General features: G+C 41.4%; 37 protein-coding genes and 1 pseudogene. 13 read left to right on the forward strand and 25 right to left on the reverse strand.

The annotated features are described in order from the left end of the window. The 3 genes from D0T50_RS03950 to D0T50_RS03960 form a co-directional block, all read right to left on the reverse strand. The coding region (locus D0T50_RS03950; RefSeq protein WP_239058202.1) for a DUF6443 domain-containing protein at positions 1-884 on the reverse strand (884 nt) is incomplete at its 3' end. 12 nt (positions 885-896) lie between these two features. Continuing rightward, entirely contained in the window at positions 897-4082 is a 3186-nt protein-coding gene (locus tag D0T50_RS03955) for an RHS repeat domain-containing protein (protein WP_163222211.1), read from the reverse strand. A gap of 20 nt (positions 4083-4102) precedes the next feature. After that, complete coding sequence (locus D0T50_RS03960) at positions 4103-5227, reverse strand: T9SS type A sorting domain-containing protein (RefSeq protein WP_163222212.1); 1125 nt, start codon at positions 5225-5227, stop codon at positions 4103-4105. A gap of 848 nt (positions 5228-6075) precedes the next feature. On the opposite strand from D0T50_RS03960, the gene D0T50_RS03965 reads away from it, so the two are divergent. Continuing rightward, positions 6076-7002, forward strand: coding sequence for a magnesium transporter CorA family protein (locus D0T50_RS03965; RefSeq protein ID WP_163222213.1), 927 nt, complete (start codon positions 6076-6078; stop codon positions 7000-7002). Here D0T50_RS03965 and D0T50_RS03970 read toward each other — a convergent pair. The 10 genes and pseudogenes from D0T50_RS03970 to rimP all read right to left on the reverse strand — a co-directional run bounded on the left by D0T50_RS03970 (position 6999) and on the right by rimP (position 20413). Next, positions 6999-7601, reverse strand: coding sequence for a ribonuclease HII (locus tag D0T50_RS03970; protein WP_163222214.1), 603 nt, complete (start codon positions 7599-7601; stop codon positions 6999-7001). The genes D0T50_RS03965 and D0T50_RS03970 overlap by 4 nt on opposite strands. 74 nt (positions 7602-7675) lie before the next feature. Further along, entirely contained in the window at positions 7676-9862 is a 2187-nt protein-coding gene (locus D0T50_RS03975; RefSeq protein ID WP_163222215.1) for a sodium-translocating pyrophosphatase, read from the reverse strand. Positions 9863-10023: 161 nt separating this feature from the next. Further along, positions 10024-11289 (reverse strand): aminotransferase class V-fold PLP-dependent enzyme, encoded by a 1266-nt coding sequence (locus D0T50_RS03980; protein ID WP_163222216.1) that lies wholly within the window; start codon positions 11287-11289, stop codon positions 10024-10026. A gap of 74 nt (positions 11290-11363) precedes the next feature. Further along, positions 11364-12698 (reverse strand): annotated as a pseudogene (gene sufD / locus D0T50_RS03985) (Fe-S cluster assembly protein SufD); the annotation flags it as partial. An 8-nt stretch (positions 12699-12706) separates the two neighbouring features. Further along, a complete protein-coding gene (sufC, locus tag D0T50_RS03990; RefSeq protein WP_163222333.1) occupies positions 12707-13459 on the reverse strand; it encodes a Fe-S cluster assembly ATPase SufC in 753 nt (250 codons plus the stop codon). Between the two features lie 34 nt (positions 13460-13493). Further along, positions 13494-14969 (reverse strand): Fe-S cluster assembly protein SufB, encoded by a 1476-nt coding sequence (sufB, locus tag D0T50_RS03995; RefSeq protein WP_163222218.1) that lies wholly within the window; start codon positions 14967-14969, stop codon positions 13494-13496. Positions 14970-14972: 3 nt separating this feature from the next. Further along, positions 14973-15476, reverse strand: a complete 504-nt coding sequence (locus D0T50_RS04000) for a CvpA family protein (RefSeq protein ID WP_163222334.1) — start codon at positions 15474-15476, stop codon at positions 14973-14975. A 127-nt stretch (positions 15477-15603) separates the two neighbouring features. Then, positions 15604-18606, reverse strand: coding sequence for a translation initiation factor IF-2 (gene infB, locus D0T50_RS04005; protein WP_163222219.1), 3003 nt, complete (start codon positions 18604-18606; stop codon positions 15604-15606). 75 nt (positions 18607-18681) lie between these two features. After that, complete coding sequence (nusA, locus tag D0T50_RS04010) at positions 18682-19941, reverse strand: transcription termination factor NusA (protein WP_163222220.1); 1260 nt, start codon at positions 19939-19941, stop codon at positions 18682-18684. A 4-nt stretch (positions 19942-19945) separates the two neighbouring features. Beyond that, positions 19946-20413, reverse strand: a complete 468-nt coding sequence (gene rimP, locus D0T50_RS04015; RefSeq protein WP_163222221.1) for a ribosome assembly cofactor RimP — start codon at positions 20411-20413, stop codon at positions 19946-19948. Between the two features lie 153 nt (positions 20414-20566). Here rimP and D0T50_RS04020 point away from each other — a divergent pair, with 153 nt between their 5' ends. Beyond that, on the forward strand, positions 20567-20962 hold the full coding sequence (locus tag D0T50_RS04020; protein WP_163222335.1) for a hypothetical protein: 396 nt from the start codon (positions 20567-20569) through the stop codon (positions 20960-20962). A 525-nt stretch (positions 20963-21487) separates the two neighbouring features. Here the strand turns inward: D0T50_RS04020 and D0T50_RS04025 are convergent. Further along, on the reverse strand, positions 21488-22192 hold the full coding sequence (locus D0T50_RS04025) for a SprT family zinc-dependent metalloprotease (RefSeq protein WP_163222222.1): 705 nt from the start codon (positions 22190-22192) through the stop codon (positions 21488-21490). 103 nt (positions 22193-22295) lie between these two features. Between D0T50_RS04025 and D0T50_RS04030 the strand changes: the two genes are divergently transcribed. Beyond that, positions 22296-23042, forward strand: a complete 747-nt coding sequence (locus D0T50_RS04030; RefSeq protein ID WP_163222223.1) for a head GIN domain-containing protein — start codon at positions 22296-22298, stop codon at positions 23040-23042. A gap of 27 nt (positions 23043-23069) precedes the next feature. Continuing rightward, positions 23070-23843, forward strand: coding sequence for a head GIN domain-containing protein (locus D0T50_RS04035; protein ID WP_163222224.1), 774 nt, complete (start codon positions 23070-23072; stop codon positions 23841-23843). Positions 23844-23858: 15 nt separating this feature from the next. On the opposite strand, the gene argB is transcribed toward D0T50_RS04035, so the two are convergent. The 3 genes from argB to D0T50_RS04050 form a co-directional block, all read right to left on the reverse strand. Beyond that, the gene (gene argB / locus D0T50_RS04040) at positions 23859-24629 is read right to left on the reverse strand and encodes an acetylglutamate kinase (RefSeq protein WP_163222225.1); all 771 of its coding nucleotides are present in this window, start codon (positions 24627-24629) and stop codon (positions 23859-23861) included. Beyond that, positions 24630-26522, reverse strand: a complete 1893-nt coding sequence (gene speA, locus D0T50_RS04045; RefSeq protein WP_163222226.1) for a biosynthetic arginine decarboxylase — start codon at positions 26520-26522, stop codon at positions 24630-24632. Between the two features lie 120 nt (positions 26523-26642). After that, positions 26643-28151, reverse strand: coding sequence for a GH3 auxin-responsive promoter family protein (locus tag D0T50_RS04050; protein ID WP_163222227.1), 1509 nt, complete (start codon positions 28149-28151; stop codon positions 26643-26645). A gap of 167 nt (positions 28152-28318) precedes the next feature. On the opposite strand from D0T50_RS04050, the gene D0T50_RS04055 reads away from it, so the two are divergent. Beyond that, a complete protein-coding gene (locus tag D0T50_RS04055; protein ID WP_163222228.1) occupies positions 28319-29326 on the forward strand; it encodes an ATP-dependent 6-phosphofructokinase in 1008 nt (335 codons plus the stop codon). On the opposite strand, the gene rnc is transcribed toward D0T50_RS04055, so the two are convergent. The 3 genes from rnc to D0T50_RS04070 all read right to left on the reverse strand — a co-directional run bounded on the left by rnc (position 29285) and on the right by D0T50_RS04070 (position 31612). Next, positions 29285-29968, reverse strand: coding sequence for a ribonuclease III (gene rnc / locus D0T50_RS04060; RefSeq protein WP_239058203.1), 684 nt, complete (start codon positions 29966-29968; stop codon positions 29285-29287). The genes D0T50_RS04055 and rnc overlap by 42 nt on opposite strands. A gap of 129 nt (positions 29969-30097) precedes the next feature. Continuing rightward, entirely contained in the window at positions 30098-31360 is a 1263-nt protein-coding gene (gene fabF / locus D0T50_RS04065) for a beta-ketoacyl-ACP synthase II (protein WP_163222230.1), read from the reverse strand. 15 nt (positions 31361-31375) lie between these two features. After that, the gene (locus D0T50_RS04070; RefSeq protein WP_005844276.1) at positions 31376-31612 is read right to left on the reverse strand and encodes an acyl carrier protein; all 237 of its coding nucleotides are present in this window, start codon (positions 31610-31612) and stop codon (positions 31376-31378) included. Between the two features lie 99 nt (positions 31613-31711). On the opposite strand from D0T50_RS04070, the gene D0T50_RS04075 reads away from it, so the two are divergent. Then, positions 31712-32335, forward strand: a complete 624-nt coding sequence (locus D0T50_RS04075; protein ID WP_163222336.1) for a phosphoribosylglycinamide formyltransferase — start codon at positions 31712-31714, stop codon at positions 32333-32335. A gap of 308 nt (positions 32336-32643) precedes the next feature. On the opposite strand, the gene pdxB is transcribed toward D0T50_RS04075, so the two are convergent. Beyond that, complete coding sequence (gene pdxB, locus D0T50_RS04080; protein WP_163222231.1) at positions 32644-33690, reverse strand: 4-phosphoerythronate dehydrogenase PdxB; 1047 nt, start codon at positions 33688-33690, stop codon at positions 32644-32646. A gap of 64 nt (positions 33691-33754) precedes the next feature. Here pdxB and D0T50_RS04085 point away from each other — a divergent pair, with 64 nt between their 5' ends. The 5 genes from D0T50_RS04085 to D0T50_RS04105 all read left to right on the forward strand — a co-directional run bounded on the left by D0T50_RS04085 (position 33755) and on the right by D0T50_RS04105 (position 47547). Then, a complete protein-coding gene (locus D0T50_RS04085; RefSeq protein WP_163222232.1) occupies positions 33755-35458 on the forward strand; it encodes a helix-turn-helix domain-containing protein in 1704 nt (567 codons plus the stop codon). 449 nt (positions 35459-35907) lie between these two features. Next, a complete protein-coding gene (locus D0T50_RS04090) occupies positions 35908-36219 on the forward strand; it encodes a hypothetical protein (protein ID WP_163222233.1) in 312 nt (103 codons plus the stop codon). A gap of 80 nt (positions 36220-36299) precedes the next feature. Beyond that, entirely contained in the window at positions 36300-37334 is a 1035-nt protein-coding gene (locus D0T50_RS04095) for a DUF3575 domain-containing protein (protein WP_163222234.1), read from the forward strand. Between the two features lie 23 nt (positions 37335-37357). Then, the gene (locus D0T50_RS04100; RefSeq protein ID WP_163222235.1) at positions 37358-47059 is read left to right on the forward strand and encodes a LamG-like jellyroll fold domain-containing protein; all 9702 of its coding nucleotides are present in this window, start codon (positions 37358-37360) and stop codon (positions 47057-47059) included. A 53-nt stretch (positions 47060-47112) separates the two neighbouring features. After that, on the forward strand, positions 47113-47547 hold the full coding sequence (locus tag D0T50_RS04105; protein WP_163222236.1) for a hypothetical protein: 435 nt from the start codon (positions 47113-47115) through the stop codon (positions 47545-47547). Between the two features lie 177 nt (positions 47548-47724). Here D0T50_RS04105 and D0T50_RS04110 read toward each other — a convergent pair whose 3' ends face one another. After that, a complete protein-coding gene (locus D0T50_RS04110) occupies positions 47725-48114 on the reverse strand; it encodes a DUF3244 domain-containing protein (RefSeq protein ID WP_163222237.1) in 390 nt (129 codons plus the stop codon). 283 nt (positions 48115-48397) lie between these two features. Here D0T50_RS04110 and D0T50_RS04115 point away from each other — a divergent pair, with 283 nt between their 5' ends. Next, positions 48398-49549, forward strand: a complete 1152-nt coding sequence (locus tag D0T50_RS04115; RefSeq protein ID WP_163222238.1) for a DUF5009 domain-containing protein — start codon at positions 48398-48400, stop codon at positions 49547-49549. Between the two features lie 19 nt (positions 49550-49568). On the opposite strand, the gene D0T50_RS04120 is transcribed toward D0T50_RS04115, so the two are convergent. Then, positions 49569-50789 carry a pitrilysin family protein gene (locus tag D0T50_RS04120; protein ID WP_163222239.1) on the reverse strand — a complete coding sequence of 407 codons (1221 nt, stop codon included), beginning with the start codon at positions 50787-50789 and terminating at the stop codon, positions 49569-49571. A gap of 186 nt (positions 50790-50975) precedes the next feature. Between D0T50_RS04120 and D0T50_RS04125 the strand changes: the two genes are divergently transcribed. Continuing rightward, positions 50976-52832 carry a DEAD/DEAH box helicase gene (locus D0T50_RS04125; RefSeq protein WP_163222240.1) on the forward strand — a complete coding sequence of 619 codons (1857 nt, stop codon included), beginning with the start codon at positions 50976-50978 and terminating at the stop codon, positions 52830-52832. A 275-nt stretch (positions 52833-53107) separates the two neighbouring features. On the opposite strand, the gene D0T50_RS04130 is transcribed toward D0T50_RS04125, so the two are convergent. Both D0T50_RS04130 and D0T50_RS04135 read right to left on the reverse strand, forming a co-directional pair. Beyond that, a complete protein-coding gene (locus D0T50_RS04130) occupies positions 53108-55990 on the reverse strand; it encodes a family 43 glycosylhydrolase (RefSeq protein ID WP_163222241.1) in 2883 nt (960 codons plus the stop codon). Between the two features lie 7 nt (positions 55991-55997). Further along, positions 55998-57008, reverse strand: coding sequence for a virulence RhuM family protein (locus D0T50_RS04135; protein ID WP_163222242.1), 1011 nt, complete (start codon positions 57006-57008; stop codon positions 55998-56000). Positions 57009-57671 lie beyond the last annotated feature (663 nt).

A 57671-nucleotide genomic window follows, 5' to 3' on the forward strand; every position in this document is an offset into this window, starting at 1 on the left:
TCTCCCGGTCCGTATTGCTGTGTAACCCGATTAAGTGGCGAAGGCTCATAAACGGGGAATGAGTATGGTTTACTCTCTCCCGGGTAAGTAAATGGAACCTTAGATACTACCGCTGTTGAATCCATAAAAGCGCCATTGTTGCCCGAAGCAACTACGGGCAGCCAACTATTGCTCTCCCTGCCAAAGGGGTCGTATTCCTGATAGGTCACCAAGTCGGCACCGCTTGGACTTGCCTTTACCTGTACGGTTTGCATAGGACGACCCAGACCATCGAAGTATTGCACATGTTGAATACTCTGGTCGGTATCTATACAATCCACGTAATTCAGAGCCGTGGTAGGTGTAATGGTTAGTATGTAGTTCTTTCCGCTACTTACATTTGCCACAGGAGGCACATACAGTGCTACTCCTGATATAGTAGTGGTAATTATCCCATTACTACTGTATCCTTCGGAAACGACATAATAAGTACCTGCCTGCAAATTTTCTATTCTTAGGAATGAGTGGCGTGTGTTACCACAAGCTTCTGTGCCCGAATAATCATCGTTGTAATAAAGGCGCTCACCCCATTCATCCAGCAGGTGCAGGTAAGTATCGGACAACACAGAACCGCAATGTGAAATCGTAACATCCATCGCAGTTTGTGTTGTAAACTCATAAAACACATCGTTGGGCGAACGCAAGGTATAACTATTGGTGTAATTCGCAGTATTGCGTGTGTCGGTAAATGTAAAGGAAGTAGAACCTCCTCCCGCTACAATGGGGTGATCAAAAGTATCGCCCTCAATCCATGCTGCAACCTCCTCCTTTTCGCCAATAATATGGCAATAACTATTCAGTGAGAAAAATAGAGAGATTATCCAAAGTATATATTTTGTTTTCATACATTGTCTGTTTTAATTTGATGAATTGGCATAATTGTACTCGTAGGCTTCAAGAACCTCCTTACCATTGGTACCCATCATATAGATTTCTTTGAGGCGACCCATAGCATCGTAGGTGTAATAGGTCGTTATCCCACGTGGGTCGGTAACCGAGGTTACCCCAACCAATGGTTTATATGTATAGGTAGTAACCATAGCATCGGGCATTGTAGAGCGCAGGTTAGCAAGCGCAGCCATATCCGCGTCCGAAACCACAAACGAAGCAGCAATGCGGTTAATCAATGTTGCTCCTAGTGCAGTTTGAACTTGCGTGTAAGTTTTCTGGTCAATCACAGCTACGGGCTGGTGATAGGCATTGCGAATATAGACCACCCGTTGGGTTGCATCTTTCGAGGCAGCAATCAACTGGTTATTACTGTTGTATTCGTAATTCAAGCGTGTTTCAAGCGTACCATTTCCTATTTGATGCTGAAAAGACAGTGGTGAGAAGACACCAGCAGACCATTGTTTATAATTGGTTATGGCTTTTTCTACAAAAGTATTGCCTTCGTAAATGCTCTTTTCTATAACCGGCGAAAGGATATTACGAGCTTTCATGCTAGTATAAGGCTCGGTATTGTAATGATGTGGATATTTATAACCTACCGAGTTTGTTTTATCATAACTGGCACTTACGGTTTCTTTTATAGGTAGCAAATAAGTTTCGTCATACTCAATAGTCTTACTTGTAGTTACTATTCCACCTGGGGTATAGGTTTTGGTCACTTCACCGGTGAGGCGCGAAGCGCCAAGACGGTATTCTTGGTTGATGTAGGCGAAATCACGCTGATAATGATAATCGGATTGTATGATTTCTTCATCTCTTGCATCACCTCCCTGGGGGAAGTATCCGCCTAATTTGTAATTCCATAATCGATTAATCGGCATATCATAGAGAAAACCTTTGTTAAAGCAACTATAGCTATAGGTTGATTCTTCTAAAGGTTGTCCATGTTTATTGAAAACTGTTTTCTTCTGTAATTGACTTTGGCTTTCTCCAAACTTGGGAGGCAATACATAAATAAACTGTCTTGAATTATTTTCATTTGCACGTAATGGGGTTAGAGTGTGATTATATTGGCTAATGTTTGGTATTACCGGGGAGTAAGTGTATTCAACATAGCCTTCATTTACAGACTCGGTTCCTATATATTCCACGACTTTATTATAATAAACAATGTTAGAGTGAAAATCGTTAAACTGCCTAGGTAGCACATTTGAATATAAGTAACTAGCATATGTAAAATCCCAGTAAAAGTAAGGTCCAATCCACCCTGTTGGATCAAACCATTTAAAATGAGCACTTACATATGTTTCATTTATAAAATTTTTAGAGTTCCCATGGGGTGGATAAAGATGAGCTGGCATAACTCCGTAACCAATCGAACCTGTGTGCATATCATAGCGAAATGACTTGCGTTCTGATAATCCATTTGTTGATGTTTTATTTTCAACACTTTTAATCCTTAATCCTCCACATGGAGTTACTTGGTTGTTATTCCAGTAATAATTGCTTTCATAATCAAAAATACTCTTCCCACCTGTGGGATATTCAATGGATTTAAGCATACAAGTCTTCATGTCATAAACACTGCTGTTTTTTCCTGTAATAGTTTCACCTATTGTTGTGTTAGTATATTGTGAATAGCTCCCATGAGAAATTGTATGAAAGGGAACAGTCTCTCGTATAAGATTATATCCGCCTCGTGAGAAATATCCCCACCAATCCGATTGAGTTTCTGTTTGCACAGTTGAACCGGCAGGGAAAATTTCCGGGTTATAATAATCAAAACAATATTCTTCTATTATTGATGTCTCATTTTGGGGATTTAATACAGCTAATTTATCTAGCAAAACAGCCTTTTCTTCAATTGTCCCTGGTATATTAGGCTGTTTATAGATGAATTTTAATTTTCTTATTGGAGTTATTCCTACATTAAATACACTCATTGATGAAATAAACACACTGCCATATAAACTTTCATAATCGAACTCTATTCTTCCACCTTTGAACGATATGGAAGACAAATTAGAGTATGCAGAAGGGCCTGAGGGTTGATCAATCGTTACATTGGCCGGATTTAAATTCATTTCATTATAAAAGAAATCATATGCTGGTTCTTTTATATGTTGTCCTGATGAATAGAAATCATTACTCTCGTACAATAAATCTTTTACATCCCATGCTGTGGCTATACGATTTCTAATTCGTAGATTATGCAAGAATTTATACTCAAACAGTATAGTGTCTTTTTTGTTAGCAGATATAATAGCGTTCAAATTCCAAGTAGTAATAGCATCTGTTGTATAAGTAGCCCAATGATCAATATTCATTTCAGGTATAGCCAAATGAATTGTTTTCCCATAATTATATGTAATCCCATTCTCATCTGTAATGGTAAACCGTTGAAATGCCCCTTCAGAAGATGGTCTGCTAATCTCTATTTTTATAGGTTCATAAGGCAATGTTTGTGGAATTTTTACTCCTGCACTATCTCTAAGAATAAACTTTCCGGATTTACCCGATGGTAGTTGATAAGAAAATATATCGTATGCTGTATCCATAAATGGGGAAGCAGGACCTGTATGTTCTGATAATTTATGAAGAAGGAACTGGGGTATAGCCATTTGATATGCTCCTGGTTTCCATAATGTGCCTAAAAGAGTAGATGGATTGGGAGTATAATAAGGGTCGGCCACTCTGCTATCAAAAGGAAAATGTATACCATGACTCAAATAATTATCATCCGGATATCCTTTCACTTGCCTATTTACTGAATACGTAGCATCTAATAGCCAACGTACTCCAAGTAATCCCTCCTGCTCATTGGCTCTTAAACCAGAAGCGTGAAATCTTATACTGATTGGTAATTTCAAGTGAGGTGTCCTAATTTCATAGAGTGGAATAGATATATTTACCAAACCATTCACCAAATCAACCGGATAATCTCCATACATATTCATCAGTGTAGTTTGTGGACTAAGCACACTTTCTTTGTAGTTAGGCATTCCTATAGAGGTGGAAGCAGCGCTCTGTTTAGGTACAACCAACGTTGTATCATTTATTTCTTCAACCACTTTTTTCTCTGTTTGAGCTATTACTGTGTTTAGCGCAAGCACTATGCATAATAAAACGCAGAGCAAGAATCGTTTCTTCATGTTGTTTTGTTTTTGTTGTTCTATTTCTTTATAATCTTTCTACTTATCATCTCCGTACCAACCACCATATTGAGCAGGTAGTTCCCCTGAGGCAGGTCGGAGCAATTAATTACCTCAGTGTGATAGCCACTCGGCTGGTTCTTTAAGCCTGTAGTGTATCCAAGTCGCCCTTGCATAGTGTACAGATAAATAGTAACAGGTGCATCTTCCATCAATTCATACTCTACGGTTAATTCATTCTCCACCGGATTAGGATACGCCTTCACACGCAATTTTACCGATTCCATCGGGTTTTCAGAATCTCGTTCCCGTTGTTTGATATTCCACAAACTATCCAATATAGCTACGTTCTCCGGGTCGCTGTCTAAATAGTAATGTTCCTGTGGCGGATAGTAGAATGCCGTAGTAAAGTTCTCCAAGCTATCGCCCAAGTGCACCGCGCGGATAGTTTCGAACACCGGGTAGCGGTATCCTTTGGAGTACCACTTATGGGTTTCCAGTATGCGGTTGGAAAAGAGTTCTGTACTGTCAGCCGTCTGTATAGGTTCCATAATCAATCGGGTACTCTTTACACGAAGCACTGTGAGGGTGTCGCCATCGGGCAGGTACATCTCACCGAAAGCATCAGCGTGGATGCGTACCGTACCTTTGGCGCGGATATCCATCAACCCTGAGTAAAGACCGTGGGAATCGTACGAGGCGGTGATAACATCGCCATAATCGAAGGGGAAGTTCAGTTCGGGAAGCGGGGTGTCGTAGTGCAGGTGGGTGTTGGGGTTTTCGTGTCCCAACTGTTGCAGGGAGTCACCGCGAAGCAGGTAGTAATACATCGTGTAGTGTTCCATACCGATGATGGGGCGGAGTGTGTTGTCGTCCATCCGTAGAGTGTCACAGCCCATCACGTAGAGGCTGTCGCCCACTGTGCCGGGCAGAAAGTAAGAGAGTTTGTACTCGGGATTCACAGCAGTAAGCTCGCTGAAGTCCCACACAAGGTTAGCGCCTGCCTTGCCGGGAGGTTGGTAGCGCACTTGTTGCTTGATGATTTCGTCGCCCGGGCGCATGGAATTGTAAGTGGTGCGGAGCTGGGCGGAAACGGAAAGGTACGACAATAGGAATACAATGAAAATTGCGTTTTTGTGTTTCATAATAATAAAGAATTACTATGGTAATAATAAAGAATGTCAGGTAATTAATCTCTCCGAATAAGAGATTACAAAAAGAGTGTTCCCATGTGGGATAGTTTCAGTTCAATAAAGACAAAGAATCTGCTTGGAGAGTTTTGTCATTGTGGTGTTTTTCTTGTTTATCTCAGTCTTGTTAAATTGTTGATACTTTTTTGATGTTAATACTAATTTACAGTTCTTGAATTAATCCGTTTGCAATTTAGCGATATATTTTGAATATGCAACTATTTTTAATGATTTATTTGTAAAGGAAAGCTTTTTCCTAAAAAACAGTAGTAAGAACTTGCATCTCGTGCTCTATTCAAACGCCCTCAATGGTAAATATTATTTATACTCCAAAACATCCTGCAAACCGCCACTTACAAATGCTGCATTTGTCGTGATCGAAATGCTGCATTTCGATGAAGTGGTTTGCTGCATTTCGAAGTCATTAAATGCAGCATTTACAAAAAGCCCCTTCACAGTGTCTTCTGAACTGGGTTGTTTGTAAACAATTCGCAATTTCTGCAAGTTTTATTGGCAACAAAAGTTAAGATAATATTTTACATGACTTGAAGTCTTTCAGCGTAGTGAAGCAAGTGAAGTAGCAGAGTAAATTCAGTCTTGATCTTTTCTTTTTTGCTATCTTTTTCCTTTTGTATCAAGACAAAAGAAAAAAGTAGAATATAATTCTTTATCTTTGCCCCGCTTTTAAATAAATTAAAATCATGGACGACCATTCGCGACCGTACAATTACAGTATTAACTAAGCGAACGGAGCCATCAGCAACTTGATGCCTCTGTTCGGAAATTAACGAAAGGAGGCAACAATGAGAACTTTTCTTTATTGCAACACCGGCTTTGAGCAAAAACCGGAGTGGATACCAAACTGCTGGATTAACATCGAATGCCCCGATGCCGGCGATCTGAATTACTTAATTAACGAACTTAAAGTACCCGAGTCTTTCCTGAAAGATATTTCGGATATTGACGAGCGTCCCCGCCTGGAGACAGAGGGCAACTGGCTACTCACTATCTTCCGCGTACCTATTCCGAACCAAAAGGAAGACACGCCCTTTACCACTGTTCCCATTGGAGTGCTTACCAACGACGACCTTATCATATCCGTATGCTATCACCAAACGGAGATGATACCCGATTTCATTCGATACTCGCTTCGCAAAGAGATACAGGTGCGCAACAAGCTCGACTTGATTCTACGCCTACTCCACTCCTCTTCCGTATGGTTTTTGAAGTATCTAAAACAAATACAAATTGACGTGAAGAGGGCCGAAAGAGAATTAGAAAAGAGTATTCGCAACGAAGATCTAACCCGATTGATGAAGTTACAAAGCACAATGGTTTACTTCAACACCTCTATCCGGGGTAATCAAGTAGTTACCAATCGGTTGCACAACATATTCAGTGATACGGATTTCTTAGATAAAGACCTCTACGAAGATGTACTCATTGAGCAGGAACAGGCATACAGTACTGTAAAAATATACAGCGACATTCTTACGGGAACGATGGATGCCTTCGCTTCCATTATCTCCAACAATGTAGGAACCATTATGAAACGCATGACCAGCATCTCCATCATTTTGATGGTACCTACGCTGATTGCGAGTTTCTATGGCATGAATGTAGATGTTTATGTAGACCACATTCCGCATGCCTTTGCGCTGATAGTTGTAGCCTCTATTGTACTATCGGCATCAGCATTCTTTGTCTTTAAAAAGATAAAGTGGTTTTAAAAAGGAATCTGTAGTTGCCCATTGCCCAAGAGGTTGAAGGTAACACGATGATAAGGAGTAACACCGTGTTCTGCAATAGCAGCGCGGTGTTTTTTTGTAGGGTAACCTTTGTTGCTGTTCCAATCATAATAAGGATACTCCTGGTGTAGTGCATTCATATAATCATCACGGTAAGTCTTCGCCAAAACAGAAGCAGCAGCAATCGACAGGTATTTTCCATCGCCCTTTATAACCGTAGTATGAGGTATCTCTTTGTATCTGTTGAAACGGTTTCCGTCGATAAGTAGGTGCTGAGGAATAACAGACAGCTTCTCGATGGCACGATGCATCGCCAGAAAAGAGGCATTAAGAATGTTTATCTTGTCAATCTCTTCAGGAAGAACAATACCAACACCGTACGAAACCGCTTCTTTTTCTATAACCGGGCGCAGAAGATAGCGTTGCTTCTCGGTAAGTTGCTTGGAGTCATTAAGGAGTTCGTTCTCGAAATCTTTGGGAAGAATAACGGCAGCAGCAAATACAGCGCCTGCAAGGCAACCACGTCCGGCTTCGTCGCAACCGGCTTCGATGAGGTCTTTATGTAGGTAAGGGAGTAACATACATGCAAAGGTAAAGAAAAAAATCAGCCCGAAACGATAGGTTCCGGGCTGATTGTAAGTAACTCTCTATTTTATTAGAACAAGCTCCAAGAGATAGTAAGTCCTGCCATTACAATGGCAACCATACTCATTAGCTTGATAAGGATATTCAAACTTGGTCCTGAAGTATCTTTGAATGGGTCTCCTACGGTGTCGCCCACAACGGTAGCTTTATGCACATCCGAGCCTTTGCCACCATGGTTGCCTTCTTCGATAAACTTCTTCGCATTGTCCCATGCTCCACCAGAGTTCGCCATAAAAACAGCCAATACAAATCCAGTACTTAAGCCACCTACGAGTAGTCCCATAACGCCTGTAACACCAAACAACAAACCTGTAATAACTGGTGCTGCAATAGCAAGTACTGATGGGAAAACCATTTCGCGTTGTGCGCCCTTAGTAGAGATTTCTACACAACGTGCATAGTCGGGTTCGGCTTCGCCAGTCAAGATACCTTTAATGGTGCGGAATTGACGACGAACTTCTTCTACCATATCGGCGGCAGCACGTCCCACAGCATTCATGGTTAATCCGCAGAAAAGGAACGACATCATAGAACCGATAAAGATACCCACCAGCACTTTTGGATTCATCAGCGTTACATCGTAATGTACCATAAAGTCTGTAAAAGAGGCCGAAGAGATATCTACTATGTGTTCGCCTACCTGCAACGTTGTTTCTCCTACCCGCAACAAGGCTATTTTTATTTCTTCAATATACGATGCCAACAATGCCAAACCGGTAAGAGCAGCAGATCCGATAGCAAAACCTTTTCCGGTAGCAGCGGTGGTGTTTCCAAGCGAATCGAGCGCGTCGGTACGTTTACGAACTTCGGCACCCAGCCCAGACATTTCAGCGTTACCGCCCGCATTATCGGCAATAGGTCCGTAAGCATCTGTAGCCAAAGTAATACCAAGTGTAGACAGCATACCCACAGCAGCAATACCAATACCGTAAAGTCCCATGCCCACATTAGAGAAATCGAATCCGGATGCAAAGTAGAAAGAAGCGATAACACCCACTACAACTGCAATAACAGGAATACAAGTAGAAATCATTCCTAGCCCTAAGCCCGAAATAATTACTGTAGCCGGACCGGTCTTTCCTGATTCTGCTACTTTCTTTGTTGGATTAAACGAGTGCGAAGTATAGTACTCAGTTCCTTGTCCGATAACGATACCAACCAACAAGCCCACAACAACCGAGCAAGAAATCCACTGCCAGTTGGGCATATCAAGAACATACATAATGCCAAAGGTAGCTACCACAATCAGGGCAGAGCTAAGGTTTGTTCCGAAAGAGAGTGATTTCAAGAGAGTACGCATAGTTGCATCCTCCTTTGTCTTCACAGAGAAGATACCAATAATTGAAAGTACAATACCTACGGCCGCAATCAGCATTGGAGCAATAACAGCTTTTGATTGTAATTCAAGATTGCCCGAATGCGAGAAAGCTGCAGCACCAAGTGCAGCGGTAGCAAGGATTGATCCACAATACGATTCATAAAGGTCGGCTCCCATACCGGCTACATCACCCACGTTATCGCCTACATTGTCGGCAATGGTAGCAGGATTGCGCGGGTCGTCTTCGGGAATACCGGCTTCTACTTTACCCACAAGGTCGGCACCTACGTCGGCAGCTTTGGTATAGATACCTCCACCTACGCGAGCAAATAGAGCTTGTGTAGATGCACCCATTCCAAAGGTTAACATCGTGGTAGTTATAATGGTCAACTTATCGGGAGTATCAGGCAGAATTGCAGTAAGCAACAGGTACCAAAAAGCGATGTCGAAAAGACCAAGTCCTACAACAACCAACCCCATTACTGCACCGCTTCGGAAGGCTACTTGCAAACCACTATTGAGCGATTGGCGCGCAGCATTTGCTGTACGAGCCGAAGCATAGGTAGCTGTCTTCATACCAAGAAAACCAGCCAAGCCCGAGAAGAAACCTCCGGTAAGGAATGCAATAGGTACCCATCCGTTTTGCAGGTCGAAGTAAGCCATGATGCCAAAAACAATGACCATAACCACAAATACGGCAACAACTACTTTATACTGCTGTTTGAGATAAGACATAGCCCCTACACGAACGTGCTGAGCTATTTTTTTCATAAGGTCGGTACCTTCGTCTTGCTTCATCATCCATTTGAAAAAGTAATAAGCAAATCCAAGCGCTATGACAGAAGCTACCGGGACAATCCAGAAAAGTGTATCATTCATACTTAATTAAATAATTAAAGGTTATTATTAGAAACTGTTTTGAATTTCCACAGAATAAATGCAAAACAGTTTCTAAGAACCAAAAATATTGATTAAGTGCGAGATAAACAAAGGATGTCTATAAAAACGTAAAAGAAATGCAAAAAATTAGAAACTGTTTCTTAAAACATCTTAGCTACTCGCTCAATGCCTGCAGCTAAAAAATCCACCTCTTCTTTTGTATTGTAGAAAGCGAAAGAAGCACGAACTGTTCCTTCTACCCCCATGCGTTGCATAAGTGGTTGCGCACAATGATGCCCGGTACGGACAGCAATGCCTAAGCGGTCGAGCAATGTACCCATATCAAAATGATGAATATCGCCGACAAGGAATGAGATAACACTACTTTTGTGTTCGGCCTCGCCAAAGATGCGCAATTTATCTATTTGCTTTAACTGTTGTGTAGCGTATTGGGTAAGCTCGTGCTCGTACTCAGCAATATTCTTCAGGCCGATAGCATTTACATATTCCAAGGCTTTGGCAAGAGCGGTAGTCCCGATGTAATCCGGTGTACCGGCTTCAAACTTAAACGGCAGCTCGTTGAAAGTAGTTTTCTCAAACGTTACTGTTTGAATCATCTCACCGCCACCTTGATAAGGAGGAAGCGCATCTAGCCATTTTTCTTTTCCATAAAGCACACCTATGCCAGTAGGACCGTATATTTTGTGAGCAGAGAAAGCGTAAAAATCAACATCCAGTTCCTGCACATCCACCGGAATATGAGGAACAGACTGTGCACCATCTATCAGTACAGGAACTTCGTGTGCATGAGCAATCTGTACAATCTCTTTAATTGGGTTAATTGTACCCAACACATTTGAGACATGCACAATACTGACCAACTTGGTACGTTCGGAAAAAAGAGTTTTGTATTCATCAATCAGCAACTCTCCTTTATCATTGATAGGAATAACCTTGATAGCAACTCCTTTTCGGGCAGCGAGCAATTGCCACGGAACAATATTGCTATGGTGCTCCATAGTGGAAATAATAACCTCATCACCTTCGGCAAGAAAAGCCTCACCAAAAGAGAATGCCAACAAGTTGATAGACTCTGTTGTTCCACGAGTAAAAACAATCTCATTAGTACTTTTGGCATTGATAAAACGTCGAACTGCTTCGCGAGAAGCCTCGTGCAACTCAGTAGCTTGCTGCGACAGGAAATGCACCCCACGATGCACATTAGCATTTACCGAATAATACTCATGATTGATTGATTCGACTACACTGCGTGGCTTTTGTGTAGTGGCCGCATTATCCAGATAGATTAATGGCTTGCCATACACTTCGCGTTGCAGAATAGGGAAATCAGCTCTAATAGCCTCACCCCAACCCTCTCCAAAAGAGAGGGGGTTAGAACTACTCTTATTTATATTTTCTTTTTGCATGTACAAGCCCTTTCATTATTGCTGTTTGTCAAATCTATCTTTCCTTCTCCCTCTTCTTTGGAGAGGGTTGGGGTGAGGCCACAACCTTGACAACGTGCCAGCTCACCACGGAAACGTTTCTCGACCAGTAAATGCAGACGGTCTTTGAGTGCATCCAAACGAATGGTATCTACTACCTCATTCACAAAAGCAAACATGAGTAATAGACGTGCTTCTTTCTCTTCGATACCACGTGAACGCATATAGAAAAGTGCATTCTCATCTAACTGTCCTACCGTTGCACCATGACTACACTTTACATCATCTGCATAAATTTCTAATTGTGGCTGGGTGTACATACGCGCTTCACGGGTAGCACAGAGATTGCGATTAGTTTGCTGTGAGTTGGTATGCTGTGCACCCGGTCTTACCAAAACCGTTCCGGCAAAAGCACCTACAGCTTGTTCATCGAGTACGTATTTGAAAAGTTCATTGCTATTACAATTGGGTACGGCGTGATCTATAAAGGTATTATTGTCCACGTGCTGGTTCTTATCAGCAATAACCATTCCGCATACGTTTGTCTCAGCATGTTCGCCAGCTAAGGTTACCCTAACGGTATTGCGTGTAGTGCCATTATAAAGCGTTACTCCATTGAGTAGTACATTGCTGGATGCCGCTTGCTCTACATACAGATTGCTCAAACGAACGGAATTAAGAGTTGTTTCTTCTAACTCGTATAAATCGAAAGTGGCATTCTCTCCTACAAACACTTCAATTACTTGTGTAGCAAGGAAGTTCACATCGTCCATTGCATGGTCACAAGCCAATAGCTTAGCTTGCGCACCTTCCTCCAATACAATCAACACGCGACGGTTTACCAAAAAGTCTACATCCGAGCGCAGTATATTTACCAATTGTATCGGCCTATCCACAACAACATTCTTAGGAACATAAAAGAAGACACCATCTTGTGCGAAGGAGGTGTTAAAAGCCGTCACACCATCCTTCGATGTATCTGCCAGCTTGCCATAATACTTACTAATGAGCTCGGGATTGGTCTTTGCCACTTCTTTTAGGCTACCAAAAATAACGCCTTCGGGAAGCGTTGCTTTAGGAGGTAGTTTATCGTAAAAAGCATCGTTCACCACAAAATACAAGGAAGTACTCATATTAGGCACATCGCAGTGGAACACTTCGTAAGGGTTCACAGGAATATTCAGCCTATTCAAGTTCAAACCGTAATCCGGTTCAAAAAAGCGACTGACATCAGTGTATTTAGAAGCTTCCTGTTTCTTTGTAGGAAATCCAAGTCGTTCAAAATTGGCAAAAGCAGTAACACGGTGTACATTCAGCACATCGGCACTACGGGTATTTATTAACTCCTTTGTTTGCGCAAAGAGGTCTATGTATTGTTGTTCTATCCGCATAATACCTCCTATTCACCAACTTCTTCTTTAATCCAATCGTATCCTCTTTTTTCTAATTCAAGAGCCAATTCAGGTCCGGCAGTCTTAACAATGCGCCCTTTGTAAAGTACGTGCACAATATCCGGTTTGATGTAATCCAACAAGCGCTGATAGTGTGTAATAACAATGCAACTTGTCTCTGGTGTCTTAAGCTTATTCACACCTTCTGCAACAATACGGAGTGCATCAATATCCAAACCGGAATCTGTTTCATCCAGAATACTCAAACGCGGTTCGAGCATCGCCATCTGAAAGATTTCATTACGCTTCTTCTCTCCACCACTGAAACCCTCGTTTACGCTACGGTTAGCAAGTTTGCTATCCATTTCAACAATAGAACGCTTCTCGCGCATCAGTTTCAGAAATTCGCCGGCGCTAAGTGTAGGTAGGTTCTTATACTTTCGTTGCTCATTAACAGCAGCACGCATAAAATTAACCATGCTTACTCCCGGAATCTCTACCGGATATTGAAAAGAGAGAAAAAGTCCTTCATGGCTTCTATCCTCGGGAGTCATCTCCAGTAGGTTCTTATCGAAGAAGGTAACACTACCTTTGGTTACTTCAAAGGCGGGATTTCCTACCAACACACTACTAAGTGTGCTTTTCCCCGAACCATTTGGTCCCATAATGGCATGTACTTCACCCGGGTTTATCTGTAAGTCAATACCTTTTAATATCTCTTTTCCGTTGATACTTGCATGCAAGTTATTTATCTTTAGCATCATGTGATTTACGATTTATTTGTTTCTGATTTATTTAGCCTACACTACCTTCTAAAGAGATAGTCAGCAGTTTCTGCGCTTCAATAGCAAACTCCATAGGAAGTTTATTTAAGACTTCCTTTGCATAGCCATTTACAATTAGCCCCACAGCATCTTCAGTAGGAATTCCTCGCTGATTACAATAGAATATCTGGTCTTCACTGATTTTGCTGGTGGTTGCTTCATGTTCTACTACAGCCGTTTCATTATGAATATCCATGTAAGGGAATGTATGCGCACCACACTTATCACCCAAGAGCAACGAATCACATTGGCTATAGTTGCGTGCAGCTTCGGCCTTTTCGGCAACACGCACTAAACCACGATAGGAGTTCTGACTCTTTCCTGCCGAAATCCCTTTGCTGACAATTGTGCTACGAGTGTTTTTGCCAAGATGAATCATCTTAGTACCTGTATCGGCTTGTTGATAATTGTTGGTTACAGCAACGCTATAGAATTCGGCCGTAGAGTTATCGCCTGCAAGGATACACGAGGGATACTTCCATGTAATGGCACTACCGGTTTCTACCTGTGTCCAAGAGAGTTTACTGTTTATACCTTTGCATACTCCACGTTTGGTTACGAAATTGTAGACGCCGCCCTTTCCTTCAGCATCACCCGGATACCAGTTCTGAACGGTACTATACTTAACTTCGGCACGGTCGCGCACAATAATTTCTACAATAGCCGCATGCAGTTGGTTCTCATCGCGCATAGGAGCAGTACAACCTTCCAGGTAAGAAACATACGAATCATCATCAGCAACAATAAGTGTGCGTTCAAATTGTCCGGTATTTGCTGCATTAATGCGGAAATATGTAGAGAGTTCCATAGGGCAACGAACTCCTTTTGGTATATATACAAATGAACCATCGGAGAAAACTGCCGAGTTCAATGCTGCAAAAAAATTATCCCGATAGCCAACAACTGTTCCCATATACTCTTTTATCAAGTCGGGATGTTCCTTCACGGCTTCACTAAATGAGCAAAAGATAATTCCTTTCTCCAGTAAAGTCTCTTTGAAAGTAGTCTTTACCGACACAGAGTCCATAACAGCATCAACCGCCATGCCACTCAATGCCATTTGTTCCTCCAATGGGATGCCCAACTTATTAAATGTTTTTATCAGTTCGGGGTCTACTTCATCCATGCTTTTGGGCGCGTCCTTCTTTTTGGGAGCCGCATAATAGGATATTCCCTGATAATCAATCTCGGGTATGTGCAAATGTGCCCATGTAGGCATTTCCATTGTAAGCCAGTGGCGATATGCTTTCAGCCGGAACTCCAAGAGCCACTCCGGTTCATTCTTTTTTGCAGAAATAAGACGAACCACATCTTCATTCAAACCTTTCTCAATAATTTCCGTATGAACATCAGTTGTAAAACCGTATTTATACTTCTCTTGCGTGAATTGTTTGACGAATTTATTGGGTTCTTCCTTTGGGTTTTCCTTTGGATTATTTTCTTTCATAGTTTATATACTGATATAGTCGTCGGCTACTTCTCGCACGGTGGGGAATATACTGCCGACAAAATGCTTCATTGGATAATATAACACCGACTCCTCTTTCTTTGTTTTGCTGAAAAAAGTATTATCTGAGTCGACGTACTCGAAAACATTGATAGCCAGCCCTAAAATGACAATCCATTTCAGTGCACCGAGTCCTAGCCCCAACACACGATTAAGCCAACCTAGCGAGACGGCTTCCAATGCATGGGTAAAGAAAGAGGCTACAAGCGTAAACAGAATAGGAATAATCAACCAAATGCCTACAAAGGCAGCAATTTGAGCTACCGTCATGGAATTGGTTATAGTTGCGTAAAGTTTTTCGGCAACCGAATTGTATAGATAGTAAGCCAACATCAGACCTACAACAAGACCGAGTATTCCTGCCATTTGATTCAAGAAACCCATTATATATCCTCTTATAGCTCCGACAAGTACAATAAAGACCAGAACAATATCTATCAATGTAATATCCATAACGAATACTTCCTTTCTATTCTTACCAAAAACAATGTACCAATTACACAACATGATGTAAACATCCGTTTGGCAATTGGTACACTGAATATGTAATAGATGCGCGACGCGCCTCTATTTTTTATAATGTTTGTTTTACTTCAATTTCTTGGAATGACTCAATAATGTCGCCTACCTTAATATCATGATAGTTCACTAAGCTGATACCACATTCGTAGTTTGTAGCAACTTCTTTCACATCCTCTTTGAAGCGTTTCAGTGCGTTAATCGCTCCGGTATGAATTACAATACCATCACGAATTAATCTTGCCTTGTCAGAACGTTTCACCTTACCTTCTTTTACCATGGCTCCGGCTACTGTACCCACTTTAGTAATATTGAATACTTCGCGCACCTCAATCGTTGCAGTGATTTCTTCTTTTATTACTGGTTCAAGCATACCTTCCATAGCTGCTTTTACCTCTTCGATAGCTGCATAGATTACCGAATACAAGCGAACATCCACACCATCTTGATCCGCCATCTTGCGTGCTGCCGCCGAAGGACGAACCTGGAAACCAATGATAATTGCGTCTGAAGCTGCTGCAAGTGTAACATCCGATTCGGATATTGCTCCCACACCTTTGTGTATAACATTTACTTGGATTTGTTCTGTCGAAAGCTTAATCAACGAGTCGCTCAATGCTTCGATAGATCCGTCCACGTCTCCCTTCACAATCACGTTCAACTCGCGGAAGTTACCCAATGCAATACGACGTCCCAACTCATCCAACGTAAGAATCTTCTGCGTACGCAGTCCTTGTTCACGTTGTAGCTGTTCGCGTTTGTTGGCTATTTCACGTGCTTCTTGCTCAGTCTCTATTACATTAAATGTATCACCTGCAGTAGGAGCACCATTCAAACCAAGTATCAATACCGGCTCTGAAGGACCTGCTTTTTCGATGCGTTGGTTACGCTCATTGAACATTGCCTTTACACGACCAAAGTTCGTACCCGCCAGCACCACATCTCCCATCTTGAGTGTACCATTAGAAACCAATACTGTAGCCACATAACCACGACCTTTATCTAGTGTTGATTCAATAATCGAACCAATAGCTCTACGATTGGGGTTTGCTTTCAGTTCAAGCATTTCGGCTTCGAGAAGTACTTTTTCCATCAGCTCCTTCACACCCAGACCTTGTTTTGCCGAGATATCTTGTGATTGATATTTACCTCCCCAGTCTTCAACGAGGAAGTTCATAGCTGCCAGTTCTTCTTTTATCTTTTCGGGATTTGCCGCAGGCTTATCTACTTTATTAATCGCAAAAACGATAGGAACACCCGCCGCAACCGCATGGTTGATTGCTTCTTTTGTTTGTGGCATCACGTTGTCGTCGGCGGCTACAATGATAATCGCAATATCTGTTACCTTTGCACCACGTGCACGCATTGCTGTAAATGCTTCGTGACCTGGTGTATCAAGGAAAGTAATCCTTCTACCGTCTTCCAACTTCACATTGTATGCACCAATGTGCTGTGTGATACCTCCGGCTTCACCGGCAATAACGTTAGCTTTACGAATATAGTCGAGCAATGAAGTTTTACCATGGTCTACGTGTCCCATTACGGTAACAATCGGAGCGCGTGGCAACAAATCTTCCGCTGCGTCTTCTTCCTCTACAATTGCTTGAGCTACCTCAGCACTTACATATTCTGTTTTGAAGCCAAATTCTTCGGCAACCAAGTTAATAGTTTCCGCATCCAGGCGTTGGTTTATAGATACCATCATACCAATACTCATACAAGTTGCGATAACCTGATTCACAGAGACATCCATCATGCTAGCCAACTCATTCGCTGTCACGAACTCTGTAATTTTGAGTATTTTGCTATCCGCGTATTCCTGACTTTCTAATTCGTATTGGCGGTTTAACGCGCTTTCACGTTTCTCTTTACGATATTTAGAGGCTTTGTTCTTACCCTTTGTGGTAAGACGCGCCAATGTTTCTTTTACTTGTTTTGCAACATCCTCTTCGCTTACCTCTTGTTTTACCAAAGGTTTCTTGAAGCGGTCTTTATTATTGCCACGGTGTTTGTTCTGTCCACCTTGACCAGCTTGTCCACCGGGATGATTTGGTCTGTTTTGTCCACCTTGAGTTTTTTCACTATTTGGAACAGGACGTGTGAAGTTAGATGACACATTATTGATATCAACTCTCTCCTTATTTATACGACTTCTTTTTTTCTTTGTCGCATTGTCTCCTTCTTTAGCTTTTCCATCATCCTTACGGATTTCTTTGATGATGGCTTCCTTCATCAGTTTCTTTTGGTCCTGACGAACTTTATCTTTTTCTTCGCGCTCTTTGCGCTTTTCTTCTTTCGATTTCTTCTTAGGACGTGTGGATTGGTTAAGTGCTGCCAAGTCTATTTGCCCAACAACATTTATCTTGGATACAATACCTTCATTATGCAACTTAAACACATCATCCTCTGCCACTGCAGCTTCGCTGCTTTCGGTTGCTTTCTCGGCAGGAGTTTCCTGTATCGGCTCAACTTCTTTTTTAGTAACAACTTCTGCTACCGGTTCGGGCTTAACTACTTCTTCCTTTACCACAACTGGTTCGGGAGTCTTTACCTCGGTAACAACTTCTTGTACCGGCTCCACTTTCTCTACCACAGGTTCTTTCACCGGCTCTTGAACGGGTGCAGCTATGGGTTTTTCCTTAGCGGGTGCAGGTTTGGGACTCTTTTTTACTTCTGCAGCTGGCTCTTTTGCTACTTTCTTATTCAAGTTATCTAAATCAATCTTACCCACAGACTTAAATTTGGGTCGTGAATCTTCAGGAACAACAGCCTTAATTATATTGTCCGCCTTTGGCTTTTCCTCTTTGGGTTCGTAACCATCAATAGCTACCGAACCTTTATTGCGGTCTTTGTTTTGACGTTCCTGAATGAAACGTTCCGATTCGAGTCTCAGGTTCTTGTCTTTGCTGAATTCTTTTACAAGAATAGCATATTGCTCTTCTGTAATTTTGGTGTTGGGGTTTGCCTCAATGACATGACCCTTCTTTTGCAGAAACTCAACTACCGTTGATATTCCTACATTCAAATCTCTTGTAACTTTATTTAGTCTGATCGTCATACTATTTTAATGAGAATTTAGAGTTTAACTTTGAGAATTTTAATTCAGCGTCCGACATATCGTCTTCACTATTTATTATTCTTCTTCAAACTCTGATTTCAAAATACGAATTACCTCGTCAATCGTTTCTTCTTCCAAATCGGTTTTTTCAATCAACATCTCACGAGGTGCATTAAGTACGGACTTAGCCGTATCTATCCCAATAGCTTTAATGGCATCTATTACCCATTCGTCAATTTCATCGGCGAATTCATCCAAATAGATATCCTCATCCTGTAGGTTTTCATCCAATTCGCGGAATACATCAATGGTGTATTCGGTAAGCATACTGGCTAGCTTGATATTCAACCCTCCTTTACCAATAGCCAGTGACACTTCTTCTGGTTTCAAAAATACTTCCGCCTTACGTTCTTCTTCGTTCATACGAATAGAAGAAATCTTAGCCGGACTCAATGCACGCTGAATAAACAGCTGTATATTTGATGTATAATTGATAACGTCTATATTTTCATTTCTAAGTTCGCGTACAATGCCATGAATTCGGCTTCCTTTTACACCTACGCAAGCTCCTACCGGATCTATTCTGTCGTCATATGATTCAACCGCAATCTTCGCACGCTCGCCTGGTATACGTGCTATTTTCTTGATAGTAATAAGTCCGTCGTTAATTTCGGGAACTTCCATCTCGAACAAACGTTGCAAGAACACGGGTGATGTGCGCGAAAGAATAATCTTCGGATTATTATTTTTGTTATCTACGCGAGCTACTACAGCACGAGCAGTTTCGCCTTTGCGGTAGAAATCGCTTGGTATTTGTTCTGATTTAGGCAACAAGAGTTCGTTTCCTTCATCATCCAATAGGAGCATTTCTTTCTTCCATACCTGATACACTTCGGCATTTACAATTGTTCCTACCTTATCGCTATATTTATTGTATAAGCTATCTTTTTCTAACTCGAGTATCTTCGATGCCAATGTTTGACGCAGGTTCAAAATAGCACGACGACCAAACTTAGCAAAGATTACTTCGTCGGTTACTTCTTCGCCTAGTTCAAAGTCTGCATCAATCTTGTGCGCTTCGGTCAACGAGATTTGCATATTCGGATTTGTTAGTTCGTCATCGGCTACAACCTCGCGATTACGCCATATTTCGAAGTCACCTTTATCCGGATTTACAATCACGTCATAGTTCTCATCCGTACCAAACATTTTGGTAATAACGCTACGGAATGATTCTTCGAGCACACTAACCATCGTAGTTCTATCGATGTTCTTCAGCTCCTTAAATTCCGAAAATGTATCTATCAAGCTGATAGTTTCCTCTTTCTTGGCCATAATCTTATTTAAAACTAATTAGATATTTCGTATATTTTATTTCATCATAACGGAAGGTTTCGTCCACTTCAACAACCTTAGGACGTTTAGCACCTTCTTCTTTTACTTTCTTTTCTATGCCAACAACGAATTTATCCGCATCGGCTTCTTTCAGAACACCAGCCAACTTACGCCCGTCTTTTGCCAATACTTCCACACTTTCGCCAATGTGGTTGCAATATTGTTGCAACACTTTGAACGGTTGCCCGATACCTGCCGATCCTACCTCAAGCTCATAATCTTCTTCTTCGCGGTTAAGCTTCGACTCTATAAAACGGCTTAACTCTACGCAGTCTTCAATCCAAACACCTTCGGCATGGTCTATCTCGACAACTATTTTTGCATCGGGACTAACCATGACATCTACTAAAAAATAATCTTTTCCTTCCAGCCACTCAGTGACTATACCGGAAACTGTCTTTTTTTCTATCATTTATAACTGTGTGTAAAGAACAAAAAAAGGAGCTTACCGCCCCTCCTCCTTCATCCATTCGGGCGCAAAGATAGTAAATAGTATGCTGACACACAAAATATTATGAAGAAAAAAATAAATTATGTACCTTTACAAACCAAATCAGCATACGTTATGGCACATCACTTAAATACAAACAAGCAATTCATGGTAGGGAATGGCATCCTTGCCTTTGGCGTTTTTTTCATTGTAGCTATCTTTATTTATATAAGTTTACGGTTCAGCCGCGACAGAAAAGAAGAGGAGGTTTTTCCCGAAACTTACACCATTAGCCTCACTAAGGGTTTTGCGGGCGATTCGCTCTCTATCTTTATCAACGACAGCCTCTTTGTCAACAAACTGATTACAGAGGAGCCTTTCAGCTTTGACGCTGCCCGGTTTGCCGAACAAAGTGCCTTGATGATTGTGGACAACCTCACAGAAAAAATGTCGCTATTTGAGTTAAATCCTAAGGGAGGAACCATTTCGTTAATGAAAGACGAGGATGGGGTTAAGCTGCTGGCGCAATAAAAAATACCATTTCTACACTTTCCATAATGGGTTCGGAATAGCAATATGAAAGCAAAAAGCAGCTACGTACTCATGTTCTCATTAGTTCCTCTTACTATTTGACTTTTCATCGCAAAAGGATTTCTATTCCTTTTTCTTTTCGATGCCCTTTACAGGCCTTGTAGAAGAGGTAGCTTTTGGCTAAAACTGCCATAAGCATTTGCCTCAATTGCCATAAGCAACGAGAGCGAATGCCATAAGCTCTTGAGGCAATCTCCATAAGCATTTGGTGCAACTTCCATAAGCTTCAAAAGAAAAACAAACTGCATTCTAGATGCAAATGAACTGCGTTTTTAGGAAAAATCAGTTCAAAATAACCCTAAACACAGTTCATTTTCTGCGTTTTTTCCGTCCAAGATCCCTCGCGATGAATTTTATCGCATCCTTGGAGGCTTTGACAAAATGATAGTTTGATGTGTGTTACCGAAAGAGGCGATTGTAAAACAAACCGACAAAGAGCAGAGCGTCACGCACTATATTCTTAAGCTATAAATCTGTCTTAAAGTTCTTCAACTCTCTGCGAAGAGCCTCTGCTTGTTGTTCGGTTAGGCTATTCAGCAGTTTCCAAAACTTATCACTATGATTCATCTCTCGGGTGTGAGCCAGTTCGTGCAGCAATACATAGTCAATCAGGTGCTTAGGAAGTAGCATGAGGAAGCAGGAGAGGTTGATGTCTTTCTTTGCCGAACAACTTCCCCATCTTCCACGACTGGAATTAATTTTCACTGCACGATAAGGCAGGTTATGCTGCGTAGAAAGCATATACAAACGTGGCGGTAAAATGATTTTCGCATTACGCCGCAGCGCCTCGACTATTACTTTGCGTAGCCATGTTTGTAGTCCCTCATCAGAGAAATCGGCACCGGGCGGACAAATAACGTCCAGTTTACCCAGTTCGGACTTAGCCAGAAACTTAGGATGCGTACCATTCATCAAGCGTAGTTTGAAGTACTCCGCATCAATACGATAGTTCAAATTAATAGGTACGTATTTGCTTGCTGTTTTTTGTTTTGCCTTCAGCAGTTTATCCTTTACCTTCTCGATGGAGGTTTGCAACTCTCGCGCAGTAGCTCCGGGAGGAATGGTAACATAAATGGCATCGGGTTTGGTGCGAAACACAAAGTGTCTTGCACGTGGATTTATTCTTAGAATAAGCTTCCCAAGCTCTTTATCTTCTATTATATTATTCAAGATAGCTCCTTTTATAAACAAATATACACGATAATTTTAGAATTTCTGCAACTTTTCTTCAACCAAGCACGTCTAACAAATATATGAACCAAAAACGCACATTATGAAAGCAACAAAAAGCATCTATCTGTTGAGCTTCGTGGCTATATTTATCTGCTCTGGCTGTTACTACTCCGGCAATCTGAATCTGGGAGGAATCGAGCCAAGCAGCAACTATATTACACGAGAATTTAACACCCCAACCTTCAATGCAATTAGCACCTCTATTGTAGGAGACATCTATTACGAACAGTCTACCGATGGCACAACAGCACTAAGTGTTTACGGACCCGACAATATCGTCGAGCTGGTAACAGTAAGTGTAAAGAACGGAGAGTTGAAGGTAGAAATGAAAGAAAAGATTAAAATAAGGAACGTGAAGAACTTCAAGATAACCATCTCTTCTCCCGAAATAGACAATATTACATTTAAAGGTGTGGGCGATTTTATTACTAAAAACGGCATAACCGCCAACAAGCTTTCCATCTATAGCAGTGGTGTAGGCGATATTAATATAAGAGGCATTGTGTGCAACAAACTCACCGCGCACTTAGAAGGTGTAGGAAACATAAACCTGAAAGGAGAAGTTGCAGAAGCCATTCTTTCATCCAAAGGTGTGGGAAACATCAAAGCATCCGATTTAATCAGCAAATCGACCAACGCCACAGTGAAAGGAGTAGGTGACATTTCGTGCTTTGCATCGGAAAAGATAAAAGCAAGCGCACTTGGCGTAGGAGGCATTCGCTACAAAGGTAACCCCAAAGAAAAAGAACTCAAGAAAAAAGGAGTAGGTTCTATCAAAGGAGAATAATGTTTAACCAAATAAAACTGTATGATTATGAGACGCATTTCATTGATTATCCTTGCTGTAACATGTATTATTGCCGCTACAACCGCACAGGCACAAACAGTAACGGCAAGCAAAAAGTACATTACCAAAACCGTAAAGGCAGACAACTTCCATAGCATTGTAGTAAATGGCAGCCCTACTGTTATCTATCAACAAAAAGCAGGCGCTCCCTCTATCGAGATTTATGGCTCGGACAATATTGTTCCGTTGATAGAAACATCCGTAAAAAATGGTGTGTTAACTGTACGGTTCAAGAAAAATACCAGCATCAGGAATGTACAAAAGCTGGAAGTCAGAGTAACTTCTCCCCGATTAATAGAAGCAACCGTAAAAGGATCGGGAGATATCGAGATGCCCAAAGGGGTAAAAGTTGACGGGAAGTTTACGCTATTAGTAAATGGTTCGGGAGATATAAACGGACAAAACATTATTTGCGAAGAGTTGGTTGCAAAGGTAAGCGGATCGGGAGATATTGAGTTAAAGGAAACCGTTGCAACCATCATAAAAGCATTGGTAGCAGGGTCGGGTGATATAGATTTGACAGGAAAGTGCGAAACGGCTATTTATGAAGTGGCTGGGTCGGGAGATATAAACGCAACAAGATTAAAAGCCACTCATGTTACAGCCAATGTAAGAGGGTCGGGAGATATTGAGTGTACAGCTATTGAAACGCTAACAGGTTCATCCAAAGGTAGCGGAGCAGTAGAGTACAAAGGAAACCCGGAGGTTAATTTTAGCGGAAAAGGTCTTTCCAGAATGTAAGTTTACCGGGGCGCGCTATTTCCGTATGCGCGTCCCCTCTGCTCCCCCAATAGCCGAAGCCAAAGTAATAACTACTTCAGACACTCCTGCGTTTATTGCATCAAAGGAGTTTTCCAGCTTGGGAATCATGCCGCCCTGTATCGTTCCATCAGCAACGTATGCCTCAAACTCTTGGCGGTTAATGTGGGGAATAACACTATCATCATCGTGTTCATCGCGCAACACACCCTTCTTTTCAAAGCAAAACACCAGTGTAACATCAAAGTGAGCAGCCAAAGCTTTGGCTGTTTCTCCGGCAATGGTATCGGCATTGGTGTTAAGCATATGACCATTGCCGTCGTGTGTAAGCGGAGCCATCACAGGAACAATGTCTTTGCGGATAAAGTCGGCAAGCAACGCACCGTTTACTTGCTTTACATCGCCAACGAAACCATAATCTATTTCCTTTACAGGACGTTTTTCTGAGCGGATTACACCCATATCGGCACCGGTTAGTCCTAACGCGTTTACTCCTTTGGCTTGCAAACCGGCAACAATGTTCTTGTTGACAAGTCCGCCATAAACCATAGTCACAACTTTCAGGGTTTCGGCATCGGTAATTCGACGCCCGTTCACCATTTTGCTCTCTATACCAAGCTGCGCGGCTAACTTAGTTGCCGAACGCCCACCACCGTGTACTAATACCTTGTAGCCTTCTATATTGGCAAAGTCGGCAAGCAATTGGTTCAGAGTATCTTGCTCTTCTACAATCTTTCCACCGACTTTGATAACTGTTAGTTTCTCCATTTATTCTAAATATGTATACCCGTAAAGTCCCGAACGATAGTTAGACAAGAACTCTTTTCCTTCTTCAAGCGAAATCTTTCCTTCTTTTACCGATTTTGTAACCCACGTCTCTAACGAGCGAACCAATTTCTTGGGGTTGTATTGTACATAGTCAAGTACTTCGGCTACGGTCTCACCATCAATAATTTGTTCTATATTGTATCCTTTCTCGTTTACGGATATATGTACTGCGTTAGTATCGCCAAACAGATTATGCATATCACCCAATATCTCTTGGTAGGCACCTACAAGGAATACCCCCATGAAATAAGGTTCTTTGGATTTAAGTCCGTGAACAGGTAGATAATGCGATACGTTTTTGGTAGAAATAAAGTTTGCAATCTTTCCATCCGAATCGCAGGTAATGTCTTGCAACGTTGCCGAGCGGTCTGGGCGTTCATCCAACCTATGAATTGGCATAATAGGGAAGATTTGGTCAATAGCCCACGAGTCGGGCAGCGACTGAAACAGTGAGAAGTTGCAGAAATATTTATCGGCAAGCATCTTCGACAACCCTTTGAACTCATCGGGTACATGCTTCAATCCTGCGGCTATCTGGCTTACTTCACGGGTAATAGACCAGTATAAACGCTCTATTTGCGCGCGTGTTCTTAAATCAACAATACCATGGCTAAACAAGTCGAGCGATTCCTCGCGTATTTGCTGCGCATCGTGCCAAGCCTCAAGCATCTTATTTTGATTCAACGTATCCCAAATGGAATAGAGCTCTTTTACCAATTCGTGATCATCTTCGGAGATAACTTCGTCATTGCCAAACTCGGGTACACTGGTTGTTTCAAGCACTTCGAACACCAACACCGAGTGATGTGCCGTTAATGCCCGCCCACTTTCGGTTATGATATTAGGATGTGGTATACCGTTTTTGTCACTCGCATCTACCAATGTAGAGATCGAGTCGTTTACATACTCCTGTATAGAGTAGTTTACGCTACTTTGGCTATTGGACGAGCGGGTACCATCATAGTCTACACCAAGTCCACCACCAATGTCCACAAACTCTACTTCAAAACCCATAGAATATAACTGCACGTAGAACTGAGATGCTTCGCGCAAAGCCGTCTTGATACGACGTATTTTTGTTACCTGACTGCCAATGTGAAAATGAATCAACTTCAGGCAGTCTTTCATTTCTTTCTTTTCCAGAAAGTCAAGTGCTTCGAGCAACTCACTTGATGTCAATCCAAACTTACTTGCATCGCCACCCGAGTCTTCCCATTTTCCACTTCCCGATGAAGCCAGTTTGATGCGAATGCCTATATTAGGACGAATATTGAGCTGTTTCGCTATCTTAGCTATCAGCTTCAATTCATTCAGCTTCTCTACTACCAAGAAGATGCGCTTACCCATTTTTTGTGCAAGCAACGCAAGCTCTATGTAACTTTCGTCTTTGTATCCGTTGCAGATAATGAGCGAATCCGAATCGGTGTTAATAGCAATTACCGCATGAAGTTCGGGTTTTGAGCCAGCCTCCAATCCCAAGTTAAACTTTTTGCCGTGGCTGATAATCTCCTCCACAACCGGGCGCATCTGATTTACTTTTATCGGATAAATAATAAAGTTCTGTGCTTTGTAACCATACTCTTCAGAGGCTTGCTTAAAGCACAACGATGTTTTCTCGATACGGTTATCCAGAATATCCGAGAAGCGAATAAGCATGGGAAGCGCTACATCACGCAGTTGCAGCTCATCGATAAGCTCTTTCAAGTCTACCCCTACTCCATCTTTGCGTGGAGTAACTACTACATGTCCTTGCTCGTTAATACCAAAGTAAGAGATGCCCCATCCTGTGATGTTATAAAGCTCCTCAGAATCTTCAATACGCCATTTTCTCATTTCCTATGTACTGCTTGTTTTAGTGTAATTAATGTGGCAAAAATACACATTAATATTAGAATTGGATTATATTTGTCTAATAGATACCTTTTTCGCCTATGCGAGAAGATTTCTTATAGCTTACTTGTTCAGCGTCAACATTTCTTCAATGTGGCTACGGTCGTTGCTTAGGCGTGGAACCTTGTGCTGACCGCCTAACTTTCCTTTTTCCTTCAGCCAATCGTGGAACAAGCCTTCCCGGGCTATTACAACTTCAAGTGGTTGCAAGGCTATGTCTTTCCAGCGCTTTGCCTCGTAGTCGGAGTTTACTTCTTTGAGCGTCTTATCAAGTATCGCGGCAAAGTTCTCAATAGAGTCAGGCATTTGAGCAAATTCAATCAGCCATTGGTGACGACATTTAGCATTTTCATCCATAAATACCGGAGCAGCAGAATATTCACAAATCTGCGCGCCTGTTTCCGCACAAGCTTTGGCTAAACCTTTTTCCGCATTGTCAATGATTAACTCCTCTCCAAAGGCATTGATAAAATGCTTCGTTCTTCCGGTAATAACAAATTTGTAGGGTTTGTTGTTGGTAAAGCGCACGGTGTCGCCAATCATATATCGCCATAATCCACAAGAAGTAGAGATAATCATGGCGTAATTCTTATTGAGCTCGACTTCTTCTAAGCAATAAACACGTGGATTCTCTTTATCAAGATCTTCGAGCGGCATAAATTCATAGAATATACCATAGTCAATCATCATTAACATAGAAGGGTCAGAAAGGTCATTTTGTGTTCCAAAGTACCCTTCGGATGCATTATAAGTCTCTACATAATGCATATTCTTTGAGTGTATGATTTGCTTATATTGCTCTCTGTAAGGAGTAAAACTAACCCCACCATGAAAGAAGACTTCCAGGTTTGGCCAAACTTCCTCCAATGAAGTCTTACCTGTTTTTTCTAAAACACGTTTGATAAGTACAAGAAACCACGAAGGAACTCCAGAGAGGCTGGTAACATCTACATTGATTGTAGCATTGGCTATAGCTTCAATTTTGCTTTCCCACTCGTCCATCAATGCTATTTTCTTACTGGGAACACGCAGGAAATTAACCATAGGGGTTACGTTCTGTATCAAAATAGCCGACAGGTCTCCAACCAATCCGTGTTTCAAATTATCATTCGGGCGATGACTACCACCAAGAATAACACCTTTCCCCGAGAAGAACCTGCTTTCGGGGTTCATGCGTAGATACATGGCTACAGCATCCGCACCACCTTTATAGTGTATATCATTCAGGGATTCTTTGCTAATGGGAAGAAACTTACTTTTGTCGTTGGTAGTTCCCGAAGACTTGGCAAACCATTGTATTTCCGAAGGCCAGATCAAATTCTTTTCACCGGCTCTCATTCGCTCTACGTACGGCTTTATGTCATCATACATTTGTACCGGTACGCGTTCTCGAAATTGGTCGTAATTAGATATGGATTTATAGTCGTATTTGTTCCCCCATTCTGTATTTTTTGCCTTATTCAACAGCTTCATCAGCACGTTATTTTGTATCTCTCCGGATCGCGAAGCATACAAATCTATTTCCTTCAGTCGGAGGGCAAAAACCTTACTTATACCTTTGGTTATATTCATTTCAATAATCAGTGTAATGTTTGGCTGCGCAAAAGTAACTTTATTTATCTTTTTTTCCTACCTTTACTGCGGAAACAATCTCAAAAAGTGTTCATTTTAAGCTTTTTATATTCAATTAGAGTGTTTTCGGAAGTAAGTATTTGGGCTTTTATTCATCTAAGTACGAAATGAAAATAGGTATTCTAACTTCAGGAGGAGACTGTCCGGGAATCAATGCTACGATACGCGGAGTCTGCAAAACAGCTATCAATCATTATGGAATGGAGGTCATTGGCATCAACGATGGTTTTCAGGGGTTATTGAACAAGGATATACAAGTTCTTACGGAGAAATCTTTATCGGGTTTGCTCACACAGGGCGGTACTATTCTTGGCACCTCACGCGAGAAACCTTTCAAGAAGAGAGGAGCCGACGGGATAGACAAACCTGCTATTATAGCTCAAAACATACACGAATTGGGACTGGACTGTGTAGTCTGTATCGGCGGAAATGGTACACAAAAAACGGCTGCCAAGTTTGCCGAGATAGGTGTAAACATTGTCTCTATCCCCAAAACAATCGACAATGACATTTGGGGAACAGACTTCTCTTTCGGATTCGACTCTGCTGTAAGTATAGCTGCCGAGGCTGTAGACCGTTTGCACTCCACAGCCAGCTCGCACAAACGTGTAATGGTTATGGAGGTTATGGGACACAAAGCAGGTTGGATAGCACTTTATTCGGGCATGGCAGGTGGCAGCGATATCATTCTTCTTCCCGAAATACCTTACACAATAGATAATATAGCCAACGCAATAAGCGAACGATTTAAACAAGGAAAAACATATTCTATTATTGTTGTTGCCGAAGGAATTCAAACACCTAATGGCGAGAAAGCGGCATCCTACATCACAGAAGAGATAGGAAAGAGAACGGGGGTGGAAACACGCGAAACAGTATTAGGATATATCCAACGCGGCGGTTCCCCTACTCCTTTCGACCGGAATCTGGCAACTCGAATGGGAGGTCATGCTACCGAACTGATTGCTAACGGCGAATATGGATGTATGGTTGCTCTATCGGGCAATGACTTTATCTCATTACCTTTGTCGGAAGTAAGAGGAAAATTGAAACTGGTTACAGAAGACCATGATTTAGTTATCCAAGGTCACCGAATGGGAGTCTGCTTCGGTTAGTTCTTTTGCTTCGTGTATGCGAAGAACGAATTTATGAGAAGATTTAATTTGCTTCAGCGCCATCTCGGCGGCGTTTTGTTGCGATTCTTTTTTAGAATAACCATTTCCCTTACCGGCAGATATACCTTCTATCATCACTTCTGTATGAAAAATGGGGTTACTCTCGGCATCCAATGATTGTTCTATTAATTCAAAAGAGACTGCTACCTTATTCTTTTGACACCATTCAATTAATTTGGACTTGAAGTTAACCTCTTTACGCGACAACTTATCTATATCGATATGCTTCCCGATTATTCTTTCTTCGAGAAACTTCTTGCATTGATAATATCCCTGATCTAAGTAAATAGCACCGATGAATGCCTCGAACGCATTACCATACATATAGCTATTGTGTGAAGAAGAACGGTTGGAATACTTAATTAGTTTGTCTAATCCAATATCTACAGCAAGCTGATTGAGTGTTTCGCGTTGCACTATTTTCGAGCGGGTATTGGTAAGAAAACCTTCTCGCTTTCCTTCAAAATGGCTATATACCACATCGCCAATAATAGCGTCAAGAATAGCATCTCCCAAAAATTCCAAGCGTTCGTTATTAAGATAGCGTCCTTTTTCCGAGCGTACAGATACTGACTTGTGCATCAGCGCCTGATGATACAAATTTATATTGCGTGGATAGAATCCCAGTATCTTATAAAAACAAAAATAAGACTCTCTGTCCCTATGGAACAGGAGTCTTATTTTCTGTATAGTATTGCGTAGCACGACTAATTACTCTGCGTATTTTTTGAAAATAGCACAAGCATTATGACCGCCAAATCCAAATGTATTGGATAACGCTACATTCACTTCACGCTCTTGCGCTTTGTTGAAAGTATAGTTGAGGTCATAATCAATGTTTTCGTCGTTATCTCCTTCGACATGATTAATTGTTGGAGGCACAATATTATTCTTGATAGCAAGAATACTTGCGATAGCCTCAACAGCACCAGCAGCACCAAGTAAGTGCCCAGTCATTGATTTTGATGAACTAATGTTCAATTTGTACGCATGATCTCCGAATACTTCTTTGATCGCTTTCACTTCCGACACATCGCCAACAGGCGTTGATGTACCATGCACGTTGATGTAATCAACTTCTTCCGGTTTCATACCCGCATCTTCCAACGCATTCTTCATCACCAATTTAGCTCCAAGTCCTTCGGGATGAGAAGCTGTCAAGTGATAGGCATCTCCCGAAAGCCCGGTTCCAACTATTTCGGCATAAATCTTAGCGCCACGAGCTTTTGCATGTTCCAGTTCTTCCAGAATCAAACAACCGCCACCTTCGCCCATCACAAATCCGTCACGGCTTGCGCTGAATGGGCGCGAAGCAGCTTTAGGGTCGTCGTTACGGGTAGATAGCGCGTGCATAGCGTTAAAACCACCTACACCAGCAGCAGCAATAGCAGCTTCGGAACCACCTGATACAATTACATTACATTTCCCCAAACGAATCAGGTTAAATGCATCGGCAATTGCGTTGGTCGAAGTAGCACATGCCGAGCATGTAGCATAGTTAGGACCATGAAAACCATACATGATTGATATTTGACCGGCTGCGATATCCGAAATCATCTTAGGAATAAAGAAAGGATTGAATCGTGGACCTCTCTCTATGTTGGTAGCATAGTTGCTTACCTCCTCTTCGAAAGTTTTAATTCCACCAATACCAGCGCCAAATATAACACCGATTCTATTCAAGTCTTCTTTCTCAACATCCAAACCAGAATCCGTTACCGCTTCTTTGGCTACAGCAATGGCGTACTGTGTATACAGGTCCATTTTGCGAGCCTCTTTGCGATCAATGTATTGGGTTGCATCGAAGTTCTTCACTTCACATGCAAATTGGGTTTTAAATAACGATGCGTCGAAATGAGTAATAGGTCCTGCCCCGCTAACACCATTTACAAGGTTGTTCCAAAACTCTGGAACGTTATTGCCAATGGGGGTAACAGCGCCAAGACCTGTTACTACAACTCTTTTCAATTCCATATAAAGAAATATAGATTACTTAGCGTTTGCTTCGATATAAGAAACAGCGTCACCTACAGTTCCAATTTTTTCTGCTTGATCATCTGGAATAGAAATACCAAATTCTTTTTCGAATTCCATGATAAGTTCCACAGTGTCAAGAGAGTCTGCTCCTAAGTCATTTGTGAAGCTAGCTTCAGTTGTAACTTCTGATTCCTCTACGCCTAATTTATCGACGATAATAGCTTTTACTCTTGATGCAATTTCAGACATAACTTTGAATTTTTAATTAATAAATAGATTTATTTCTTTAAATTTGCGGTTGCAAAGGAATGAATATTTATTGTTCCAAACAAATATTTGAATAACAAAATACGATTTATTGCACATTTTTCACTCTTTTGTGCAGGTCGTTTACTTCAAACAAAGATGAATATAGCCATTTTAGCGTCTGGTTCGGGCTCTAATGCCGAGAACATTGCAAGACATTTTAGTAATAACAAAGAAGTTCGGATAGCACTCATTATCACGAATAAAAAGGATGCGTATGTATTGGAACGCGCGCGTACATTAAATATAGCATCGCTAATATTTCCTAAAGAAGAGTGGATAACCGGTGAGAGAATTATGGAGGCCTTGATAGATCATCATATCGACTTTGTAGTGTTGGCAGGTTTTCTATTGCGTATTCCCGATGTACTTTTACATAAATATCCCAACAAAATCATAAACATCCACCCATCGTTACTGCCTAAGTTTGGTGGAAAAGGTATGTATGGCGACCGTGTGCACCAAGCTGTGGTAGCAGCACAAGAAAAAGAAACAGGTATTACCATTCATTACGTCAATGAATATTACGACGAGGGCGAAGTCATTGAACAAATTACTTGCCCTGTGCTTTCTACTGATACTCCCGAGCAAGTTGCCGAAAAAGTTCATGCCTTGGAGTATGCCCATTTCCCAAGAGTTATAGAGAAAATACTCTTTAATCACTAATCTCGCAAAAAAATGCTTATGGCATTCACACCGAATGCTTATAGTATTCACCTTGAATGCTTATGGTATTCGCCTCAAATGCTTATAGCAGAAGAGTCGTTTGCTATAAGTAAAATACCAGTGAGTTTAGTATTAAAACTCACTGGGAAATATGACAAAACTCAGTGAGATATTAACAAGAACTCAGTCATAATATTCTCCAAATGTAGTTTGAAGGAATAGGTCTTCACCTTCACATATCGATGTAAGTCACACAGTGTGAGCCGTTTAGGCGTGAAGACCCCCTCCCTTAGGTCTTCACAAGGTCTTCACCGGTTTTTTTTGAATGTATAAGCACTCTTTTCTCTTCGCAACGGATAGTCCCCTCTGAATTTTTCAAAAAGTTCAGGAGCTTCCTTCAAGTTGTTACTATCTATAGCCGGATTGTATATTTTTAGTAGTGCCTCGCTCCAAGAAGTAGCTTCAATAGTGCTTTCTGCAGGTACTGGAGGGTTTATTTCGTAATGAAAGGAGCGCCCAAAATGTTTACAAAGTGCTTGTAAAGACATTCTGGTAGCATTAGCTTTGCCATCGGCAGAATAGCCCGCAATGTGGGGTGTGGCAAGAAAAGCTTTCTGCAACAGTTCCTTATTAATATGGGGCTCTTCCTCCCAAACATCAATAATGGCTTCGCTTACCACTCCTTTTCGCATCGCATTTAGCAATGCTTGTGTATTTACCACTTCGCCACGTGAAGTATTAATAAGAACAGGCTTTCTAACGAGTTGCGCAAAAAAGCCTTCATCAGCAAGGTGGAAGCTTTTATAAATCCCTGTCCGGTTGAGTGGTGTATGAAAGGTAATAACATCGCACGTACGAGCTATCTCTTCGAGCGTACTATATTGTTCATCCGGATGCGCAGTTTGCAACGGTGGGTCATTCTTCAACACTATCATACCATGTTCTTGTGCCATTTTTGCAATACGACTACCTACATTCCCTACTCCCACAATACCAATACGCGCCCCCTCCAAACAGAAAGAGCGTTCTTGTTGCAGCAATAAAAGGCTGGACTCCACATACTGCGCCACCGAATCGGCGTTACAACCGGGTGCATTAACCCACACAATGCCTGCCGCCCTGCAATACTCCGTATCTATATGATCGTAACCAATGGTGGCGGTAGCTATAAATTGCACACGGCTACCTTCGAGTAACTCCCGGTTACAAAGTGTGCGTGTACGAACGATGAGTGCATCGGCATCTTTTACCAATTCGGGGGTAAACTTATTGCCGGGTGCAAATACAACTTCGTCGGCAATGTGCCGAATTGCTTCTTCAATATAGGGAATTTTATCATCGACGATTACCTTCATGCCAATACTTTTGTTATATTTGTGACTAAATGCTATAAAGCATCATTTAAACAATGACAAAGTTATGAAAACATTTGCAGCTACCTGTCGTATCATCTTGATAATTCTCCTTTGCTCATCTGCATTATCTGCACAAGCAGCTACCCGCGAAGAAACAGAAAAAGAACTCCTTGCCAAAATGCAAACGCAATCTGGTGACGATAAATTCGAAACAATCTTTGACCTCATGTTGCTTTTCGAAGGCGAAGAGAAAATGCTGCATTACATAGACATGATGGAAGAGTATGCCGAAGAAATTTCTGACACTCACTTCAAAGGTAGTGCACTTATCATGCGCGCCACTTATTATTTCAACTGGGGCAATCTCGAAACTTTTTATCAGCATGCCGAGATAAGCAAGGAGTATTCGCTAAAGCAAAATGACTTGACGGCCTACTTTGCTATTGAAACCTATGTGATAGAAAAACACATAATAGCCGGAGAGTATGAAACTGCACTTCGCATCACCAAAGAGATGTTAAAACTGGCAGGAAAATACAATAATATCTATGGAGAGGTCAGTGCCTATACAAGTATGGGTGATGTATATACCGCCGAAGGCTATCACAAAGAAGCATTGAATGCATTTGAGAAAAGCTACGAACTACTGCTGCAATGGGAACGAGAGGATAAAGAACAACACATACTAGAAGCAGGAATTAAAATTATTAACGCTGCTTATAAAGCTAAAGAGTATGAAAAAGCACAGATATACTGCGAAAAACTTCTGGCTCACGACAATTCCTTTAGAGATTTAATCTCCCGCGACTACGAAAAATATATCTATGGATATTACGCGGCGCTTCACATTCAGAAGAACGAACTACCCAAAGCATGGGAATTACTTCAAATAGCAGACACAATACCTCATAATTTAGAGCACACCAAGCTATTACTAAATTCGGTTTATGCTTTTTATTACAACGCTACAGCCCAATATTCCAAAGCGTTAGAGCACCTCAACAACGAATTTGATGCCTACACCGAAAATGATATGATAATCGGCAACATTGAAGTTATGCGCATGAAAGCAGATATACTTAACAACATGGGCGAATACAAACAGGCATTTAATCTCATACAACAAGCAGGAGCACTATCCGACTCACTTGCCGCGACACGGATTGCTGCACAGTTGAGCGAATTTCGCACTATCTACCAACTCGACCGCATAACATACGAAAAAGAAAGACAGCAAATCATCATGTGGGCAGCCATAGGTGGATGCCTGCTACTTGCCACATTGGCTATTATTTCTGTTGTTTACTCACGTAGACTGTATCGCAAAAATCTATCGCTTTATAAACAAATCAGCGAACGAAACCGTAGCGACAAAGAGGCTTTTGAAGCGGAAACACAACTTGCGCCCGAACAACTTTCTCGAGAGCGAAGACTCTACATCAAGCTACAACAATTACTGGAAACAGATAAGCTCTTCACCCAACCCGAGTTTGACCGTGCAAAAATAACGGAGCAACTGGGCACCAACCGAAAATATCTTGCCGACGCGGTAATGAAAGAAACCGGTTTAACCTTTAGCCTCTTCATTGCCGATCTTCGCCTGAAGTATGCGCTCGAATTACTGGATAAAGAACCCAACCTTACTCTCGAAAGCATTGCCATGGATTCGGGGCATGGCTCTTACTCTTCGTTTTTCCGCGCCTTCACACAGAAGTATGGCATGAGCCCATCGGAGTATCGTAAGTTTGCAGCAAAAAAGACAATGTAGAAGTCATAGAGTCCGCACATACCCTATAATAGTAAATATTATTTATACCAAAAAACTTCTTGCAAATCACCACTTGCAAATGCAGCATTTGTCGTAACCGAAATGCTGCATTTCGATTAAGCGGTTTGCTGCATTTCGAAGTCATCAAATGCAGCATTTACAAAAAGCCTCTTACAGCACCTCCTAAAAGGGATTATTTGTAAACAATTCGCGATTTCCGCAAATTTGTTTACAACAAGGAGTTAAGATAATAATTTACATGTTTGGCCAAAATCCACAAGCTGATTCAAGAAGTGTATATTAAAAGCTAAATCCCACAAAACGTTTAACTAAAAAGAGGTATTTCTTCAATTTCTTTCACTTTTTGCAGATTTGACAAGTTGTTTTGCAGATATGCCAACACTTTTGCTCTGTGTTATCTTATTTTTGATACACAAATAAACGGGAGCATGAAGCATACTTATCTTTATAATCAAACCGAAAAGGAAACCCTTTGTTGGGTATATCTGCTGGAGCTGAAAAACAAATCCTTTTCTATATGCTATACACGTAACCTTTACAGGGAGCTACAGAGCCTCTCGAAGAGTATTCGCCTGGTGTTTTACCGCAGTTTCACCAATATAACCGATGGAATTGCCTACAAACTTCTTTTAGAAAACCTATCGCCTACAAGCATATATTACGTTATCACTGCACACAATCCTCTAAATGAAGATTTGCGCAAAGATTTTATCAACGAAAGCGAAGGAAAACAAAACTAATAAATCTAAAAAACAGCGATGAAATGGATATGAAAATCAAATCAATGAATAGAAAACATCTACATTTTAACACCAACAACATGAGAAACAAAATTTATGTGGTTTGCTTGCTGCTACTACAAGCATTAGTCGCTTTTCCTCAAGACGACAATGAAGCGCAACAAACCGGAACACGCTTCTCCTTCAAGTTCTTACCCGAGAATGACATCTTTTATGTTCCTTCGTGGAATAACGGACAAGAATTGGAGAAACTTTGCGAACTTATCTCTCAGCACGATAAGAAGATAGCAAATGGGGAAATACCGATACAAGTAACAGGTTATTGTACTTCGCTTAGCGAAGAGACAGAAAACCTAAAAATGGCAAAAACACGATCAAACCGTGTAAAAACTGAATTGATTCTGCGTGCCAATATGCGCGAAGAAAACTTCAGAACAACCAACCATGCCACAAACTATAATGGCATGAAAGATGTGGTGATTGTGTCCATTACCATCCCGAAGAAAAAACAGGAAGTGGTAGTGAAAGAGGTAAAACGCGAAGCAGAACCACCCAAAGAAGAAAAGAAAGAAGTGATTACGGTAGTTACAGAAGAAACAATCGAAACACCGATGGAACTTCCCAAGGTAAAAAGCAACTATGCGCAACTAAATCTGCACTTCAACCTATTGCATTGGCTCACACTTACACCCGATTTGGGTTTGGAACTAACCCTCAACCAACAGCTTACGCTCTTGGTACGTGGTACTTACACAGATTGGTCGTGGAAAGACGACGAACGTAGTTTCTACTTCTGGCGATTGAACCCCGAAGTGCGTTACTACTGGAAGCCACAGCGCAGTTTCTACACCGGTGCCGAATTTCATACCGGTTCATTCGATATAAAGCTAAACGATACCGGACGCAAGGGCGACTTCATTGGTGGAGGTTTAACCTTCGGGTATGTACTATATGTAAACAACTCATTGGCTTTCGACTTCAATCTTGGTCTGGGTTATACAAAGTTGGATTATGACAAGTATGTACTCAAGGGCTATAACGTGGAATCACGCAAGCGTAACGTGTGGGGACCTACCCAAGCGGGCGTATCACTGGTATGGAAGATTTGTAAGTAATAGTAATATAAAACAAGATAATCATGAAAAAGAATTACGCAATGATCGAACGGTTAACTAGAGGTTGCCGAGCGACGAACATAAAGAAGCGATGGTTGCTTCTGGTAATAGCAACAATTTGTATGTTGGGGGGGACTCAACAGGTGAGGGCAATTACACTATATGAAACAGGGAAAGTCACTATGCCCGTGTTTACTTATCCCTCGGAAGTAAATCAAGAAGGTTATATAACACTGTCCATCCCGGTTTATGAGGACGATAATAACCAAAGTTGGGTAGCAAAACAAAGTAATAAAGACTATCCCTATTTAACAGTGAATGCGACCAAATTCTTCGAATTCTATGTCGAAGATGGTCATGGGAAAACAGATGGACATAAGACTGTGATGGTAAAAGTGAGGCCCACATCAGCCGGAGCAGGAAGGATTTCGATAATTACAAAAAACGGCACAAGTGCTAGACTAACTAATACGAGTACATTTGCCGAGTATGAAATAGTATCTACACCCCAAAGCGGTTATCTATACACAATGATGCAAGTAAGAGTCTATCCCAGTACAGAAGAAAACTGCACCTTTAAGTTATGGATTACTACCAAAGAAACAGATACAAATGCTGGGATAACAATCCGCAACCAACGAGAAGGAGTTGAGTATGCATTCCCAAGTACACGCAAATTGTATATCCCAACAGTTTCAACAACTCCTACTTTTACATCGACATGGGAATTTTCATCTTCAAAAAAGATGAACTTAACAGGAAAGATTACAGGAATTGAAAAAGATACTTATTCAGCTTATGCACTTGCCTATGCTAAATGGGATGGAAATAATAATTATGAAAAAATGACCTACCCTAATGGAGCTATAAGTAGTAAATTTGAGGTTACTCTAGATGATTCAAATACGGATAAAGATAAAACCAAGACTATCAGGTACTACTGGCGACAAGATGTAGAAGAAAGATATAGTCCGCTGTATATAGAGAAATACTCATGCAATGCTATAATTCCGGCATACAATCAAGCAAAAGGTATCAATGGTAGCTATAATCAAACATCCGGAATAATTACCCTAAGCTGGACAGTAGATACTTCCACTCACTCGAACTCAAACAAGTTTGTTTCGAAAGCCCTTGGAGGAGATTTCCATGTGCAACGCGCTACCAACTCTCTTTTTAATCAAGAAGTAAAAGATTATACAGTTCCTTTTGTTGCAAATAAAACAAGTTACACCTTAAGTGATACGATAGCCGGTTTGTCAAATAACGGAACTTTCCATTATCGCATCAGACGTACACTTCCTACATCATGGAGCACAAGCAACTGGGATAATAACTTTTATTCTAGCGGAACAGTTACAGGCATTAGTGTTGCCAAACACGCAACCGTTTCAAGTCCTAAGCTGGTTGTTGATAAAGAAAGGTCAGAAGTAGTCATTACATGGACCGCCAACAAAAACTATTGGAGTTCCGGTTCTAAACTTATTATCAGAAAATATAATGTAACGACAAAGAATTCGCTCGATATAGAGTTGACCGAAACCCAGTTCAACAGCGGCACATATACAGATCAGGCTTTAACGGCATGCAACGAATACACTTATCAGATTTTTGTGAAGCCAGGTCTAACATTCTTCGAAACGCAAACAGCTATTAATATCTCAGGAAGTGCTATTGTTGAGGATATTGGCAATATTCAGGAGTTTAAAGCTTCCAAAGGCTATTTTTCCGACCGCGTTACATTAGAGTGGACAGCAATAGGTTCGTTTAACGAATTTATCATCAAACGCATGGAGTATGGCGAAACAGAAGGCAAACAGATTGGTACTGTATCGGCAACACTAAGCGAAACTTATAGTTTTGACGACGACAAAGGCATAGCCGGCGTTTATTATACCTATAGTATTATAGGAACTGCTAACTGTAACAATGTCATGCTTAAAACGCCAGAGAAAAAGGCTATTGGCTTCCGCACACCCACTGGAAATATTTATGGTCGCGTAACCTTCTCAAGTGGGCAGCCTGTAGGCAATGTAGAGATTCGTCTCAACTCCGAACTGGATTTAGGCAAAAGTATAAAACTAACAAACAGTACTGTTTTGCAAGTGCCCGAGATGAGCAGCCTCTCTAACGACAACTTTACTTTCCAAACTTGGGCGATGTCGGAAAGCGCAACGAAGCCTACCAGTATGGTTCTGTTCAGTAAAGCAGGACAGTATGAAGTTGGATTCAACAACAGCGGAGACCTCTATTTCACTGCGGGAACGGCAACAGTTAGCGCTCCGTACAAGTACGTAAAAAATGAGTTTATACATATATCGGCTATTAAGAAAGAACAAACGCTGAAGATCTATTTAGATACGATTCCACTTGTAGAAGAGATAAAGAGCGGAGTTACCCCCGTTGCTACACTAGATACGCTTTATTTGGGAAGTAACGAGACCAGAAACAAATTTATTGGTTACTTGGATGAAGTTCGTATATGGAATCGCGCGCTCGAATTTGACGAAATCAAGAGAGATTACAGCCGCCTTATCGTTGGGAACGAAACAGATATCATCGCTTACTATCGTTTTGATGAAACAATGGCAAACGAATTCTATGACATTTCGTACAAACGCACCAAGTATAACGAAAATCACGGTATAATTAAAGGAGGTACTACCGACACCCGTTCCTCCAAAGTTCCCGAAAATCTGGGACTGAAAGGTATTACCGACAACTCGGGTGACTACTACATAAACGGAGTTCCTTACGAAGGAAATGGTACCCAATATAAAGTTATCCCCTGGAAAGGTACGCATCAATTTGACCCCGAGTATCGTCTGCGCAACCTAAGCGATAGCGAACAAACTGTAGAAGCCAATTTTACCAACAAATCATCTTTCAATGTATCGGGTGAAATCTGTTACGAAAACACAAACATTCCTGTACAGGGAGTTACTTTTAAAATAGATGGAACTTACGTGAGCGACGGTAAAGGTGGTATGGCACAAAGCAACACAAAGGGAGAATTCAATATTGAGGTACCCGTAGGTGTGCACACCGTGCAGGCAATAAAGGATGGGCATACGTTCAATAACGATGGTTTGATACAGTTTGAGGGGAAAGACATCAACTACCAAGACCACAGAAGTGGTATTGAAATATGGGACATAACCAAGGTTCGATTCATTGGTCGTGTAGCAGGTGGGGCGGTAGAAGAGTCTTTCAAAGTAGGGCATTCTCTCTCGACAAACAATCTAGGAGATAATTTGGTTATAAAGTTAGCATTCATTGATGGCGATAAATTTGATCCGGATAACATTCCGAAATCAACATTTATAGAGCATCTCTTACCATCTAACAAGAAGAACGAAACACCGAAGAAAACAAAAATAGAGTATGAAGAAAAGGCTATCTACATCTATCCTGACGAGGGAACTGGTGAGTTCTTTGTAGATCTTATTCCTCATAGGTTTAAAATTGAATCGGTTTCGGCACTAGGACATGAAAACAATATCCTGAAAGAATCGACTTCAACACCTACTCTTAATTTACAGAACTGCATTGTAGAAATGGATGAAGTATACGAATATATGGATTCCGTCAATAATGAAGCATATAGCGATACGGTGAAATACCACTATAAAGAACAATTCATCAAACGTGTACCAATGGAGATTGATTTCTATCAGGTCAATAAGAAAGGAAGTAGGACAAAATACTTCGGCGAAGAAGAGATAGAGTTCACCAATCTGTTTGGCGACGCATACACTGTTCCTATTTATGCAAACGACAAATATTTGTTTAGCGACAACAATGGTAGTATTCCTGTATTCCTGCAAGGACATCAATACAACTATGTTGCCACAGCTTCGGAAGTATATAGATATAATGGCAGTTTAGACATCAAAGATGAGGACAGAGTACCTTGCGTAGATGGTTCGCTGGTTGTTATCAATAAGATTGCGACAGAAAGCACAGAAATATCTATCCGTCTCAACTCAAAAGGTCATGCTTTCTACTCGTTTGTTGCAGGCGTTCCCGACATGGGTAGTTCGGCTACGAACTCATTTTCTGCTCAAATAAAACTTACCAACAATGAGAAAAGCTCTTGGACGTTTGAGGGTAAAGAAATGATGAATGCCTATACCATTGGCTCAAAGTCCAAAGGAAGCGATTTTGTAACCGAAGGTCCTAAACAATTAATTACCGTACTGCGCGACCCACCGGGAAGCAACAGCTACGCATATCTGGAAAAGGGTACCGTTATTACTTCTACCTCTACCAGTAAGCATGGCGTAAAACAAACCGGCGAAGAAGATATACGTGCAGTGATAAGCCCCGAATTTAAATCAGCGGCAGGCACACCGTTCTTTATGACAATTACAGAGATAAAGACAGACAATAGCGTAGGTGGTATTGTAGAGCACGAACAATCTTCGTATGACGGAGAAACGACCACCAAGAGAACAACTCTGACAACACGTTTTGAAACCAGTAGCGACCCGCTCTACGTAGGACGTGACGGCGACGTGTTGATTGGTAACTCCACCAATATTGTATATGGAATGTGCGATGCGTACATTATTGTAGACAAATCGTACGAGATGACTTCTACCGATGATTTGGTTATGGAAGCCGACAATTATAAACTAATTCGCCGTTCTTCTTACAACTCGGATGTACAGTTCAAAACAATGTTTGCTTATCCACAAGTACATATAGAGAACCGACTGATTCCCGAATTGGTAGATTTGAAAAACAGTTACCTGCAGTATGGAACGCAATGGACACCAGATGTTGCACAGAAATATGCTAACGACAATGGTGAAACCGTATATGTTTCGTACTTATCTCGTGAAGATGAAAACTTCGGGAAAAGCAATAATGATGAAGAAGCATTCAGCAATGCCAATAAAACAGTCATAAAGCAAGATGGGCCAAGCTATCGCATCTATTATCCGGAACAAATGCCAAAAGCGCAACAAAATGATACCATCTTCCAGATTTGTTCTTCAATACAGAACTGGTACAACTTGTTGGCACAAAACGAACGCTCTAAACTCAGAGCCACCAAGATGCATCAAAATTACAGCTTCCATGCCGGTTCGTTAGTTGAATACTCGGAAGAGTACTCGTTCGAAACCGAAACAACCTACGAATACGACTATTTTGTAGGAGCCAGTGCCATATTAGAGCTAGGTGCTACATTTAATGGCGTAGGTTTCAAAACAACATTCAGAGAAGGAGGCTTTGAGCAAGGCGCTTCCTCTACCTCAAACGCAACGGAGAATACTCGTAAAGAGGGATTCGTACTTGCCGAGAACGGAGATGATGACTATCTCACGGTAGACGTTCTTTACGAGGAATCTGAAAATCTTTATGAAAAAGATGCAACGGGTCTAACCGATTTTGCGAAAGGACCATTTGTATACCGCACACGCGGCGGGGTAACATCGTGTCCGTACGAGCCGGTACGCTATACCAAGTATTACCAACCGGGCACTGTCTTAGATCAAGCCACTGTACAGTTGGAAGTTCCGGTATTGAGTTCAAACCTCACATCAGTTGTGAATGTTCCTCAATCACGTCCTGCTGTATTCACGTTATATTTGGAGAATCAGTCGGAGGCGAAAGAAGATAACTATTTCACACTTGCCGTATTGGATGGTAGTAATCCATATGGTGCCAAGTTATCTATCGATGGACAAGCATTGACCAGTTCGGGTCGTGCCTTCCTCGTACCGTTTGGCGAACAATTAGTGAAGACTTTGGAATTCCGTGTAGGAGCCGACTCAATGCGTTATGAAAACGTACAGTTAATCCTGCGTTCCATCTGCCAGTACGACCCAACTGATTTTGTGGAAAACATTGCCGATACGATCAGCTTATCAGCCTACTTTATACCGTCTTGTTCGGATGTTAACATCAAGACACCATTAGAGAACTTCATTGTAAACACTAAATCACCGAAAAAAGACGATGTGTATCAGTTGCCAGTAGTGCTCGATGGTTTCGATGTAAACAACCAATCTTTGGATCGCATTGAAATACAGATGAAACAAGAAGACGAATCGGAATGGTTTGCTGTACAAACCTATTTTACTAATCCTACAAGAATTAACAATCCGGATATGGAAGCTGAATTCGACCGAACGAAGTCTACCATTGAATACAACATACCAATGAACAGGTACGATTCAAGGTATCAGATAAGAGCTGTGAGTATTTGTGTAGACGGGCAAGATGAGATTTCTACCTTCTCGCAAATCGTAACAGGAACGAAAGATACCGAACGTCCTAAATTATTCGGCACGCCACAACCAGCCAACGGCATATTGGATGTAGAGGGTGAAATTCGTATTGACTTCAACGAGACCATCAAAGAAGGTGCTTTATCAAGGTATAATTTCCAAGTAACCGGAATTAAGAACGGATCTACAAAAACACACGGTGTATCCGTAGCATTCGATGGCATAAACGATTATCTGGCAACCGAAGCCGAGCGCAACTTGGTGGATCGTGACCTCACGATTGAAATGTGGGTGTACCGCGAAAGAGGCACAGGAGCAGCCACACTCTTCAGTCACGGCAACATCAACAATTCATTAGAGTTTGGATTTACTGCCGATGACAAACTAACTGTACAAATGAATGGCACAACGCATGTCAGCAATACACTTAGTTTTGAGACCGGCACACAATGGGCGCACGTAGCCATGGTGTATAACGCAACTAACGAAACTGTATCGCTTTTCTACAACGCTACCACTGTATTGAGTAAAGCAGCTGTTGGCAAGTATGAAGGTAATGGAATCTTTGAGTTTGGTCGCAGCATTAAATCCGCTTCCAACTTCTTCGAAGGCAAAATACATGAGGTTCGTTTGTGGGGCAAACAACTCACATCCAGTGATTTAAAAATCAATTGGCTAAGAATGTACTCGGGCTTAGAAAGCGGCATGATTGCTTACTACCCTATGCTGGAAGGAAAAGGAAATATGGTGTATGATAAAGTACGTGGAGCAAATGCAACAATGTATGCTGAATGGAGCACACAGGAGGGTAGAGCCATATCATTTGCAGGCGACGGAATTGTTATGATACCATCGGCAGAGATATCCAAAGAAATGGATTACACTATCGAACTTTGGTTCAATGCAGCTCCGGGACAGACCAACGCTACTTTAGTAAGTAACGAAGTGCAACAAGCAGGTGCTACACTATCCAATACAAACCGTTTCTTCTTGGGATTCAATGAAAACGGCAAACTCACGTTCAGAAGTAACGAACGCGAAGAAATTATTGAAGATACGCAACAAACAGACCTGCGCGACAACAACTGGCACCACATTGCCATTAGTGTGAACCGCGTTACCCGCCGAATGGAAGCTTTCATTGACGGAGCGCTTATCAAGCAATTCAATATAGAAGGTATCGAAGGAATGAGTGCAGACCAAGTAACCATTGGTGGAACACGCATCCTTGAGGGTATGACACTTGCCGGTACCCAAAATCATTTCACTGGAATTATTGATGAAGTCCGTTTCTGGAATGGAGCCATGACAGAAGATTTAGTAAACAGTAATAACAACAGCCGCCTGAATGGCGATGAAATGGGATTGATTGGGTACTATCCGTTCGAAGAGTATAAAACAGAAAACAACATCACATCGGTTAGCTATACATTGCAAAACAAAGCTGTTTCGGACGAAGCACCGAAAGCATCTACAGCTACTAAAGCGACCGAAACAAGTAAGACAGCTCCTATTAAGGATAGAGGACCGGTAGAGAATCTGAAATATAGCTATGTCATCAGCGACAAATCCCTAATCATCAACTTGGATGAAGATATGGATGTAATTGAGAAATCTACCGTAACCTTCTCCGTAAAACAAGTTTTGGATATGTTTGGTAACGAGACTGTATCGCCCATTACTTGGAGCGCATACATTGACCGCAATCTATTGAAGTGGAGTACGGATGAAATCAATCTATCAAAACAACGCAATGAACCACTCTCTTTCACTGCCGATGTAGTAAATAATGGCGGTTCCATCGAACGTTTTACGCTCGAAAATCTACCGGTATGGCTTACAGCATCACCAATGACAGGTAGCATAAACCCAAAGGCTAAACAAACGATTAAGTTTACAGTGAACGAGGGTACAAACGTAGGTACCTATCAGGAAATGGTATTTATGCTCAACAGCAAAGGAGTATCTGAGGCTCTACCTGTAAATCTTCGTGTGAAAGGTGAAATACCCGAGTGGACAGTAAACCCAGCAGATTATGAATACAGTATGTCTGTATTTGGCAAGCTACGTATCAACAATATCTTCTCTTCGGATGCAGAAGATATATTCGCAGCCTTTATTAACGGCAAGTGTGTGGGCGTAGCAACCAATAAGTATCAAGATAAAACCAACACATGGTATGCCTTCCTAACGGTATATGGTAACAAAGAGATGGTTGATGCCGAAGTAGAATTCCGTATTTGGGATGCCGGAACAGGTATTATTTATGGTGCGGAAACTACACAAGCAATTAGTTTCAAGAATCAAAAAATATATGGAACAGCAGAGAATCCGCTTATTTTCGATAGCAGCAATCTGGTGTACCAGAATATTAAGTTGAATAAAGGATGGAACTGGATATCATTTAACGTAACCAACAACGCGTTAAACGATGTACAAACCACGTTGCAAAATTCCACATGGACAGCCAACGATATTGTGAAAAACGAAAACTACTTTGATTCGTACTCGGCAGTGTCGAAAACATGGACAGGAACATTGAGCAACAATGGAGGTTTCAACAATACATCCATGTATATGCTGAATAGCGGCAACAACCAAATGTTAAGCATTATAGGCGAAACGGTGAATGTAAAAAACACACCTGTTGCTGTAAAGGGGAATAAATGGAACTACATTAGCTACCTGCCAAGCGTAAATATGAAAATAGACGATGCATTGGCCGATTATGATGCCAAATCAGGTGATGTAATCAAGTCACAAACCACATTCGCTATGTTTGACGGATATGCGTGGATTGGCAGTCTATCCTATATGGAGCCAGGTAAGGGGTATATGTTATTGCGCAATGATGCTTCGGACACTAATTTTAGGTATCCGCAACAAATCGGTTCAATAACACGTACTGATGAAGAGGTTATCACTGATGCAAATTATGCTTATGCAAGCAATATGACGATGACTGCTATAGTTGATGAGAATACAGAATTCCGTGAAGGAGACAAGCTGGTAGCTCTAATTAACGGTGAGGTAAGAGGTATTGGTACGTGCTCGAACAATGGTTTGAACTATCTCAATATCGCTTCAGATGAGGCAGGTGTAATAGCGTTTGGCATAGAAAGAAATGGAAACATCATTGCACAAGCCACTAGCAAAGAGGGGTACATCGTGAATAAGGTGGCTGGTAGCCCGGAACAACCAATTCTGATTGATTTCACCGAAAGGGCCCAAGCTGTTACACTTTACCCCAATCCATTCGTTACTGATCTGAATATCTGTATCACACTCAATGAAAGTGCGGAAGTAGGTATTATCATCAACGACATCAGCGGAAGACTTGTAACACAGTGGAGCAGCCAATATATGGAAGCAGGTTCACACACGATTACTTGGAGCGAAGCCGCCACTGCACATACTGGAACGCAATATATCGTAACTGTAACGATCAATGGTAAAGCCTCATCACATAAAGTAACCAAAAAATAAAAAGTAATAACCCTGTGGGCAGGCTTGCCTGCCCACAGATAAAACAAAAGAGTATGAAAAAGATATTAAATAGCCTATTGATGCTAGTGCTCGGCTTCGCCTTACTAACCGCCTGTAGCGACGAAGACCACACACAAAGCAAACCCATTTGGGAAGTTGACACATCTATCAATTTTAGCGCTACTATGACAGCAATCGTTATATTACCTACCAACCTGCTGGAATATGCGCAAGATAGTGACCTACTCGCCGTATTTGTAGGTGAAGAGTGCCGTGGAAAAGGTGAGTTGGTAAAGAAAGGCGATACCCGCTATTACTACCTCACCATTAAAGGATTCTCGGAAGAGAGTGGAAAAGTTAGTTTCCAGTACTATAACACAAGTCGTTCGTTCCTGTTTACTACAGGTGCTGTTACGAATTTTGAGCCCAATGCCGTATGGGGTGTTATTGATAACCCTAAAACCCTAAACCTGGTGTTAGTAGAATAGTTGAAAAGATAAGCGGGAAGTGAACTTGAATATCACTTCCCGCTTGCTTAACCTAACCTTCAACTGTCTATCACAGACATTAATATGTTGTTAATTAAGTAAGGAACAGATTTTTCACCTAAGAGAACCCTTTTTCTAATTTACAAGAGAGTTTGAATACTCTTACGATTCTACTGTTTAGAGCGTAAATGAACCTTGTAGATAAACTCCAGACGGAAGGGTCAGCTCTATTACATACTCTCCAACAGTATAGTCATCTAGTAAGATGGTCTTCGTGTCATTCGCATCAAAAGAGAAAACGTATGCGTCGACTAATAAACCATCTTTATACAAAGACACTGTTACATCAGCAATTGCTGTTGCTGCAGTTATGGCTATTTCAGCATCGTCTATCAACTCAACTGTAAACTGTTGTGAAACTACAGGAGCAGATTTAACAATGGGTTTATCAGGAATCTTAGCAATCAAAATAATTGCTTTGCGTCCTTCAGTTACTAACACTTCTGCTTCAATAGAAATAGGAAGCAGTAATACAAAAGAAAATAATAGCAAAAACAGGTTTTTCATTCTTCATTTTTTTATTTACTCACAAAGCTATATACAAAAACGAATAAACGGCCAAACACTAGCCGGACAAATGTCATTTCACTGATACTCATTTGATTACAGGCGAAAAATCGCCTGTTTTTCTTCATTGTTTACAAAAAACCGGACAAAACATTCTACGGAATTAGAGATATTTAACGTATTTGTTGCGTTACCAGCAAAATTAAAGGTTCTAGTATACAGCAAAATCGCGAATACAGTTAATAAAAACAGTATCTTTGCAAAAACCTCTAAATCAACAAATATGAGAAACTTAACACTGCAACGCATTGCGGCAATCGATGTATTTCGTGCCTTGACGATGTTCTTAATGCTCTTCGTTAATGACATTCCCGGTCTAAAGAATATTCCCCATTGGCTAAAACATGCCGAAATGAATGAAGATATGCTTGGATTCTCAGACACTATTTTCCCTGCATTTCTTTTTTGTATGGGCATGTCTATCTCATTTGCTATCCAAAACAGACTAAAGAAAGGTGATAATTTATTGCAGGTAGCGCTTCATGTGTTTTGGCGTTCGGTAGCACTTATAACCATGGGATTATTCTCTGTAAACTACGGTTCCATCGACTCTATTGCTTCTGGAATAAGTAGAAATTCGTTCTGTATATTGATGGTTATCGGTTTCTTTCTTATTTGGGCGGTCTATCCTCGTGTAGAGAACTGGAAGAAATACCTGTTCTTGGCTATGAAAGGCGTAGGCATTGCTCTGTTGCTTTATCTATTCTTTATTTTTCAAGGAAAAAATGGGGCTCCTTTCGCGCCCAAATGGTGGGGAATCCTTGGTATTATCGGCTGGACGTATGTAGTATGTTCGGCTGTTTATCTCTTTACTCGCGAGAGTATAATGAAAAATGCCATAGCATGGCTACTCTTTATAGTAATGATGATTTTAGGATACGCAGGTGTACTCAATCTTTCATTTATCCCCGGTGGTATTACTCATATTGTATTTGGATTTTCGGGTGTTCTGGTTTCCTTACTCATGCAACAATATGCCAACCCCGACAAACCTGCAAAGTTTATACTTATTCTCTGTGGACTGGGTGTTATTATGTTGCTTGCCGCTTTATTATCACACCCACATTGGATTATCTCTAAGATACAAGCTACTCCCACATGGTTCTTCTATTGTATGGCAGCATTCTTCCCCCTGTTTGGTGGCATCTATTGGCTAACCGATATAAAAAAGAAAGCTACTTGGTTTGATTTGATTAAACCGGCAGGGACGGCTACGTTAACCTGTTACATGATTCCCTATATCTGGTACAGCGTTTATGCTCCTATCGCTTTCCAAAGCGGTGGAATGGGACTTTTGCGCTCGGCAGTATTCTCGTTGCTAATTGTAGGAATTACCGATTTACTGGTACGCGGAAATATTAAGCTTAAAGTGTAAATTCACAAAAAAAGGGAAGCTATTTATATACAAGTGCCGATAGATGTTCTTCAGAAAACATTTCGTTGGCTACTTCCCATATCAAGTCAGCAGTTAGCCCGTCTATCCGCTTGAAGACCGAGTCCGACGACTCGAATCTGTTGTAATGCAAAAATGTTTTTGCCATACCAAGCGCGTTATTCTCATGATTGTCTGACGCTACACCAATCTGCCCGATTAGTTGCTTTTTGGCTGCTGCCAACTGAGCTGGCGACATTTTTGTATCGCGCAACCGCTTCAACTCTTTGAATACTAACTGCAGGCAACGATCTACATTCGCAGGGTCTGTACCAAAGTAAATACAGAAAGCCCCTGTGTCGGTATAGGATGTAATGTTAGACTCCACATTGTAGACTAATCCACGACGTTCACGCAACGAAATATTCAAACGGCTATTCATTCCCGGGCCACCAAGCACATTGTTAAGCAGATACAAAGCAGTACGTTTATCATCGTACGCGTTATAGGCTTGGCTTCCTATCATAACGTGGGCCTGATGCGTTTGTTTATCCACATTGAGCTGCTTGGCTACGTAGGTGGGTGGAAGCGATCGTTGGGTGGATATTTCTTTGTAGGCAATACGTTCCGACAACTTCTCTATAGTGCGTACTACTTGTTTGAAGTTAAAATCACCTTGTACAAAGAAAATCATATTTGTAGGATGATAATAACGTTCTACAAAAGAAAGGGCGCTTTGCGTATTGAATGTGCGCAAGAGTTTGGGGTTTCCCAAAATATTGTGCCCAAGCGGATGATTGCGAAAGATGAGGTCTTCGAAATCGTCAAAAATAAGCTCGGAAGGATTATCCTCATACGATTGTATTTCATCAATGATAACCTCTACTTCTTTTTGTATTTCGGCAGGTGGGAATACCGAATGAAACGTTATATCGGTAAGTAATTCTGCAGCTCGCGCAAAATGTGTTTTAAGAAAAGCGGAGTAAACAACCGTCTCTTCCTTATTTGTATATGCATTCAAATCACCTCCCACATTCTCCATCCTGTTTAGGATGTGCCAGGCTTTGCGTTTAACAGTTCCCTTAAAAATAAGATGCTCTACAAAGTGTGCCATGCCATGTTCGTGCTCCATTTCATCGCGTGTTCCGGCATTAATAGCATAACCGCAGTAAGCTACTTCGGAGTTTTTATGGCGATGAATTATTCTCAATCCATTGGGCAGTGTATATTGGTTGCAATCCATTTGCATATGTTTATTGTTGGTTTGAAGGCGCAAAATTACATAAAAAACTCCGCATAAAAGCCTATATTGCAATATACTTCACATACACTTTCTCTTACCTGTTTTAACGAATAATCGGACGGAAGTGATTGAAAATCAAACATTATACGTACATTTGCAGCCGAATTTAATAAGAGAGATATTTTAATGAAGAATTTTGAAGAGTTAGGCGTTTCCCCGGAAATACTTAAAGCAATTGAGGAAATGGGTTACGCTGCTCCTATGCCTGTGCAAGAGGAGGTTATACCTTATTTATTGGGTGAAAACAACGATGTAGTAGCCCTCGCACAAACCGGAACAGGCAAAACAGCCGCCTTTGGGTTACCTATTATACAGAAAGTGAATGTAGATAATCGCGTACCACAATCACTAATACTTTGTCCTACCCGCGAACTATGCTTGCAGATAGCAGGTGACTTAAACGATTACTCCAAATATATAGATGGGCTGAGAGTGCTTCCTGTTTATGGTGGTTCCTCTATCGATAGCCAGATACGTTCCCTTAAAAAAGGCGTACACATTATCGTAGCTACGCCGGGACGTTTACTCGACCTGATGGAGCGTAAAACCGTTTCACTTACCACCGTGAGCAATGTAGTGCTCGACGAAGCAGATGAGATGCTCAACATGGGCTTTACCGACAGTATCAATGCCATACTTGCCGACATACCTAAGGATCGCAACACATTGCTTTTCTCGGCAACAATGAGTCCTGAAATCGCACGTATTGCAAAGAACTACCTCAACAATGCCAAGGAAATAACCATCGGACGCAAGAATGAAAGTACCAACAATGTAAAACACGTGGTATATACTGTTCATGCCAAAGATAAATATGCCGCCCTAAAACGTATCGCGGATTTTTATCCACAGATATACGGTATTATCTTCTGTCGCACCCGTAAGGAAACACAAGAGATTGCCGATAAATTGATGGAAGATGGCTACAACGCCGACTCATTGCATGGCGAATTATCGCAGGCACAGCGGGATGCTGTGATGCAAAAATTCCGCATCCGCAATCTGCAAATTCTAGTTGCTACCGATGTAGCTGCCCGTGGACTCGATGTGGACGACCTTACCCATGTTATTAACTATGGACTACCAGATGACACAGAGAGCTACACACATCGTAGTGGCCGTACGGGTAGAGCAGGCAAAACAGGAACTTCCATTGCCATCATCAACCTGCGCGAAAAAGGTAAGTTGCGCGAAATTGAACGCATTATTAGCAAGAAATTTGAGCAAGGAGAAATGCCTACCAACCACCAGATATGCGAGCAGCAATTGCTTCGTGTAATTGATGAAGTAGAAAAGGTAAAGGTAAGCGAAGAAGAAATAGCTGATTACATGCCTGCCATTTATCGCAAATTAGAATGGTTAGAAAAAGAAGATATTATCAAACGCATGGTATCGTTAGAGTTTAACCGTTTCTTAGATTACTACCGCGACCGCGAAGAGATAGAAATTGTAACCGATGCTCGTGGCGGAAGAGAAAGAAGCTCCAATAGCGAAAAATGGAGTGACCTCCGTAGAGGAAGCGACCGCAGAGAAAATTCAGGTCCTCGCAAAGCCGAACCGGGATTTACACGCATTTTTATAAGCTTGGGCAAAGCCGATCGTTTCTTGCCAGCTCAATTGATTGATTTAGTAAACCGTCATACCAAGCAACGTGTTCGCATAGGTCGTATAGACTTGATGAAGAGTTTCTCGTTCTTTGAAGTAGAGAACAAGCAAGCGCTGTCAGTAGTGAAAGCATTAAACAAGCAAAACTTTCAAGGACGCAAAATCAATGTGGAAATAGCCGGAGAAGAAGGTCCCTCAAACAAACCACAAGGTAAATATTCTACCGGAAGACCACCGAAGAATAGCAAACCAAGCCGTGAAGAAAGAGGCTACAAAACTTCTCGTGGTCCTAAGAAGAAAGAAGACTGGAAGCAATTCTTCAATGAGCCTGAGCCGGATTTCTCGGAAGAAGGATGGGCAAAGAGGAAGAAGAAATAAGGCGAAATACACACCAAATGTAGTTTTACGAAATAGGTCTTCACATTCACATATCACTGTAAGTAAATGGCAGTGAGCGAGTTGGTTGTGAAGACCTCTTCTTTTATCCTTCACAGGTTTTTCATAACCAATTTCTGACTGTTTTTGTACTAAGAAAACAGTCAGCCATAGTTTCATGCTCTGTGCGCCTATGGATGACGGAGCATCAACCATAGGCACACGATCACTCGTCCATAGTGTGAATTAATTCCGCCAATGCATTATCAAGTTGTTTCTTAATAAACGTCCAAACTTACCCTCTCCTTGCTGTTTTCAGGAGTATCGGGCAGCGCTTTGTTATTCACAGTTGCATTCTTAAATCGAATATTTTCAGTACAAAACAAATAATAGCTATGCAGCGCCTTCGCTACCGAGAAGTTTTTAATTTCAATGTCGCGGATAGGTTTTTCTTCGTACCCATCAATGAAAATAGCATAATTATCGGCAGTACCGGCTTTTACATTACGGATAAAGAAATCTTCGTACAGTGCCACGAAACCTCCTCCTCTAAAACCAAAATAGTTGGTCTCGAACCTCAAAATAGCTCCTTTGGCACGCTCAATATCGATGTTACTGACGTGTATATTCCGAATATAGCCTCCACGATCTCGATTTGACTTGAAATATAGTGCATTCTTCACCGTTCCAATGCGGATATTGTCCATATAGACATTCTCTACACCACCCGACATCTCACTACCGATGCACAATCCGTTGCACTCCGAGTGGAAAAGGCAGTTACGGATGACAATGTTTCGCGATGGACGACCTACACTTCTTCCATCCGCATCACGTCCAGCTTTGATAGCTACCGCGTCATCTCCTGTACGGAAGATGCAATTCTCTATCAGTACGTTGGACGTAGACTCCGGGTCGCAACCGTCATTGTTTGGATAGTGTGTGTCAATGGTAACGCCACGCACAATGACGTTATCGCAATACACAGGGTGAATTGTCCAGAACGGAGAGTTTTTAACCAACACATCTTCCACCAATATTCTGGAGCAACCCAAAAATTGAATGCAAGAGGGGCGTAACTTGGTACCCTCAGCAAATACCCGCTCATAAAGTGGGATTACCTTTTCGCCCATATCGCGCAAACGGTCGCGCCAAGGGGCTTCAATCTCTGCCCAAGGTGCAAACTCCAATCCTCCTTGCGCATCGATAGTACCTTTTCCGGTAATGGCAATGTTATCGGCATGGTATGCATAAATCATTGGAGAGTAAGAGTAGAGTTCGGTACCCTCCCAACGAGTTTGCACCACCGGCAAGAAATCGGTAGCTTTACCACTGAAAAGGAGGTATGCACCCTCTTCCAGATGCAGATTTACATTACTTTTCAGCACCAAATTACCTTTCAGAAAGTACGTTCCTTTTTCTACTACTACCCTACCGCCTCCTAATAAGGAACAAGAGTCTATCGCTTGTTGAATCTTTTTTCTTGGTAACTGACTATCCTCGCTGTTTGTAGTGGGGCAAGTTACCCGGATATCCCGATTGGCAAATGAAGTACGGGCAATACCTGCAATAATTTTCTCGGCAGGGTCGTTTGTATCCGCTTGCGGACCGTCATGTTTGTACTTAAACCATTGAAATGAAGTTGCGCCTGCTTCTTTTTGTGTGTTGTAGCTATATAATCCTATGCGCGCTCCTTTCCAGTGCCCAAACTTAATAAAGAATGGTTCTCCGCAAGAGGTAAAATGAATATTATCTTCACTGTAGAAATATTGAAACGCCTCTCTATCCATATCGATAGCTACGCGAAGATAGGCAATTTCATCGGCTATTTCGGCAATGGTTGTCTCCGTAGTATCATTCGAAAAATAGAGTAGTTTCTTTCCTTTTTCCATTTTCACGCCCAACACCCGGCTCTCTTTCGCAAAACAAGCCAATCCGCAACGCTGCCCCTCGGCTATCTCCGAAAAATTCATGGCAACAGTTGCTTCACTCTTATATCCCACTATTTTCTGTGTTAGTGTATTGCGCGCCAAGCGGAAATAGGGTGCTTTCAGTGCTTTCAGAGTTAACATGCCACCGGGTGTGGAAAGCGACCACGCTCTATCTACCGGATTATGATTCCATTGCCATTGCAGCGACAGTGTTTCTGATGTAAAGTCATCATCGGTTTGCGGGGCAAATACTTCGGTACTTTTTATTGGTTTCTTCCAGACAGACACGGGTTCTCCAATTCCATTCCGGTCGAGGTCAACACCTATTACCGGCCAATCGTCGTGCCAATACATGGGTTGCAGATGCACCACCCGCCCCAAAGATCCGGCATGTTGAAAATGGTAAAAGAACCATTGTCCATCGGGAGTATCGACAATAGCTCCTTGATGTGGGCCATTGACGTGTGTACTACCTGTTTCCAGCACTATTTTCTTCTCATAAGGACCATAAATGTTTTTAGAACGTAACACGCTTTGCCAACCTACCTCAACCCCACCCTCGGGGATTGACATATAGTAGTAACCGTTTCTTTTATGTATTTTAGTGCCCTCGGCTACGGGGCCTGTGTATATAGTAACCCCATCGTCGAGCAAGCGCGTACCATCCGCACTCATTTTATGCAGAATAATAGGTCCTGCGCCATGCTTGCTTCGTCCCAGATAGGCTGTTCCATCCTCATCCCAGAAAGGACACGGATCTTCCCACTTCTCTACGGCATGTACCAAATGAAGCGGACTCCAGGGACCTGCCGGATTTTCGGCGGTAGACATAAACAGTCCCTCGTGAGGCGTACAGAAAAAGACCCAGAATTTATTGTCGTGATACCGTATGGCAGGCGCCCACGAACCACCCGCATAGCGCTTATTCTCTTCCCAAGCCGGGAAGTCAAAGCGATTGTAAATTTGCGAAATCAGCTTCCAGTTAACCATATCGGCAGATTCCAACACCTGCATTCCCATGAAGTGAAAATCGGAAGCAACCATGTAGTATTTATTGCCTACACGAATTACATCAGGGTCGGAATAATCGGCATTGAGAATGGGGTTAACGTAAGTGCCGTTCCCTTGGTCGCCCCACTTGCCGGGGGTACCTTGAGCAGTAGATAATGAGATAATGCAAAAGCACAAAATAGCAGTTAGCGTAAGCTGCTTTACTAAAATGTTTTTCATACGGTGTTTATTTAGTGTTTTTATCTGTCAACTTCTTAATTTCCTTATCAAAATCGGAAACTATCTTCTGTGTCCGGTTGAATTCGTCATATTCTATTATTGCTTTTTTGTCGGCTTGTAGTTTCGATATTTTACCTTTTCCATCAAGTACTTTATACTCATTAAACGATAGGAATTTGCCTACACTCTCGGCAAATTGTTTCATAGTAAACGCATTTTGGCGTTCTATTAAGCCTTCAATATAATCGAAATAGCTTGTAACAGTTCGTTCCAATTGTCTAATCTCATTTTCGGGCAGGTAGTTCTTAGCAGTCGTTACATCCGACTTTAGTATTCTTCCTTCGGGAGAATTTTTCCAGGTTTTTAATCCCATGTGTTCTTTACTGCGATTGGCTCTGGTATAAATAATTTCTGCTGCTGTTTGTCCTGTAATAGCATAATGAAATTTGTTTTGCACCATTGCGTAAAATTCTTTTGTAATGTCGGCATTCCTGTCATAATCAATGCTGCACTCCGCAAAAATATCGGTTATCTGCTGCCAAATACGTCGTTCGCTTGCTCTAATAGAACGAACACGCTCTAATAACTCCCGAAAATAATCTTTCCCAAAAGTAGTTTTGCCTTGTTTCAAACGTTCATCATCGAGGACAAAGCCTTTTGTGATAAATTCTTTCAGCGTATTCGTTGCCCAAATACGAAACTGTGTAGCTCGCTTGGAGTTAACCCGATAACCAACTGCGATAATCATATCCAGATTATAGAAATCGATAATTTCATTCACCTCGCCTCTGAAGCCACGATTTACGACTGTTTCCATTTTGGAAATAGTCACTTCTTCAAAAAGTTCGCCTTCTTCAAAAATATTTTTTATATGCTTACTAATTGCAGGAACTCCTACATCAAAGAGTTCGGACATCGCTTTTTGAGTAAGCCAAAGTGTTTCGTCTTTTACCACCACATTTACTTTTATATCTTCTTGTGGTGTAGTATAAAGTAAAAATTGAAGTTGTTTATTCATTGGTTGCTTCCTCTCTTTTTTCGCTTTATATTCTCCTCTAACTGTTTCTTCTCAATATTTATAAATTGTTGATGCATTTTGAGGCTAATACTAATTTAGAAACTGGTTTTGAATTAATTCGTTCGCAATTTAGTGATATGTTTTGAATACTCAATCACTTTTAATGGTTTCTTACTACATGAGGTAACATTATCACACAAATACAAAACCAAACGCGTTATAGAACCTTAATACGAATTTGGAACTATCACCGAAAAACCTTATCTTTAGTATACAAAGATATACGGAAAGTATATACAGATAGAGGCGGGAAACCAGGTGTTTTTCGCCTCTGTTTTTTTAGTTTTTTCTACTCCCGTGTTTAACACGACTTACTTCCGTGGTAACCACTAACACATGCCGTGTTAACCACTCTTACCCTTCGTGGTTAACACGAAGACAAAAGTGGTAACCACGGAACCAAAAACAGTGCAAAAAAGTAATCCGACTTAATAGAACCGGATTTTTGCGATATGGGCAAACCAAATGACTCTTTTTTATAGAAAACAGAGAAGTTAATAGTATATAAATAAACCGTGATAGAACATACCTGCAAGTAGTTATAATTTTATACAGATAGGTAGTAAATGAGATTCCTCACTACTCGCCTGGAATGACCCAAGA

Origin of the sequence: Bacteroides sp. 214, from assembly GCF_010501015.1 — a bacterium.
Lineage (GTDB): Bacteria > Bacteroidota > Bacteroidia > Bacteroidales > Bacteroidaceae > Bacteroides.

Excerpts from the sequence above, each read along its gene's own strand:
- D0T50_RS03955 (WP_163222211.1), bottom strand. The coding sequence starts at position 4,082 with ATGAAGAAACGATTCTTGCTCTGCGTTTTATTATGCATAGTGCTTGCG.
- D0T50_RS03960 (WP_163222212.1), bottom strand. The coding sequence starts at position 5,227 with ATGAAACACAAAAACGCAATTTTCATTGTATTCCTATTGTCGTACCTT.
- D0T50_RS03965 (WP_163222213.1), top strand. The coding sequence starts at position 6,076 with ATGAGAACTTTTCTTTATTGCAACACCGGCTTTGAGCAAAAACCGGAG.
- D0T50_RS03970 (WP_163222214.1), bottom strand. The coding sequence starts at position 7,601 with ATGTTACTCCCTTACCTACATAAAGACCTCATCGAAGCCGGTTGCGAC.
- D0T50_RS03975 (WP_163222215.1), bottom strand. The coding sequence starts at position 9,862 with ATGAATGATACACTTTTCTGGATTGTCCCGGTAGCTTCTGTCATAGCG.
- D0T50_RS03980 (WP_163222216.1), bottom strand. The coding sequence starts at position 11,289 with ATGCAAAAAGAAAATATAAATAAGAGTAGTTCTAACCCCCTCTCTTTT.
- sufC (WP_163222333.1), bottom strand. The coding sequence starts at position 13,459 with ATGCTAAAGATAAATAACTTGCATGCAAGTATCAACGGAAAAGAGATA.
- sufB (WP_163222218.1), bottom strand. The coding sequence starts at position 14,969 with ATGAAAGAAAATAATCCAAAGGAAAACCCAAAGGAAGAACCCAATAAA.
- infB (WP_163222219.1), bottom strand. The coding sequence starts at position 18,606 with ATGACGATCAGACTAAATAAAGTTACAAGAGATTTGAATGTAGGAATA.
- nusA (WP_163222220.1), bottom strand. The coding sequence starts at position 19,941 with ATGGCCAAGAAAGAGGAAACTATCAGCTTGATAGATACATTTTCGGAA.
- rimP (WP_163222221.1), bottom strand. The coding sequence starts at position 20,413 with ATGATAGAAAAAAAGACAGTTTCCGGTATAGTCACTGAGTGGCTGGAA.
- D0T50_RS04020 (WP_163222335.1), top strand. The coding sequence starts at position 20,567 with ATGGCACATCACTTAAATACAAACAAGCAATTCATGGTAGGGAATGGC.
- D0T50_RS04030 (WP_163222223.1), top strand. The coding sequence starts at position 22,296 with ATGAAAGCAACAAAAAGCATCTATCTGTTGAGCTTCGTGGCTATATTT.
- D0T50_RS04035 (WP_163222224.1), top strand. The coding sequence starts at position 23,070 with ATGAGACGCATTTCATTGATTATCCTTGCTGTAACATGTATTATTGCC.
- argB (WP_163222225.1), bottom strand. The coding sequence starts at position 24,629 with ATGGAGAAACTAACAGTTATCAAAGTCGGTGGAAAGATTGTAGAAGAG.
- speA (WP_163222226.1), bottom strand. The coding sequence starts at position 26,522 with ATGAGAAAATGGCGTATTGAAGATTCTGAGGAGCTTTATAACATCACA.
- D0T50_RS04050 (WP_163222227.1), bottom strand. The coding sequence starts at position 28,151 with ATGAATATAACCAAAGGTATAAGTAAGGTTTTTGCCCTCCGACTGAAG.
- D0T50_RS04055 (WP_163222228.1), top strand. The coding sequence starts at position 28,319 with ATGAAAATAGGTATTCTAACTTCAGGAGGAGACTGTCCGGGAATCAAT.
- rnc (WP_239058203.1), bottom strand. The coding sequence starts at position 29,968 with ATGCACAAGTCAGTATCTGTACGCTCGGAAAAAGGACGCTATCTTAAT.
- fabF (WP_163222230.1), bottom strand. The coding sequence starts at position 31,360 with ATGGAATTGAAAAGAGTTGTAGTAACAGGTCTTGGCGCTGTTACCCCC.
- D0T50_RS04070 (WP_005844276.1), bottom strand. The coding sequence starts at position 31,612 with ATGTCTGAAATTGCATCAAGAGTAAAAGCTATTATCGTCGATAAATTA.
- pdxB (WP_163222231.1), bottom strand. The coding sequence starts at position 33,690 with ATGAAGGTAATCGTCGATGATAAAATTCCCTATATTGAAGAAGCAATT.
- D0T50_RS04085 (WP_163222232.1), top strand. The coding sequence starts at position 33,755 with ATGAAAACATTTGCAGCTACCTGTCGTATCATCTTGATAATTCTCCTT.
- D0T50_RS04090 (WP_163222233.1), top strand. The coding sequence starts at position 35,908 with ATGAAGCATACTTATCTTTATAATCAAACCGAAAAGGAAACCCTTTGT.
- D0T50_RS04095 (WP_163222234.1), top strand. The coding sequence starts at position 36,300 with ATGAGAAACAAAATTTATGTGGTTTGCTTGCTGCTACTACAAGCATTA.
- D0T50_RS04100 (WP_163222235.1), top strand. The coding sequence starts at position 37,358 with ATGAAAAAGAATTACGCAATGATCGAACGGTTAACTAGAGGTTGCCGA.
- D0T50_RS04105 (WP_163222236.1), top strand. The coding sequence starts at position 47,113 with ATGAAAAAGATATTAAATAGCCTATTGATGCTAGTGCTCGGCTTCGCC.
- D0T50_RS04110 (WP_163222237.1), bottom strand. The coding sequence starts at position 48,114 with ATGAAAAACCTGTTTTTGCTATTATTTTCTTTTGTATTACTGCTTCCT.
- D0T50_RS04115 (WP_163222238.1), top strand. The coding sequence starts at position 48,398 with ATGAGAAACTTAACACTGCAACGCATTGCGGCAATCGATGTATTTCGT.
- D0T50_RS04120 (WP_163222239.1), bottom strand. The coding sequence starts at position 50,789 with ATGGATTGCAACCAATATACACTGCCCAATGGATTGAGAATAATTCAT.
- D0T50_RS04125 (WP_163222240.1), top strand. The coding sequence starts at position 50,976 with ATGAAGAATTTTGAAGAGTTAGGCGTTTCCCCGGAAATACTTAAAGCA.
- D0T50_RS04130 (WP_163222241.1), bottom strand. The coding sequence starts at position 55,990 with ATGAAAAACATTTTAGTAAAGCAGCTTACGCTAACTGCTATTTTGTGC.
- D0T50_RS04135 (WP_163222242.1), bottom strand. The coding sequence starts at position 57,008 with ATGAATAAACAACTTCAATTTTTACTTTATACTACACCACAAGAAGAT.